This window comes from Aeromonas sp. 600774, from assembly GCF_049175075.1.
Classification (GTDB): domain Bacteria; phylum Pseudomonadota; class Gammaproteobacteria; order Enterobacterales; family Aeromonadaceae; genus Aeromonas; species Aeromonas veronii_A.
Genome location: NZ_JAAKUJ010000003.1, coordinates 57672 through 115342, shown reverse-complemented (window position 1 = coordinate 115342; position 57671 = coordinate 57672). Strand labels below are relative to the sequence as shown.

Annotated in this window: 48 protein-coding genes (2 of these 48 cut by a window edge); 34 read left to right on the top strand and 14 right to left on the bottom strand. The window is 58.8% G+C overall.

Annotated elements, in window-relative coordinates; all coding sequences use genetic code 11:
* From G5171_RS04770 to mscM, 3 genes are all read right to left on the bottom strand, one after another.
* Positions 1-646: the 5' end (the start) of a methyl-accepting chemotaxis protein gene (locus G5171_RS04770; protein ID WP_421259903.1), read on the bottom strand. The gene continues 1232 nt to the left of window position 1, outside the view; only the first 646 of its 1878 coding nucleotides appear in the window; its start codon is at positions 644-646; its stop codon lies beyond the left edge, outside the window.
* A gap of 155 nt (positions 647-801) precedes the next feature.
* Entirely contained in the window at positions 802-1485 is a 684-nt protein-coding gene (locus tag G5171_RS04765; RefSeq protein ID WP_421250662.1) for a glycerophosphodiester phosphodiesterase, read from the bottom strand.
* Between the two features lie 24 nt (positions 1486-1509).
* A complete protein-coding gene (gene mscM / locus G5171_RS04760) occupies positions 1510-4788 on the bottom strand; it encodes a miniconductance mechanosensitive channel MscM (RefSeq protein WP_421259902.1) in 3279 nt (1092 codons plus the stop codon).
* Between the two features lie 155 nt (positions 4789-4943).
* On the opposite strand from mscM, the gene G5171_RS04755 reads away from it, so the two are divergent.
* Positions 4944-6281, top strand: a complete 1338-nt coding sequence (locus G5171_RS04755) for an MATE family efflux transporter (RefSeq protein ID WP_421259901.1) — start codon at positions 4944-4946, stop codon at positions 6279-6281.
* 88 nt (positions 6282-6369) lie between these two features.
* Here G5171_RS04755 and G5171_RS04750 read toward each other — a convergent pair whose 3' ends face one another.
* Positions 6370-7191: a peptidoglycan DD-metalloendopeptidase family protein gene (locus tag G5171_RS04750; protein ID WP_421259900.1), complete on the bottom strand. Its 822-nt coding sequence runs from the start codon at positions 7189-7191 to the stop codon at positions 6370-6372.
* A 302-nt stretch (positions 7192-7493) separates the two neighbouring features.
* On the opposite strand from G5171_RS04750, the gene G5171_RS04745 reads away from it, so the two are divergent.
* Positions 7494-8273, top strand: coding sequence for a BPSS1780 family membrane protein (locus tag G5171_RS04745; protein ID WP_005362278.1), 780 nt, complete (start codon positions 7494-7496; stop codon positions 8271-8273).
* Between the two features lie 66 nt (positions 8274-8339).
* Here G5171_RS04745 and G5171_RS04740 read toward each other — a convergent pair whose 3' ends face one another.
* Positions 8340-9239 (bottom strand): LysR family transcriptional regulator, encoded by a 900-nt coding sequence (locus tag G5171_RS04740; protein WP_167573451.1) that lies wholly within the window; start codon positions 9237-9239, stop codon positions 8340-8342.
* Positions 9240-9365: 126 nt separating this feature from the next.
* Between G5171_RS04740 and G5171_RS04735 the strand changes: the two genes are divergently transcribed.
* The 4 genes from G5171_RS04735 to oxyR all read left to right on the top strand — a co-directional run bounded on the left by G5171_RS04735 (position 9366) and on the right by oxyR (position 13800).
* A complete protein-coding gene (locus G5171_RS04735; RefSeq protein ID WP_005335035.1) occupies positions 9366-10226 on the top strand; it encodes a Vmh family MBL fold metallo-hydrolase in 861 nt (286 codons plus the stop codon).
* A gap of 75 nt (positions 10227-10301) precedes the next feature.
* Positions 10302-10946 carry a DsbA family protein gene (locus G5171_RS04730; protein WP_421259899.1) on the top strand — a complete coding sequence of 215 codons (645 nt, stop codon included), beginning with the start codon at positions 10302-10304 and terminating at the stop codon, positions 10944-10946.
* 171 nt (positions 10947-11117) lie between these two features.
* Entirely contained in the window at positions 11118-12758 is a 1641-nt protein-coding gene (locus tag G5171_RS04725; RefSeq protein WP_337072439.1) for a methyl-accepting chemotaxis protein, read from the top strand.
* A 142-nt stretch (positions 12759-12900) separates the two neighbouring features.
* Positions 12901-13800 (top strand): DNA-binding transcriptional regulator OxyR, encoded by a 900-nt coding sequence (oxyR, locus tag G5171_RS04720; protein WP_421250658.1) that lies wholly within the window; start codon positions 12901-12903, stop codon positions 13798-13800.
* Positions 13801-13848: 48 nt separating this feature from the next.
* Here the strand turns inward: oxyR and G5171_RS04715 are convergent, their stop codons facing one another.
* Positions 13849-16320, bottom strand: a complete 2472-nt coding sequence (locus tag G5171_RS04715; RefSeq protein WP_005347929.1) for a penicillin-binding protein 1A — start codon at positions 16318-16320, stop codon at positions 13849-13851.
* Between the two features lie 297 nt (positions 16321-16617).
* Between G5171_RS04715 and tapM the strand changes: the two genes are divergently transcribed.
* From tapM to G5171_RS04625, 18 genes are all read left to right on the top strand, one after another.
* Positions 16618-17679 (top strand): PilM family type IVa pilus assembly protein TapM, encoded by a 1062-nt coding sequence (tapM, locus tag G5171_RS04710; RefSeq protein WP_421212294.1) that lies wholly within the window; start codon positions 16618-16620, stop codon positions 17677-17679.
* On the top strand, positions 17667-18245 hold the full coding sequence (tapN, locus tag G5171_RS04705) for a PilN family type IV pilus biogenesis protein TapN (protein ID WP_421250657.1): 579 nt from the start codon (positions 17667-17669) through the stop codon (positions 18243-18245). The genes tapM and tapN overlap by 13 nt, the downstream gene beginning before the upstream one ends.
* Positions 18242-18841 (top strand): PilO family type IV pilus biogenesis protein TapO, encoded by a 600-nt coding sequence (tapO, locus tag G5171_RS04700; protein ID WP_005347920.1) that lies wholly within the window; start codon positions 18242-18244, stop codon positions 18839-18841. The genes tapN and tapO overlap by 4 nt, the downstream gene beginning before the upstream one ends.
* Positions 18838-19371, top strand: a complete 534-nt coding sequence (locus tag G5171_RS04695; RefSeq protein WP_288728481.1) for a pilus assembly protein PilP — start codon at positions 18838-18840, stop codon at positions 19369-19371. Before tapO ends, G5171_RS04695 begins: the two co-directional genes overlap by 4 nt.
* A 16-nt stretch (positions 19372-19387) precedes the next feature.
* The gene (locus G5171_RS04690; protein WP_005347911.1) at positions 19388-21604 is read left to right on the top strand and encodes a type IV pilus secretin PilQ; all 2217 of its coding nucleotides are present in this window, start codon (positions 19388-19390) and stop codon (positions 21602-21604) included.
* Between the two features lie 191 nt (positions 21605-21795).
* Positions 21796-22314 carry a shikimate kinase AroK gene (gene aroK, locus G5171_RS04685; protein ID WP_005347909.1) on the top strand — a complete coding sequence of 173 codons (519 nt, stop codon included), beginning with the start codon at positions 21796-21798 and terminating at the stop codon, positions 22312-22314.
* Between the two features lie 14 nt (positions 22315-22328).
* Complete coding sequence (aroB, locus tag G5171_RS04680; protein ID WP_216978214.1) at positions 22329-23411, top strand: 3-dehydroquinate synthase; 1083 nt, start codon at positions 22329-22331, stop codon at positions 23409-23411.
* Positions 23401-24981, top strand: coding sequence for an SPOR domain-containing protein (locus G5171_RS04675; RefSeq protein WP_421259898.1), 1581 nt, complete (start codon positions 23401-23403; stop codon positions 24979-24981). Before aroB ends, G5171_RS04675 begins: the two co-directional genes overlap by 11 nt.
* 70 nt (positions 24982-25051) lie before the next feature.
* The gene (locus G5171_RS04670) at positions 25052-25924 is read left to right on the top strand and encodes a Dam family site-specific DNA-(adenine-N6)-methyltransferase (protein ID WP_005335008.1); all 873 of its coding nucleotides are present in this window, start codon (positions 25052-25054) and stop codon (positions 25922-25924) included.
* A 190-nt stretch (positions 25925-26114) separates the two neighbouring features.
* A complete protein-coding gene (gene rpe, locus G5171_RS04665) occupies positions 26115-26789 on the top strand; it encodes a ribulose-phosphate 3-epimerase (protein WP_040066900.1) in 675 nt (224 codons plus the stop codon).
* Complete coding sequence (locus G5171_RS04660; protein WP_421259897.1) at positions 26776-27444, top strand: phosphoglycolate phosphatase; 669 nt, start codon at positions 26776-26778, stop codon at positions 27442-27444. The genes rpe and G5171_RS04660 overlap by 14 nt, the downstream gene beginning before the upstream one ends.
* Before the next feature lie 42 nt (positions 27445-27486).
* The gene (trpS, locus tag G5171_RS04655) at positions 27487-28491 is read left to right on the top strand and encodes a tryptophan--tRNA ligase (protein WP_421259896.1); all 1005 of its coding nucleotides are present in this window, start codon (positions 27487-27489) and stop codon (positions 28489-28491) included.
* 117 nt (positions 28492-28608) lie between these two features.
* Complete coding sequence (locus G5171_RS04650) at positions 28609-28824, top strand: hypothetical protein (RefSeq protein WP_019446358.1); 216 nt, start codon at positions 28609-28611, stop codon at positions 28822-28824.
* Positions 28825-28844: 20 nt separating this feature from the next.
* Positions 28845-29426, top strand: a complete 582-nt coding sequence (locus tag G5171_RS04645; RefSeq protein ID WP_421212289.1) for an aminodeoxychorismate synthase component II — start codon at positions 28845-28847, stop codon at positions 29424-29426.
* A gap of 276 nt (positions 29427-29702) precedes the next feature.
* The gene (locus G5171_RS04640; protein ID WP_421259895.1) at positions 29703-30920 is read left to right on the top strand and encodes an aspartate aminotransferase family protein; all 1218 of its coding nucleotides are present in this window, start codon (positions 29703-29705) and stop codon (positions 30918-30920) included.
* A 75-nt stretch (positions 30921-30995) separates the two neighbouring features.
* Positions 30996-32015, top strand: coding sequence for an arginine N-succinyltransferase (gene astA / locus G5171_RS04635; protein WP_005334994.1), 1020 nt, complete (start codon positions 30996-30998; stop codon positions 32013-32015).
* Positions 32016-32087: 72 nt separating this feature from the next.
* A complete protein-coding gene (gene astD / locus G5171_RS04630) occupies positions 32088-33557 on the top strand; it encodes a succinylglutamate-semialdehyde dehydrogenase (RefSeq protein ID WP_421250652.1) in 1470 nt (489 codons plus the stop codon).
* Positions 33558-33621: 64 nt separating this feature from the next.
* Positions 33622-34419 carry a DUF1338 domain-containing protein gene (locus G5171_RS04625; RefSeq protein WP_421250651.1) on the top strand — a complete coding sequence of 266 codons (798 nt, stop codon included), beginning with the start codon at positions 33622-33624 and terminating at the stop codon, positions 34417-34419.
* A gap of 97 nt (positions 34420-34516) precedes the next feature.
* Here G5171_RS04625 and G5171_RS04620 read toward each other — a convergent pair whose 3' ends face one another.
* Positions 34517-35641 carry an anhydro-N-acetylmuramic acid kinase gene (locus tag G5171_RS04620; RefSeq protein WP_421250650.1) on the bottom strand — a complete coding sequence of 375 codons (1125 nt, stop codon included), beginning with the start codon at positions 35639-35641 and terminating at the stop codon, positions 34517-34519.
* A 137-nt stretch (positions 35642-35778) separates the two neighbouring features.
* Positions 35779-37104: a peptidoglycan DD-metalloendopeptidase family protein gene (locus tag G5171_RS04615; protein ID WP_421250649.1), complete on the bottom strand. Its 1326-nt coding sequence runs from the start codon at positions 37102-37104 to the stop codon at positions 35779-35781.
* A 109-nt stretch (positions 37105-37213) separates the two neighbouring features.
* On the opposite strand from G5171_RS04615, the gene tyrS reads away from it, so the two are divergent.
* The gene (gene tyrS / locus G5171_RS04610; protein WP_005347884.1) at positions 37214-38413 is read left to right on the top strand and encodes a tyrosine--tRNA ligase; all 1200 of its coding nucleotides are present in this window, start codon (positions 37214-37216) and stop codon (positions 38411-38413) included.
* A gap of 42 nt (positions 38414-38455) precedes the next feature.
* Here tyrS and G5171_RS04605 read toward each other — a convergent pair whose 3' ends face one another.
* On the bottom strand, positions 38456-39391 hold the full coding sequence (locus tag G5171_RS04605; protein WP_421250647.1) for a LysR family transcriptional regulator: 936 nt from the start codon (positions 39389-39391) through the stop codon (positions 38456-38458).
* 108 nt (positions 39392-39499) lie between these two features.
* Here G5171_RS04605 and budA point away from each other — a divergent pair, with 108 nt between their 5' ends.
* Both budA and alsS read left to right on the top strand, forming a co-directional pair.
* Positions 39500-40294, top strand: coding sequence for an acetolactate decarboxylase (gene budA, locus G5171_RS04600; RefSeq protein ID WP_005338506.1), 795 nt, complete (start codon positions 39500-39502; stop codon positions 40292-40294).
* An 18-nt stretch (positions 40295-40312) separates the two neighbouring features.
* On the top strand, positions 40313-41983 hold the full coding sequence (gene alsS / locus G5171_RS04595) for an acetolactate synthase AlsS (protein WP_421250646.1): 1671 nt from the start codon (positions 40313-40315) through the stop codon (positions 41981-41983).
* A 114-nt stretch (positions 41984-42097) separates the two neighbouring features.
* Here the strand turns inward: alsS and G5171_RS04590 are convergent, their stop codons facing one another.
* Both G5171_RS04590 and G5171_RS04585 read right to left on the bottom strand, forming a co-directional pair.
* Complete coding sequence (locus G5171_RS04590; RefSeq protein WP_421259894.1) at positions 42098-43510, bottom strand: MATE family efflux transporter; 1413 nt, start codon at positions 43508-43510, stop codon at positions 42098-42100.
* A gap of 73 nt (positions 43511-43583) precedes the next feature.
* Entirely contained in the window at positions 43584-44522 is a 939-nt protein-coding gene (locus G5171_RS04585; protein ID WP_042055187.1) for a LysR family transcriptional regulator, read from the bottom strand.
* A gap of 499 nt (positions 44523-45021) precedes the next feature.
* Here G5171_RS04585 and G5171_RS04580 point away from each other — a divergent pair, with 499 nt between their 5' ends.
* Entirely contained in the window at positions 45022-46314 is a 1293-nt protein-coding gene (locus tag G5171_RS04580) for an HAAAP family serine/threonine permease (RefSeq protein ID WP_421222936.1), read from the top strand.
* A gap of 66 nt (positions 46315-46380) precedes the next feature.
* On the opposite strand, the gene G5171_RS04575 is transcribed toward G5171_RS04580, so the two are convergent.
* Complete coding sequence (locus G5171_RS04575) at positions 46381-47421, bottom strand: MBL fold metallo-hydrolase (protein WP_421259893.1); 1041 nt, start codon at positions 47419-47421, stop codon at positions 46381-46383.
* Positions 47422-47577: 156 nt separating this feature from the next.
* Between G5171_RS04575 and G5171_RS04570 the strand changes: the two genes are divergently transcribed.
* The 6 genes from G5171_RS04570 to pdxY all read left to right on the top strand — a co-directional run bounded on the left by G5171_RS04570 (position 47578) and on the right by pdxY (position 57031).
* Entirely contained in the window at positions 47578-48477 is a 900-nt protein-coding gene (locus G5171_RS04570) for a LysR family transcriptional regulator (protein ID WP_421250643.1), read from the top strand.
* A gap of 101 nt (positions 48478-48578) precedes the next feature.
* On the top strand, positions 48579-49859 hold the full coding sequence (gene yjeH / locus G5171_RS04565) for an L-methionine/branched-chain amino acid transporter (RefSeq protein ID WP_421244217.1): 1281 nt from the start codon (positions 48579-48581) through the stop codon (positions 49857-49859).
* Positions 49860-50247: 388 nt separating this feature from the next.
* On the top strand, positions 50248-51795 hold the full coding sequence (cadC, locus tag G5171_RS04560; RefSeq protein ID WP_337072426.1) for a lysine decarboxylation/transport transcriptional activator CadC: 1548 nt from the start codon (positions 50248-50250) through the stop codon (positions 51793-51795).
* A gap of 734 nt (positions 51796-52529) precedes the next feature.
* Positions 52530-53864 carry a cadaverine/lysine antiporter gene (cadB, locus tag G5171_RS04555; RefSeq protein ID WP_337072425.1) on the top strand — a complete coding sequence of 445 codons (1335 nt, stop codon included), beginning with the start codon at positions 52530-52532 and terminating at the stop codon, positions 53862-53864.
* A 77-nt stretch (positions 53865-53941) separates the two neighbouring features.
* The gene (locus tag G5171_RS04550) at positions 53942-56074 is read left to right on the top strand and encodes a lysine decarboxylase CadA (protein ID WP_058059046.1); all 2133 of its coding nucleotides are present in this window, start codon (positions 53942-53944) and stop codon (positions 56072-56074) included.
* Between the two features lie 93 nt (positions 56075-56167).
* On the top strand, positions 56168-57031 hold the full coding sequence (gene pdxY, locus G5171_RS04545; RefSeq protein ID WP_421259892.1) for a pyridoxal kinase PdxY: 864 nt from the start codon (positions 56168-56170) through the stop codon (positions 57029-57031).
* 81 nt (positions 57032-57112) lie between these two features.
* Here the strand turns inward: pdxY and G5171_RS04540 are convergent, their stop codons facing one another.
* The gene (locus G5171_RS04540; RefSeq protein ID WP_421250641.1) at positions 57113-57550 is read right to left on the bottom strand and encodes a PliI family lysozyme inhibitor of I-type lysozyme; all 438 of its coding nucleotides are present in this window, start codon (positions 57548-57550) and stop codon (positions 57113-57115) included.
* Between the two features lie 120 nt (positions 57551-57670).
* Position 57671: a 1-nt sliver of a M13 family metallopeptidase gene (locus G5171_RS04535; RefSeq protein ID WP_337072423.1), read on the bottom strand. 2033 nt of this gene lie beyond the right edge of the window; just 1 of its 2034 coding nucleotides falls inside the window; the start codon falls outside the window, past its right edge; only part of the stop codon is in view: it crosses the right edge, with 1 base visible at position 57671.

Here is a 57671-nt window from a genome sequence, read left to right as displayed (position 1 = left end):
ACTCAGGGGCTAACGCAGTGGCGGGTTTCAGGCTCAGGGAGGCATCTGGGTGCGCGATGATGGTGCCATTGCTGTCCACCAGCATGGCGTAGGTGCCCTCGGTGGTGACCGCTAGAATATCCGAGATCAGTGAGCTGATGGAGACGTCACCGGCGATGACCCCCTGGGTATTGCCGCGCTGGAACGGCTCGGCAATGGTGACAATCAGCTGGCCGGTGGAGATGTCGGCATAGGGGGCTGTAATGACCAGCTTGCCTGCGGCGACCGCGTCCTTGTACCAGGGGCGTTGACGTGGGTCATAACCGGCGGGCAAGTCGGTTGGTTTGCTCTGGATCATCTTGCCGTCTGCGGTACCGGCATAGACCAGGTCGAAGCCACCGGCATTCATGGACTGGGCCAGATGACTTATGGGCTCGTCTTCTTTGGCGAATGCTTCCTTGGTGGTGCTGACCATGCTGATCCGGGAGTCGACCCAGCGGGAGATCCCCTTGACGTTGGCCATGGAGCTTTCGTCGATGATGTTCCAGACCAGTCGCTGGGTCTCGCTGCGCAGTTGCGAGGTGTTGTACCAGACCTGCAGGCAGGTGATCACCAGAATGATGACCCCGATAGCCAGGACAAGCTTGTTTTTAATGGATAAGTTCATAGTTACATCCTTGTGAGCGTCAGTCTGAAGTGTGTGTGGAATCTAGTTATTGTTATGAGCCTCTGTTTATCGGCTGAAGTTGAACTCTTTGTATCCCGGTCAGCTATTTAAAGTTAGTGCTTAAATCAGTGGTTATCCATGTGCGTATCGCCCCCTCACTGCGTCAGAAAACGATCTGGTCGATTGGTGAAGATTCCATCGATCCCCATGCTAGAGAGCGTTTCATAATCTTCTGGATAATCAACGGTATAAACCAGAACTTTGAGCCCCCGGCGATGTGCATCATCGACCAGCGCGGCGTCGATGAAATCAACATCGCAATTGATGGACCAGGCCCCCAGCTCGTCGGCAAACTGCGCCAGGTTGAGCGGCAGGCTGGCGGTCAGAGCACCGAGCCGGATATCGGGCCGCAAGGCGGCAAATCGGGCCAGCTCCGGGTGATGGAAGGAGGAGACCACCCACTGGCCGGGAGTAAAGCCCAGCTCGGCCTCTGCCCGTCGGGTCAGGTCAGCCACCGCATCGGCGCTATGGGCCCCCTTGAGCTCGATATGCAGCTCGCAGCGTCCGGCGATGATCTCCATCACCTGCCACAGGGTCGGGAGCACCTCTCCCTCACCGGCATCGAGCTGCTCCAGATAGGAGCGGGATTGCTCGGTCAGCACCCCCTTGCCATTGGTGCAGCGCTCCAGCCGCCGGTCGTGGAAGACCCACAACTCGCCATCGGCCGCCTGCACGTCGATCTCGATGGCTGATGCTCCCAGCTCCAGCGCTTTGGCCATCGCCTTGAGAGTGTTTTCGGGGGCCAGGCCGCTGGCGCCACGGTGGGCAATAATCTGCATGTTCTGCTCCTTTCAACTCGCGGATCAGCCGCGACTCAGGTGAATGTCGATCTGTTGATGGGGCAGGGTAAGTCCCTGCTGTTGCATCTTCTCCAGCACCAGCGAGTGAACCTCGTGAGTGATGGGCATCCGGTGATCCATGTTGTTGACGTAGAGGCGGATCTCGTAGATCAGCGCCGAGTCGGTGAATTCGATCAGGAATACTTCCGGACTGGGGGTCTCCAGTACCAAAGTAGAGGCATGGATCGCCTCCTCAAGAATACGTTGCACCAGTTTCGGATCACGGGTCAGACCGATCCGGATACGCAGTTTGACCCGGGTTATCGCATCGGAGAGCGACCAGTTGATGAACTGCTCGGTGATAAAGGCCTTGTTGGGCACGATGATCTCCTTGCGATCCCAATCCACTATGGTGGTCGCCCGGGTTTTGATCTTGGTGACGGTGCCGGTGAGATCGCGAATAGTAACAGTGTCACCGAGCCGGATTGGTTTCTCGAACAGGATGATGAGGCCGGAAACAAAGTTGGCGAAGATCTCCTGCAGGCCGAAACCCAGCCCTACCGAGAGGGCGGCTACCAGCCACTGGGTCTTCGACCAGTCGATACCGAGCATGGAGAAACCGGTGAGGGCGCCAACGAGGATCACCAGATACTTGCTGATCGTGGTGAGTGCAAAGCCGGTTCCGGGAGAGAGGCTGAGGTGCTGAAGCAGGGTCAGCTCCATCAGCCCCGGCAGGTTGCGGGCGGTCACTACGGTCAGGATGAAGACGAAGGCGGTCAGCATCAGATCCTGCAGGGTGATGGCGGAGAGCTGCTCGATGCCACCAATCTTGCTGCTCACCTGCCATACCTCGATATTGCTGAGGAAGCTGAACGCCGAGTTGAGATCCGACCATTGCACTACCACCAGCATGGTGAAGCCGAGCATCAGCAGGGTGCGCACCAGCCCCAGCGACTGGGCGCTGATGGTGTCGAGGTCCAGCTCAGTCTCTTCCACCACATCGGGGATCTCCGAACTTAGCTCCTCCTGATTGTCGTCACGGCCGCGCTGGGCCAGCATCTCGGCCCGCTTGCTCTTGGCACGCTCGAAGGCAAGGCGGCGGCGCTGGATCAGCATCCAGCGTCTGGCCAGATAGTAGATGAGCAGGCAGCCCAGCCCCATCAGCAGGCTCAGCTCCAGCTGGCGCAGCAGGGTACGCGAGGTATAGAAGTAGCCAAACAGGGAGCCAATCACCGCCAGCAATGGTGCCAGCATCAGGCTGTTCCAGATGAAATGATGCAGCAGGTGGGGCTTGGTCATGTCACTCTGGCCCCAGGTGAGCGGTAGTCGCTCCCGGTTGAGGCGGGCAAAGAAAAGCAGCAGCCAGAGCGCGCCGATCATGAAGGCCATCCGGCCGAGGGAGTCGTAGAAGGCGTGCTCCTGATAGCTGTTGGCCATCCCCTGCACGAAGAAGCTAGGGATCAGCACCAGCAGCAGGGTTCGAAACTGGTTCCATACCTGCTGGACCCGCTCTTTTGGCCAGCGGAAGTGAAGGATCAGGATCCCCCGCTCGAGCGTCAGGTGACGGGCCATCACCAGTGCCAGCAGCAGAAACCATATTTCCCCAAGTCCACGCCCGATCGCAACGGCGAACGGGTATTGCCAGGCCCCTTCGAGCAGGCCGCGAACCATCAATACCATTGCGGGCAGCGGCAAAGATGCAATCAGGGAGCGCAGCAGCAGGCGGCTGGTGAGACTGAATTTATCCTGGGTCACCTTGCCGATACGCGGTGCTATGTAGTCGCAGAACTGGCTCAAATGGCGGGCCAGTTTGATCCAGCTCCAGGTCAGCACCAGTAGACCAAGGCTGGCCAGGGTGAGAGTGATAGGACTGTTCTCGGCGATGGCATAGGGCAGTTGCAGCCAGTTGTTCGGGTTAAAGGCCAGGGCCAGCGCGGCAGGAATACCGAGCATCACCTGCGGCGTAAAGGGGCGCACATCCGGCAGCCAGAACAGGTGGCTGGCGCTGAGTTCGCGGATTTCGTCGATCTTGCTGTTTTGGCGACTATAGAGCAGTTTGAGCCTGGTCTGTTCCTGGATCAGGGTGTCTGATGCATCGTTTAGTCGGGTCAGCAGTTGACGACGGGCCTTGAGCAGGTTGTCGAGCACCGCTTGCTGTGGCCGATCGAGCGTCACCTCCTCTTCGGCCATCAGCTTGTCGCGCAGCTGGCGGGTATCCTTGAGCCCATCCTGCTCGCTCTCGTACTGGTACTTGGCCATGCGGGCATTGACGATCTCCGACTCCAGTTTGTCGAGGGGGAAATAGGCTGGCAGGTCGGAAAGTTTGCTGCGAAGGTTTTCACCATAAGCCGTACTGATCTGCAGCCACTCCAGCTGTTCCCGTACCGAGTTGACCAGATCGTTTAGCTCAAACAGATTCTTGTCGATGGTGAGCTGTTCGTCCTGCACCCGCTCAATCTGATCCTCCAGCGTGCCGAGCTGGATCGAGAGCGCCTGGTTTTTTTGCTGCTGCTCCAGCAGCAGCGGCATGTCTGTGGTGAGCTGCTTGCGCAGCCGCTCGCTCTCTTTGAGTGCCAGCTCGGTTTTCTCCCGTCGCAGCTGGTTCTGCTGGGCCAGCAAGCTGGCTTGCCACTCATCCTCATCGGCGATGGCCAGATTGAGCTGTTGCAGTTTCAGCTTGCCAAGATCGTTGCGCTGCTGGGCGGAAAGCTGCTCCAGCTCCAGCATCTGGATCCGGTCGGAGAGGCTCTGCTCCTTCATTCTGGTCAGCAGCAGCTGTGCCTCCTGTTGGCGATCCGATTCGCTGCTGAAGCTCAGTCGCTCCAGCTGGCTGCGGGTCAGTTGCAGCTGTTTGCGCAGATCGTCCACCCGCAGGTGATACTCCTGCCCGGTACTCTCCAGCTGGTTGAGGCTGTCCATCACCCCCTGCCGCTCCTTGCGCAGGTTGAGCTGGCGGTTGCTGCTCAGGCCTATGGCCTGGCGCAGCGCCTCCTCCTTGAGGCTCGCCAGCGGCGGGCGAGCAGCGGGCTGATAGTTGTGCAGGCTCTCCTTGAGCCGTGCCGACTCCTTGGGGTAGTCGATAAGGATCTGCTGATAGGCTTTGCTCTGTTCCCGGTAACGTAGCGCTTCTCTGGCATATTGCAGCGCCTGCTGGTAGCTCTCCCGCAGCTTCTGGTTTTCCGGGGTATCGCTTTTGGGCACGCTCTGCAGCAAGGCTTCGGTCTGGGCAATGGCATCATCAGCTTGTGCCGCGGGAAGCAAGAGCAGAGAGAGCAGCAGAAAGGTGAGCATGCGTTGCAACATGAGGCTCGTTTCCGTTCAGAAAGGGTGGTCCTAGCCTAAAGCAGGGCCAGGCGCTGGGTAAAGCAGTCTATATTAATGATTCGTAACACAAATAACAGGAAGTCATGCTGTCCTTTCGCTATTATCCCTAGCGCTTTTTCTGCACTGGGCCACATATGTCAGCCGTTGATCTGGGCACTGCCCCGCTATCTCGCCTTTTCTGGCGTTACGTTACGCCGACTGTGGCCGCCATGCTGGTCACCGGCATCTATGTCACCATAGACGGCATCTTCGTCGGTCATATTCTGGGTCAGGACGGGCTGGCCGGTCTGATGCTCGCTTACCCGATTTGTGCCGTGCTCTATGCAGTCGGCGCCCTGATAGGCATGGGCGCATCGGCCCTGGTCTCCTTTCATCTGGGACGCGGCGAGCAGCAGAAGGCCCGCCATATTGTCGGCAATGCACTGGTGATGGTGCTGCTGGCCGCGGTGCTGCTTGCCTACGTCGGGATCCGTCATGGCGACACCATGCTGGCCTGGATGGGGGCCGAAGGAGAGATTTTCAGCGCCGGTCTGGCCTATCTGCACTGGTATGCCTGGCTCGGCGGTTTTGCCATTCTCTCCATGGCCTTTACCGCCCTGCTGCGCAATGACGGGCGCCCGGGGCTCACTACCTGGATCCTGGTCGGCGGCGGCCTGCTCAATGTGCTGCTTGACTATCTGCTGATGGCTGTTATTCCGTGGGGACTGGCAGGTGCCGCCATCGCAACCATGCTCTCCCAGGCGGTGACCGGCGGGCTCTGTCTGTGGCACTTCTTTACCCCGCGCAGCAAGCTGCGGATTGGTTGGGATACCCTGATGCCAAACTGGCGGCTGATGGGGGAGACGCTGCGTCTCGGAGTGTCGAGCTTTCTGATGTACCTGTACCTCTCGGTGGTGCTGGCACTACACAACAAGGCACTGCTGGCCGTAGGCACCTCCCTGCATGTGGCTGCCTACGGGGTGATCAGTTATACCGAGGCGTTCTTCTATCTTATCTTTGAGGGGATCGCCATGGGCATTCAGCCTATCGCCAGCTTCAATGCGGGAGCAGGCAACTGGCTGCGGGTGTTGCGGGTACGCAATCTGGCACTGACCGTGACGGTGGCCATCGCGCTGTGCGGTATGGTACCGCTCTACCTCTGGCCGGAGGCGGCTGTTTATCTGTTTGCCGGCGACAACGCGGCTCTCTTGCCGGTGGCGAGCCTCGGGATCTGGCTCTACTTCTGGGGGCTGCCGATGGAGGGCTTGCTGCTGGTGGGGGCCACCTATTTCCAGGCCATCAATCGGGCCCGCATCGCCTCCCTGCTCACCGGTGGCAAGCTGGTGCTGATCGGCGGTTTCTTGTGGGGATTCTCGACCCTGTGGGGCGTGCCCGGGGTATGGCTGGCATTGCCTAGCTGCAGCTTGTTGCTGGTGCTGGTGATGTGGCGGGCGATGCATCGGGAGTCCGGCGCCCACGCACTGGCCGAATAGGTAATCAGGTTCGACGTGCAGATAGCAGACAGGCAGCCATGGGCTGCCTGTTTTGTTAGAGGATGTTTTGTTAACGGGCTCTGCCGATTCAGGGCTTGAAGGCACCGATAAAGATGGCGGGATCGACCCGGGTGTCGTTGAGGCTGACGTTCCAGTGCATATGGGGGCCGGTAGCGCGGCCGGTCGAACCGACTCGCCCGACGATGCCGCCACGCGGCAGGCTCTGACCGAGCTTCACATCGATCTTCGACATGTGGCAGAACATGCTGATGAGCCCCTGACCGTGGTCGACAAAGACGGTATTGCCATTGAAGAAGTAGTTGCCGATCAGGATCACCTTGCCGGCGGCGGGGGACTTGATCGGGGTGTCGGCGCCCACTGCGAAGTCGAGGCCGGAGTGGGGGTTGCGCTCCTCGCCATTGAAGAAACGACGCAGGCCAAACGGGCTGGATAGGGGGCCGTTGACCGGCTTGTCGAACAGCAGGTTGCTCGGCTGGTTGGGGCTGAAGGTCTGGTAAGCTCGGGTTTGCTCCGCCAGCTCGCGGTTGATACGGGTCATATCTTCGGCGAGCGGATTGACCTGACGGCTGTTCTTGAGCTTGATGTGCTGCTCGCGGTAGTGCTTGGGGGTGACGCTGAAGTCGAGAGTACGGCCATCACCTGTGCTCAGTTGCTGGGCGCCGGGCGTGCTTTTCAGAGAAATGCCGACGATGGCGATCCACTGGTTGTCTTCGCGCACTACCAGCACGGGTTTGTCGTGATAGCGAGCCGTGGGGGCAGTGGGTGACGCGCCAAGAGGGATCACCGCAACGCCACCCGGCACCGGATGGTTGAGCAGGCGACCGATAAAACCCTCGGCCAGGGCTGACTGGCTGGCCAGTAACAACAACAGACAACACACAACTCTCATGACGATACCACTCGATGTTAAAACGCCCGGGATGGCGGGATGACAACCCCCTGTCCGGCATTCGCCGATCACTAAAGGGTGATCACGACATGCTGGCCACGACAGGCGCGGCTGGAGGAGGGGACAGATTGTGCCTCGTTATGGTCGGGGCAGCCAGTGGCGGGGCGTGGCTGACGCCCCTTTTGTGCATAGCTGCGTCAGGTTTTATGTCGTGGTCGGGCCGCTTCGCCATTGAGTCGCCCCCGCCCTGGCTCTAGAATCGGCTTCCGGCACTGATGCCACCGACACTCCGAGGAGACGATATGAACGGATTACCCCCTTTGCGCACCACACCGGCTCGGTACACGACAGGTCGTGGCTGGCTCTGGGTTCGCAGCGGGTTCGATATCTTCAACAAGGGGATGGGGATCAGCGTAGCCATGGTGCTGGTCTGGTTTATGGTGGGCATGCTGCTGGAGCAACTGCCGGCGGGTGGCCTTATCTCCCAGCTGCTCTACATGGTGTGGGGCGCGGGTTGGGTGGCGGTCGCCGCTCGGGGTTATCGGGGGGAGCCGCTGCAGTTTGCCGATCTCTTCGCCGGTTTTCGCCACAAGTTGACCCCGTTGATGCTAGGCGGTCTGCTGGTGTTGCTGCTGTTCAGCCTGGTGGGCCTCGTCTGTCTCGGTCTGCTCTCCATGTGGGGGCTGCTCCCGCTGCTGACGCAGGATCCCGAGAGCATGGTGGTCTCAGCCAGCCAGTTGCAACAACTGCTGCTGGTATTGCTGGTGGGGATGCTGCTCATCATTCCCGTGCTGATGGGGGTCACCTTTGCTCCGGCGCTGATCTACCACCACGATATCGGCATCATCCAGGCGGTACGGCTGAGCTTCTTCGGCTGCTGGCGCAATATGTGGCCCTTCTTCTGGTGGGGACTGCTCTCAGCCATGTTGTTGCTGTTTGGCGCTGTGCTGTTACTGGTAGGTCTGCTGGTGGTGATCCCGGCGCTCAACTACTCCATCTATGTGGCTTATCGGGATATTTTCCTGGACGAGAGTGCGCAGCCGGAAGCGCCGCACTCAGAACCATTCGGATTTGAAGCCTGATCAACTGATGAAGATGAAGAAGGGGCCCACAGCGGCCCCTTCGTTATGTTTGGGTGTGCGGAGTGCTTACTCCTGCCAGATGGGATCCGCCGCCATGCGGGCCAGCAGAAAATCGAGGAAGCTGCGCAGCAGTGGCGACATCTGCTTGCGGGTGGCATACACCCCGTAGACGCCGAGGCGCTTGGGCTGCCAGTCGGTCAGCAGGGGCACCAGTTCCCCGCGCTCCAGATAGGGTTGTGCCGAGTAGCGGGGTTGCAGGCTGATCCCGGCGCCTTCCAGCGTTGCTTCCAGCAGCAGGTTGGAGATGTTGGCGCTCAGGTTACCGCTGACCGGCACTGACTCGGGGCCATCCGGTCCATTGAACTCCCACAGGCTCTTGCCGAAGTAGGTGTAGGTGAGGCAGTTGTGCAGCGCCAAATCCTGCACCTTGTGTGGCATCGGATGACGGGCCAGATAGGCCGGGCTGGCACAGACCACCGAGTGGCAGGTGCCGAGACGGCGTGCCACCAGATTGGGGTCGAGGTCGTTGGTGATGCGCACCGCCAGATCGATCCGCTCCTCCACCAGATTGACGGTTCTGTCGAGCAGCAGAATGTCGATGGCCGTCCCCGGGTATTGCGCCAGATAGTCGTTAGCAGCCCCGACCAGCAAGGCTTCCGACAGGGAGTAGCTGCTGGTGATCCGCAGTTGTCCCTTGGGGGCGTCATCCCCCTTCACGGCGATCTGCTCCATCTCTTCGCCGAGCGCCAGCATGGCGCGGGCCCGGTTCAGCGCTTCCTCTCCCGGTCCGGTCAGACTCAGACGACGGGTGGTGCGGTGCAGCAGGCGGGCGCCCATCCAGCTCTCCAGCTCGGCCAGATAGCGCGACACCATGGCGCGCGACATATCCAGTTTCTCTCCGGCGCCGCTCAGGCTCCCCTGTTCGACTACGCTGACAAAGACCTGCAATGCGGTCAGTCGATCCATGTATGGCTCTCTATATGTTCGATATGTGCAACAGTGATGCGCTTTTTATGCTGTATTTGCACCTTAAGTGATCCAATACACTGTGTCCATCAAATGACCCCCCGAATACTTAATGAGGAATAGATGATGAACAACACCCTGATCCGCAACTTGACTCTGGCGACCACCCTGTTGAGTGGCGCCGCACTGGCCGCCCCCCTGAGCGTGACCGTCTACAACCCTGGCGAGAAGGCGATCTTCCCGGTCTCCTCCTCACTGGTGACCGGTGACAAAGAGGCCATCCTGATCGATGCCCAGTTCGACGTGCAAAATGGTCAGGCGCTGGTCGACATGATCAAGAAGAGCGGCAAGAAGCTGACCACTGTCTATATCAGTGCCGGTGACCCCGACTTCTACTTCGGTCTGGAGCCCGTCATGGCTGCGTTCCCGGATGTCAAAGTGCTGGCTGACCAGCATGTGGTTGACCATATCAACCAGACCAAGGATGCCAAGCTGAGTTACTGGAGCCCGATCCTCGGCAAGGGCGCACCGAAGAGCCTGACCGTGCCGCAAGTGATGACTGCCAGCCACCTGACATTGGATGGCGAGAAGATTGAGATCAAAGAGATGAATACCCCGAATGCCTACCTCTGGGCCCCTTCCATCAAGACTGCTTTTGGTGGTGTGCCGGTTTATCACGGGGTGCATGTCTGGATGGCAGACAGCCAGACCAAAGCAGCCCGCAGCAACTGGGTCAAGGCGCTGGACAACCTGCTGGCCCTGAAACCCGAGCGCGTGGTTCCGGGCCACTTCCTGGGGACTGCTCCCAAAGGCACTGCGGCTGTGACCTTTACCCGTGACTATGTAGAGCGTTTCGAGCAGGAGCTGGCCAAGGCAAAAAATTCCGGCGAGCTGATCGAGGCTCTGAAGAAGGCCTACCCGGCGCTGCCGGTTGACGATGGTCTGGCCATCGGTGCCAAGGTCAATACCGGCGAGATGAAGTGGTAAGCCACTGAGCCTGCTTTCCCTGTGTTTTTTTACCGGGCTTCAGGGCCCGGTTTTTTATCCAAGATTGAAGTGAGAATGAAGATGAGCGAACAACAAACTACCCTCCATTATGTCTATGACCCGCTCTGTGGCTGGTGCTACGGTGCCGCGCCCCTGTTGCAGGCGGCAGCCACCCTTGACGGGCTCAAGATCGAGCTGCATGCGGGTGGCCTCTGGCTGGGCAGCCGCCGTCAGCCTATGGGCGAGGCATTGCGTGATTATGTGCGCCCCCATGATCAGCGGATCGAGGCGCTGACCGGCCAGCATTTTGGCGAGCGCTACTTTAACGAACTGCTGCTGCGCGAAGGGTGTCTGCTGGACTCCGAGCCGCCGATCCGTGCGGTTTTGGCCGTCACGGCCTTGGGGGGGGATGGGTTGGCTATGTTGCACCGGATCCAGCAATCCCACTATCGGGCCGGGATCTGGATTGGTGAGCCGGCATTTCTCGCCACTCTGGCGGTAGAGCAGGGGATTGCAGCCGAGGCATTTCAGCAAGCTTATCTGCAGGCCCCCTTGCTGCAACATCTGGCAGATAGCCAGGGCTGGATGAAGCGGCTGGGGGGTCAGGGTTATCCCACCCTTGGGCTGATGCACAAGGGGCGGGTCACGCCTGTACGGGTTGCCGATTTTCTGGGGGAGCCGGATGCTCTGCGCACGCATCTGCTGGCGCTAATCACATGATGGCTGTTATTTGAACACTGGTTCGCTTCAGGAAAGGTGTCCAGGGCCGATAGGCAAACAAGCACAGAAACGGTATGAAATCCTTCTGCTTTCTGGGTGCAGGCTATGCTCTATATGACCATTCCCGGTGGATGTTGCGGGAGTGAAGACTCATTTCAAGGAAGCCCTTATATGTTCAAAAACATGTCCATCGGCCAGAAACTGAGTGCCGGATTTGCCATCCTGGCCTTGTTGGTACTGGGCTTGGCCTGGTTTTCAATCAGCCAGCTGGCAAAGCTCTATGGTGATACCGAAACCATAACAGGTAATTTGCTGCCTTCTACTCGTCTGGCGAGCCAGATGCATGTCGCCGTGCTGGATGCGCGTCGTTCAGAGTTGGCCCAGGTCATCGGTGGCCTGAACAAGGATGAGCAAGAGGTAAGCGATCGCACCCTGACCTTCAATAAGGCTAAGCAGGAATTTGAGCAAGCAGCCCAAAAATATGGTGCTTTACCTTTCACTACTGGTGAAGAGAAGCAGGTTTATGAGCAGGTGGTTGCGGCGGGGGCCAAGTATTTTTCGGTGCATGACCAGCTGCTAAATGCCTTTGCTGCTGGCGATCTGGATAAAGTCAGAAGTCTGCGCAAAAACGAGACTCGTGCCGCATTGGAAGAGGTTGGTGCCAAGTCTTATCGTTTGCGGGAGATCAATAACGAGATTGCCGATGAGATGGTGAAAGACATTGCGGCCATGTATAGCAATGCCAGAACCATGAGCATTATTGTCAGCCTAGTGACGCTGGGTTTTGTGGTGGTGATTGCCTGGCTGTTGACCGCCCAGATCCGCAATCCGGTGATGGCCCTTCTGGAGCAGACTCGCCGTGTCTCCTCCGGCGATCTTACATCCCGCATCGATATGCAGCAGTTCAACAATGATGAACTGGGCACCCTTGCCAAAGGGTTTGGCGAGATGCAGACCAATTTGCGCACCCTGGTCAGTGAAGTCTCGGGCTCAGTGGTGCAACTGAGTTCGGCCACCGAAGAGATGAGCTCGGTAGCAAGGCAGTCAGCGGCCAACATGAGTGCCCAGCAGCATGAACTTAATCAGCTGGCAACCGCGATGAACGAGATGCAGGCCACGGTGCAGGAGGTTTCTCGCAACACCAGCGATGCCGCCAGTGCCGCCACCTCGGCCAGCGAAACCGCAGAGATTGGGGCCAAGACTGTTAATGACTCTATTTTGCGCATCGAGCGGGTGGCAGGGGCCATCGAGAGCACTGCAGTGGTGATCCGGCAACTGGGCGATGATAGCCGCAATATCGGCATGGTGCTGGAGGTGATCCGCGGCATTGCCGAACAGACCAACCTGCTGGCATTGAACGCGGCCATTGAAGCGGCCCGTGCCGGTGAGCAGGGACGGGGGTTTGCGGTGGTGGCTGATGAGGTGCGTACGCTGGCCAAGCGCACTCAGGACTCCACCTCCCAGATCAATACCATCATTGCCGAGTTGCAGCAGCGTGCCGAACAGGCGGGCAGTACCATGCAACAGAGTCAGGAGCTGATGAACACCACTGTAGCTACCGCTCGGGAGGCGGGAGAGTCCATTTCCCAGATCAGTGGCTCGGTCAGCAGCATCTCCCACATGAATATCCAGATTGCGACAGCCACCGAAGAGCAGGGGGCGGTGAGTGAGGAGCTCAACCGCAACGTGGTCAATATCAGCCACGCCTCCGAAGAGGTGGCGGCCGGTGCCACCCAGATGGCTCAAGCTTGCAACGAGTTGAACCATTTGGCCAGCCAGTTGCAGGATATGGTGCGCCGTTTCAGGGTGTAATCCCTTGTCGAGTCAAACAGCCCGATTGCCGCGAGGTGATCGGGCTTTGTTATTTCCGAGGGCCAGAGCGAGCCGATGACTTGTTCCGCCGGGTGATATTGTGCATGCTGATGGCCCATTTTCCAGGCAGGACTCTTGCTGTATGAATCTTCGCGATCTCGAATATCTGGTGGCGCTGGATGAGGAAAAACATTTTCGCAAAGCCGCCGAACGCTGCTTTGTCAGTCAACCTACCCTGAGTGGTCAGCTGCGCAAGCTGGAGGATGAACTCGGTGTCATTCTGATCGAACGTACCTCGCGCAAGGTGCTGTTTACCCCGGCTGGCGATGCCATGGCTCATCAGGCGCGTCGGGTGCTCAAGGAGGTGCGTGAGCTCAAGAGCATCGGCCAGCATTTTTCCGAGCCGATGTCCGGGGAGATCCATATCGGCTTTATTCCGACTGTGGGCCCTTATCTGTTGCCCCGCATTATCCAGGCCCTGCGTGAGCGTTTCCCCCAGCTGGAGTTCTACCTCTATGAGGAGCAAACCCAGACCCTGCTCAAGCGGCTGGAAGAGGGGGAGCTGGATTGCATCATTCTGGCCGAGATGCCGGGGATGGAGGGGTTTGGTTCAATCCAGCTCTACCACGAGCCGATGTGGTTGGCGGTGCCTTGCCATCACCCCGAAGCACAGGCCAGACAGGTGCCGCTCGGCAATCTCAAGGGCAAGAAATTGCTGATGCTGGCCGATGGCCACTGTTTGCGGGATCAGGCGATGGGATTCTGTTTTGCTGGTGGGATAGGTGAAGATCAGCGCTTCAAGGGTACCAGTCTCGAGACCCTGCGCAACATGGTAGCTGCCGGTAGCGGCATGACTCTGGTACCAAAGCTGGCCGTACCTGCCGATCATGATGAGGGAGGAGTCAGTTATCGACCCGTGGTCGACCCGGTGCCAGGGCGGACTATCTCGCTGCTCTATCGCCACTACTCGGTGCGTCGCCCTTGTTTCAACGAGTTGGCGGCCACGATCACTACATTGATGCGCAAGCAGTTGGCCCAATAAAAAACCGGCAGCCAAGGCTGCCGGTTCTGCTTCTGCCGCAAAAGCGACCTAGAAGATATCGTCGGTAGAGACAGGCCCTTCCATATCTGGGTTGTCGCCGCCGTAGACCTGATTGCCGTCCGAGCTGGGCGCAGCGTAACGGGTCGGCTCAGTACCTTCCTTGAAGTATTCGTCGGTGCCACCACTGGTCGCCAGCAGGCCTGTTTCGCTGTCAATCTTCACCGTCATGATCCCCTCGGGAACCGGCATCTTGTGCTCCGGTAGCTTTTTGAGAGCGACTTTCATGAAGTCGATCCAGATAGGCTGTGCGGCGCCACCACCAAATTCGGCACGACCAAGGCCACGTTGGTGGTTGTCAAAACCGATCCAGGAAGTAGCGACTATGTCCGGGGTGTAGCCGGAGAACCAGGCATCCCGCGATTCGTTGGTGGTACCGGTTTTACCGGAGATGTCGTGACGCTTCAGGTCGCGGGCTGCACGCCAGCCGGTACCACGCCAGCCGTTGCCACCCCAGATGGCTGTGCTCAGGGTGTCGGTGATCAGGAATGCGCTCTGGGCACTTATGGTATGCGGGGCTATGAGCGGTGCGAGAGGAGTCTGAGAGCCATCTTGTGCTGTGCCATCAACAGTTGGCTGTGACTGTGTGCTCTGTTCGGACGCCGTCTGCTGTTCGCAATTGCTGCAGGCGATGGCGGGATTGGCCTGATAGAGGGTGTTCTCCAGGCTGTCGGTCACTTTGTCGATGAAATATGGTGTCACCAGGAAGCCACCGTTGGCCAGTACCGAGTAACCACGTACCACCTCGAGGGGGGTGAATTCGGCAGCGCCCAGTGCCAGCGACTCATGGGGAGAGATGAAGTCGCGAGGGAAGCCAAAGCGGGTCAGACCATCTATATAGGTATCCAGACCGATGGCGCGCATCAGTCGAACCGACATCACGTTCTTGGACTTGGCCAGACCCAGACGCAGCGGGGTGGGACCATCATAAACGGCCGGGGAGTTCTTGGGCTGCCACATGGGCCCTTTTGACGGATCCCACTGGTTGATCGGCGCATCGTTGATGAGCGACGCCAAGGTATAGCCGTGCTCCAGCGCGGTCGCATAAAGGAAAGGCTTGATATTGGAACCAATCTGGCGACGAGCTTGATCGACCCGGTTGAATTTGGAGAGCTCAAAGCTGAACCCCCCGACCAGTGCTTCCAGTGCCCCATTTTTCGGATTCATGGCAACCAGCGCGGCGTTGACGTCCGGGATTTGGGACAGCAGCAACTCTTCGCCCTCTTCCCGCACCCAGATCTGGGCGCCGACTTTTAGTACATCGCGCGCCGATTTCGGGGCATAGCTCTGACGGTCGTCGGTAATAAAGGAGCGGGCCCATTTAATGCCGTTCCAGCCGAGCTCTGCTTCCTTGCCATTTTTCAGTACCAGCGTTGCGCTCCGGTCACCGAGCTTGGTCACGACCGCCGCCATCAGCGGATCATAAGTGGGCTGCTTGCCAAGGTGGGCCACGATCTGTTCGTAATCCCAGGCTGACTCACCAGCCTTCCACAACTGAGCCGTCGGGCCACGATAGCCGTGACGCATATCGTAGGCAAAGACGCCATCCAGCAGCGCCTGTCTGGCCGCCCGCTGGCGTTCGGCAGAGACGGTAGTATAGACGTGCAGGCCCATGGTGTAGGCATCTTCACCGAACTGCTCGACCATCTTCTGGCGAACCATTTCCCCCAGATAGGGGGCGTGCAGGGTCACTTCGGCGCCGTGAAAACGGGCCTTGATCGGCATTTTGGAGGCTTCGTCAAATTGGGCCTGGGTGATCTTGCCGGTCTCCAGCATCCGGCCCAGCACAACGTTGCGGCGAGCAAAGGCGCGTTCGGGGGAGCGGATGGGGTTGAGCATGGAGGGGGCTTTGGGCAGACCGGCAATGATGGCGATCTCGTCCAGCCCCAGATCCTTGACCTCTTTACCAAAATAAACCTGAGCCGCAGCACCGATCCCGAAGGAGCGATAACCGAGAGGGATCTTGTTGAGGTAGAGTTCGAGGATCTCGTCTTTCGAGAGATTCTGCTCGATCCGCCAGGCCAGAAAGACCTCCTTGATCTTGCGGATGATGGTTTTCTCATTACTCAGGAAGAAGTTGCGGGCAACCTGCTGGGTGATGGTACTCGCGCCCTGACGGGCATGGCCAGATACGGCCCAGACGGAGGCTGCGCGAATGATGCCGATGGGGTCAATGCCAGGGTGTTCATAGAAGCGGGCATCTTCGGTTGCCAGTACTGCATCGATCATTGGCTGGGGGATTTCATCCAGGCGCAACGGAATGCGACGGATTTCGCCATATTGGGCGATCAACTCCCCATCTCTGCTGTAGACCCGCATCGGGGTTGCCAGTTTGACATCACGCAGTGCGGTGACATCGGGCAGTTGGGGTTTTATATAGAAGTAGATACCGATGAGGCTGGCAACACCCAGCACAGCACCCAGCATCATGACAATAAACAGGCGAACGAGCCATTTCAGCATGGAAGAACTACCAATCGTCTTAAATTTAGCCAACGGGCGCAGAGTATAGCCCTTTTGCCATCTGGAATTCGAGGTTTTCCTGTGGCAAGTCACCCATCGACAGGATGCGAGAGGTTAGCACTACGCTGAGCAATAACCAAGGTGCCGCCTTCATCTCAAGAAAGCGAGGTGGGTCACTTTTCGGTATAAACTTTATGACATTGATAGTTAGAGCATTTAGGATGGGTCAAGCTCTCATATGATAGAGTGTCCTACACTCAATTCAGGTATAAAACCCAATAACGCATGGATGTGTATATGTTTGGGCTATTTAATAAGGGATCCCTCCTCCCCCTGGCGGGCATTGATTTCGGTAGCCAGACCATCAAGGCCGTTACGCTCAGTGGCCGTCCCGGCAAGCTGCATATTGAATCTGTAGCCGAGGTTGTCACCCCGAAAGGAACACTGGTTGACTACCAGCTGCAGGATATCGAGCGGGTCAGCCCATCTTTGAAAAACCTCAAGCGTCTTATCTCTGGCCATAGCGATTATGCAGCGACTGCAGTGACTGGTTCCAACGTGATCACCAAGGTAATTCAGATTGATGCCCGTCTCGGTGACAAGGAGTTGGAGAGCCAGGTGCAGCTGGAGGCCGAGCAGATCATTCCCTTCCCCCTTGATGAAGTCAGTCTCGATTTTGAGGTGCTGGGCACCAATGCCAGTGAAGATCGTCAGGATGTTCTGCTGAGTGCCGCTCGAACAGAGAGTGTCAATGGTCGTGTCAGTGCCCTCGCTGAGGCAGGCATTGCCGTCAAGGTAGTCGATGTGGGGGCACATGCACTTGGACGAGCCGTAGTGGCCTGTTTGCCCGAGTTGCAGGAGAGTGAGCGACCGATCGGAGTGATCGACATTGGTGCCAGTGCCATGACTTTCGCCGCCTTGGTTAAGGGGGAGGTGATCTACTCTCGATTGCAGAATTTCGGCGGTGATCAATATAGCCAGGCCATCTCATCCTTTTATGGCATGACCCTTGATGAGGCTGAACAAGCCAAGACCAAAGGTACTTTACCTGTTGACCATGAGCTGGACGTGCTGATGCCACATATCAACTCGCTCCTACAACAGGTGCGGCGTAATATCCAGCTGTTTTGCAGCTCGTCAGGCTACCGCGATATTGCCAAGTTGGTGCTGACCGGGGGTGGTAGTTTACTACCTGGCTTGTTGGTGCAAATAAAAGAAGAAGCCAATTGCGAGGTACTTCATCCGGATTTGTTCACCCTGTTTGGAAAACCGAAAGGGAACGCAGACCTGGTACATGGAGCTAAATATATGACGGCATTCGGGTTGGCTCTGAGGAGTTTTACACCATGTCAAATATAAACCTTCTCCCTTGGCGCGAGGCCCGGGCTCAGCGTCAAAAGAAACAGTTCGGAGCCCTGCTTGGGCTTTTCGTGTTGGTCACTGTCGCACTGAGTCTCTTTGCCAACTGGCTGGTCGAGCGCCAGATTACCGCCCAGCAGCAGCGCAATCAGCGGTTGGTTCAGGAGATGACCATCCTCGATGCGCAATTAGGTGAGATTCGTTTGCTCAAGGAGCGTCGCAAAGAGCTGATCGATAGGATGCAGCTTATCGAACATCTACAGATGCGGAGGAATGTGCCTGTTCGCCTCTTTAACCAGCTCCCCTCTCTGGTACCCAATGGGGTTTATCTTAATACCCTCTCATTGCAAAACAACATTATCGATGTCAATGGCAAGACAGAAGCTTATGGCCGAGTGGCCAGCATGATGCGTCGAATCGATGGCTCCGGTTGGTTGGGGCAGTCAAAAATCAGCACAATTTTTGCATCAGAGGTCTCACCGGTATCGTTGAGCCAATTCTCGATGATGTTCCTGATTGCCAGTAACGCCGCGGCTGCCGGGGATATGGCCAAGGAGAGCAAATGAATCTTCAGCAACTCAACGAGCTTGATCTGAATGACATCGCGAGCTGGCCAAAATGGGCTAAAGCGGTCTTTATCCTGCTGTGCTGTGTATTGACTGGTGGTGCTATTTATTACTATGTGATAGCCAATTCATTGGGCAATCTGACTAACGAGAGTGCCAGAGAGACAGAGCTGAAAAGTCAGTTTGAAAGCAAGGCGATGCTGGCAGCTAACCTGGGAGCCTACAAGGCACAAATGATCCAGCTCGAGCAGTTGGTCGATACTCAGCTTAAACAACTCCCAAATACCCATGAGGTTGCCGGCTTGCTTGACGATATCAGCTTTATTGCCACCGATAATGGCTTGAAACTGAATCGCATCAACTGGGAACCAGAAGTCAAGCACGAATTTTCTACCGAACTGCCTATGAGGATCGAGGTAGTGGGTGATTATCATCAGATAGGCAAATTTACAGCAGATATGGCGGCCTTGCCTCGTATCGTTATTCTCGACTCCTTTACCTTGAGTCAGAGCAAGGATCCAGGAGACCTGATTTCTATGTCGATGCTTGCCAAAACATATAAGTACAATGGTAAAACAGTGGAGCAGAAACAATGAGACGCATCTGCTGCTTGTTACCTGCTCTCTTGCTGGCGGCGTGTGGTGGTCAGGAGGAGATGGATTCCTATATTGCCCAAATCAAGGCAAGACCTCCTGTGCCGATTGAACCGTTACCCCAGTTGAAACCGTTTTCCCCCATGCACTATCAACAACGTGACCTGCGTAGCCCTTTCATGATGCCTCAACCAGAAGCAAGTGTCGGACGAGCGAATGCCTCCCAAGTGAAACCTGATTGCGCGCAGGTTATGATGGACAGAGAAAAAGAGGTGCTGGAAAACTACTCCCTCGCCAGCTTGTCAATGCATGGCTCTTTGGGCAAGGCCGGGCAGTTGTGGGCCCTGATCAGCACACCCGATGGAAAATCCATACGGGTCGGGCTCAACCAGTATATGGGGCTCGATCAGGGGCGAGTCATCAAGATTACTCCTACGGCTGTGGATTTGCTGGAAACCATTCCGGATGGAAAGGGGTGCTGGGTAACAAGAGAAACCCAGTTGGCGATGGCCAATATGCAAGAAAAACAATAATCAGGGACGAACAGCAATGAGAACAACCATAGACAGTCTAACAAAAGTGGCTTTGCTGTTTTGCGCCAGTGCCTTCAGCCAGGCTTGGGCAGTGGCAACCTTGCAAGAGATAAAAGTTAATCCATTGTTGGCAGATCAGTTGCAATTGGAGCTCAGCTTCAGCGAGCCTGTGAGTGGCTTTACCGATCGCCTCTCTTATCAACCTAATCAGCTTCTGCTGCATGTGCCTGGAGCCGTGGGGGCGCTCAAGGTAAATCCGCTGCCTATTCAGCGTCAGGGGGTAGACAATATTAAGGTGGAAGGGAAGGGGGCTGGCCTTGACATCAAAATTGCGCTCGATCAGCTGGCTCCCTATCAGGTTCAGCAGCAGGGTAACAAGTTGCTGGTTTCCCTGGGGGATGGGACCTCATCTGCCCTGAATAATGGTGATAGTGCTCTGATTGCTCCTGCTGTAACAGCGTCCTCTGCAATGCTGGCCACACCAGCACCCTCGGCACTACTCAATTCTCAGGTAGTTGCCAAGTCACTACCTGTGACACCTGTCAGCTCCCCTGTTGCTACTCCTACCGCCAGTAAACCATTGCTCAGCAACTATCAGAACGGTGGGAGTGGAGCCTATTTCAACTCGGTGACTGGGGTGGATTTTCGTCGTGGCAAGGATGGCCAGGGGGAGTTTCTGGTCACGCTGGACAACAGCTCGGCTGCCGTCGATGTGAGCAGCCGCGGCCAGACCGTACTAGCCAAGTTTCATGGCACTAGGGTGCCCGATGGTTTGCTTAATCTGATCAACGTGCAGGATTTTGCAACGCCGGTCTCTCAGGTTGAGGTGTCTCGACAAGGCAGTGACACTCTATTTGAACTGTCGGTTAATGGTCAATTTGATTACCGTTACGATCAGGCCGATAAACTTTTCATTATCGAGGTGAAAAAACGTCAGGCGGCATCGGCGTCCTCAAGGCAGTACCAAGGAAAGCCTATCTCATTGAACTTCCAGGATATTCCAGTCCGTACTGTGCTGCAGCTTATCGCAGATTTCAACAACCTCAATCTGGTGACCACCGACTCTGTAGCCGGCAATCTGACATTACGACTGGATGGTGTGCCCTGGGAGCAGGCGCTTGACATCATTTTGAAAGTACGTGGTCTGGATAAGCGGCTTGATAACAACATCCTGCTGGTTGCTCCGGCTGAAGAGATTGCGGCACGGGAGAAACAGCAGTTAGAGAGCCGTAATCAGGTGGCCGATTTGGCCCAGTTATATACCGAATACTTGCAGATTAACTATGCAAAAGCATCCGAAGTAGCTGCTCTGCTCTCATCCGAGAGTACCAAGTTGCTGTCGCCACGTGGCGCGGTGAGTGTGGATGAGCGCACCAACGTGTTGGTGGTCAAAGATACGGCTGAAGTGATCAGCAGCATCAAGCGGATGCTCGATATTCTGGATATTCCGGTCAAGCAGGTCGTCATTGAAGCACGCATGGTGACCATCGACGACGGTTTTGATGAGGCGCTTGGCGTGCGTTGGGGGGTGACCAAGAATGATGGACATGGTAATAGCACGTCCGGCTCTATTGAGGGGAATGATGGCTCAGGTAATAACAACGGCGGTTCGGCTATCAATCCCCGGCCATCAGCTGACGATCGGTTGAACGTCAACCTGCCGGTGACCAATGCTGCCGGTACTTTGGCATTCCAGGTTGCCCGTCTGGCTGATGGCACCTTGCTGGATCTCGAGTTGTCGGCGCTGGAAAAAGAGAGCAAGGCCGAGATTATCGCCAGTCCGAGGGTGACCACGGCTAATCAGAAACCGGCATTGATTGAACAGGGTACCGAGATCCCCTATGTGGAGTCCTCTTCCAGTGGTGCAACCTCGGTCACCTTCAAGAAGGCAGTGCTGAGCCTGAAGGTTACACCGCAGATCACCCCTGACAATCGTGTGATTCTCGACCTGACCGTCACCCAGGATACCAAGGGCGAAACCGTACCGACCGGTACCGGTGATGCGGTTTCCATCAATGCTCAGTCCATCACGACACAGGTGCTGGTGAACAATGGTGAGACTCTGGTACTCGGCGGCATCTATCAGCAGACTATCAAAAGTGATGTGACCAAGGTGCCTTTGCTGGGCGATATACCCGGATTGGGGGCCCTGTTTCGCAAGACCACCAGCGAGAACAAAAAGCGGGAATTGCTGATTTTCGTGACCCCCAAGATAGTCACCGACGCCTTCTGAAGGCTTTACATGTGAAGGTAAAACACATATAACCTTACGCCCCAATGAGGTTGGGGCGTAAGGGCTGCGGTTGCCAGTCCCGATATCTATTGAGATAATCCCCCTCCTGATCCATCGCAAGATAAGGTTCATAGGTACCCCGATCCAGTATTCATCGGGGTCGTACAGTTTGTAATTACTAACGAAAAAACATGGCTGAGAAACGCAATATTTTCCTGATAGGTCCCATGGGTGCGGGCAAGAGCACCATAGGTAGACATCTGGCAGAACAACTGCATATGGAGTTTTTCGACTCAGATCATGAGATTGAGCGCCGCAGTGGTGCCGATATCGGCTGGGTGTTTGATGTTGAAGGCGAAGAGGGTTTCCGTATTCGCGAAGAGAAGGTGATCAGCGAATTGTCTGAGCAGCAGGGTATCGTGCTGGCAACCGGTGGTGGTGCCATCAAGAGCCGGGAAACCCGCAACAAGTTGTCTGCTCGTGGCATCGTGGTCTACCTCGAAACCACCATTGAAAAGCAGTTGGCGCGCACACAGCGAGACAAACGCCGTCCTCTGCTACAGACCGAAGAGCCGCCGCGTGAGGTGCTTGAGCGTTTGGCACAAGAGCGCAACGCCCTTTATGAAGAAGTGGCTGACTTTGTTATCCAGACAGATGATCAAAGCGCAAAGATCGTTGCCAATCAGATTGTGAAGCTGATCGGTATGTAATCAAGAGGACGTCCATGGAACGGTTGAAGGTTGAACTGGGTGAGCGCAGCTATGCTATCGAGATAGCTGCCGGGTTGTTGCAGCGCCCCGAGGCGCTGGGATCGACCATCAAAGGCAGGCGGGTGATGATAGTGACCAACACGGTCGTTGCCCCGCTCTATCTTGAACGGGTAATGGCACTGCTGTCCGGTTTTCAGGTTGAATCCCTGATCCTGCCTGACGGTGAGGCATACAAGAACCTGGCGACCATTGAGCGGATCATGTCTGCTCTGCTTGAAACCAACCATGGGCGTGATACCACCCTCATCGCTCTGGGGGGCGGTGTGATCGGGGATGTGGTGGGCTTTGCGGCAGCAAGCTATCAACGTGGCATTCCTTTTATCCAGATCCCGACCACCCTGCTCTCCCAGGTTGACTCCTCTGTCGGCGGTAAAACCGCTGTCAACCACCCCCTCGGCAAGAACATGATTGGGGCTTTTTATCAGCCCAAACAAGTTGTTATCGATACCGAATGTCTGAGTACCTTGCCAGCCCGCGAATTTGCCGCGGGGATGGCCGAGGTGATCAAGTACGGCATCATTTGGGATGCTGATTTCTTCAGCTGGCTGGAGCAGAACATGGTGCGTCTGCAACAGCTGGAATCTGCCGCGCTGGTCTACGCCATCAAACGTTGCTGCGAGATCAAAGCCGATGTGGTCGGTCAGGATGAGACCGAGCACGGCATCCGTGCGCTGCTCAATCTGGGTCACACCTTTGGTCATGCTATCGAGGCCGAGCAGGGGTATGGCAACTGGCTGCACGGTGAAGCAGTATCCGCCGGCACCATGCTGGCAGCCTGGACTGCGCAGGCCCGTGGCGATATGAGCGAAGAGGACGTCGCGCGAGTGCGCGCCCTGCTGCTGGCCGCCAATCTGCCCATTCATGCGCCTGCCGAGATGGATTTCGCCGCCTTTATTCGCCATATGCGCCGTGACAAGAAGGTGCTGGAAGGCAAGCTGCGTCTGGTGTTGCCGGTTGGCATCGGCCATGCGCAGGTGGTGGGGGATGTGTCCGATGCCGAGTTGCTGGCGGTGATCGAGTCTGGTCGTGACGAATAAACTGCTAAAACTTCCTTCCCAGCGGCAGCTGGTTGACCGGCTGCTGCATCTGATTGAATTCAATCACCCTTTCATTTTTCTATCCGGTAAACCCGGTTGTGGTCGCGGTACGCTGTGCGAATCCCTGCTCGGCGTGTTACCGGAAAAAGTGCGGGTGGTAAGCCTGATCGGTACGCCTGCCATGAAGATGGTGGATGTGCGCCAGCTGTTGCTACCACAGGTGGTGGCGCGCCCGCTCTTCAATCCACAGGATGCGCTGGCGGAGAGCTTCTTTCGCATGCTGGAGGGGAGCAAGCCTGCCACCCTGTTGCTACTGATAGAGCGTGCCGACCAGTTGCCGGCCGACCTGCTGGGAGAGTTGTGGGCGATCATCCGTCATAACGATACTCTGGCGGCGCCCCATCAGCTGGCCATTATCGTCTCGGGCAGTGACGTCTGGTGTCGTACCCAACGGCCGCAGCTCAAAGGGCGTGCCATGCCAGCCCTTGAGCTGGAAGTGCCGCCCCTGAGCCCGCCCGAGCAGCGCATCTTCTTGTATGAGAAAGCCAAAGAGCTCAAGATCCCGGCGACCCTCTTGCCCAAGCCGCAAGTGGAGGAGATCCTGAAAACGGCGAATGGACATCCGTCCACCATCATGCAGTTACTGGAGGATATCATGACCGACAGAAGGCCCAAGAAGCGTCAGGCGGAGTTGCCTGTCAAGAAGATTGCCACCGCTATCGCGCTGGTCGCTGGCGGCCTGCTGGCTTTGAGCTACCTGCTACCTGCGCTGTTTGACAATGAAAGCAAACCGGCGCTGCAGGATCCGGCGCAGAACACGGCATTGCCGATCCCGGTAGCGGGAGGCGATCCCCTCACCGCAGGCGGTTCGAATACCGATACCGCTGCACAAGGCGCGCAAAACCGCGATGCAGCCAGTAATCCCAATGGGGTTGTGAAGGATTGGCAGCCTGAGGCGAAAGTGCTGCCCAAATCGGTGGAGAGCGAAACCGTTACCACCGAATCAACCAATTACGAAGGGCGTCGGGTGGTGATCTCCGACGAGGTCGTGCAAAAGCTGATGACCGAACCCAAGGTGAGCGGCGCTCTGCCTACTGACGTGGTGGACGAGCTGACCGGCAAGAACCCGAGTGGCACAGCCCCCAGTGGTGCAATCGCAACCACGGCGCCAGCCAGTACCGCCAAAGCACAGAATCCGGCGACAACCGCAACGCCTGCTGCTACCTCCAAAACCGCCAGCAATGAGCCGGTTGCCGCGCCAGCACCCAAAGTGGCCCTGACACCGGTCGCCACCTTGAACAAGAAGCCGCGCAACCACTACAGCGTTCAGCTGATGGGGGCGAGCAACACCAAGGCGGTGGATCAATTTGTCGCCGAGCATGGTCTGGCGGGTAAGGTATGGGTCTATCAAACCAAATTCCGTGGCAGCCCCTGGTACGTGGTGCTGCAAGGGGATTATGCCGGTCTGACCCAGGCCAAGAGTGCCATTCGCAAGCTTCCGCCAGCCTTGCTGAAAGGCCAGCCCTGGCCCAAGTCGTTTGCACAGGTACAAAAAGAGCTGAAGCAATAGCCTTGATACCGGATAAGGGGGTAGAATCGTCCCCCTTTTTGGGTCTTGCCTTCTTACACACCGGATTTCCATGAAAAAAACACGCGCTTTTTTAAAATGGGCCGGGGGAAAATACTCCCTGGTTGAAGAGATTGCCGAGCGCCTGCCGGCCGGGCGTGTGTTGCTGGAGCCCTTCGTCGGGGCCGGGTCAGTGTTTCTCAACACCGACTACGACGCGTATGTGCTCAACGACATCAATCCGGATCTGATCTGCCTGTACAACCACCTCAAGCTGACGCCGGACAGTTTCATTGCCGAGGCGCGCAAGCTGTTTGTGGCAGAGCACAACCACAAGGCGGCCTATTACCGGCTGCGTACCCAGTTCAATCAGACCGAGACCACCTTCGAGCGGGCACTCTTGTTCCTGTTTCTCAACCGTCACGGTTTCAATGGATTGTGCCGCTACAACAAGAAGGGCGGCTTCAACGTGCCGTTCGGTTCCTACAAGAAACCCTATTTCCCGGAAAAAGAGCTGTGGGCCTTTGCCGAAAAGGCGCAGAAGGCGACCTTTATCTGCGAGAGCTACGCCGATGCCATCAAGCGAGCCGAAGAGGATTGGGTTATCTATTGTGATCCACCCTATGCGCCGCTCTCCACTACGGCGAGCTTCACCACCTATGCCTCCGGCGGGTTTACCCTGGATGATCAGGCGATCCTGGCGCGACTGGCCCGCCACACAGCCGCTCACAAAGGGGTGCCGGTGCTGATCAGCAACCACGATATCGAGCTGACTCGTGAGCTTTATCGCGGTGCCCGCCTCGACGAAATCCTGGTCAAGCGCACCATCAGTCGCAACGGCGGCACCCGCAACAAGGTGGCCGAATTGTTGGCGCTCTATCCGCCCGGAATCGAACCGGAGCAGGGCTACTATCCCAGCGACAGTGAACTGCTGCCACTGACGTAACAGACCATGCGGCGCCCCAGGGGCGCCGTTTTTTATGGGCGAGTCCGCGCCCGTGCCGATGTCCTATAACCCGGGTTGCTGGGGGAGGGTAGGTGATTGCCCCATTTACCCCGCATTCGAGTCGTTTTCGCCCGCCTTTTACGTTAAAATTGCGCCGCTTTTTCTCCCTGGCTGCCAATGGATGATGCTGATGAAAGACTTTCTGATTGCCCCCTCGATCCTCTCTGCCGATTTTGCCCGTCTGGGTGACGATGTAGCCAAGGTACTGGCTGCCGGTGCCGACGTGGTTCACTTCGACGTGATGGACAACCACTATGTCCCCAACCTGACCATTGGCCCCATGGTCTGTCAGGCGCTGCGTGACTACGGTATCGAGGCCCCCATCGACGTGCACCTGATGGTCAAGCCGGTAGATCGCATCATTCCCGATTTTGCCAAGGCGGGTGCTTCCCTCATCACCTTCCATCCGGAAGCCTCCGACCATGTTGACCGCTCTCTGGGCCTGATCAAGGAGATGGGCTGCCAGGCGGGTCTGGTGCTCAATCCGGCTACCTCGCTCTCCTGCCTCGAGTATGTGATGGACAAGCTGGACGTGATCCTGCTGATGTCGGTCAACCCGGGCTTCGGTGGCCAGAGCTTCATCCCCGGCACCCTCGACAAGCTGCGTCAGGTACGTCGCCTGATCGACGAGAGCGGCCGTGATATTCGCCTCGAGATCGATGGCGGGGTCAAGGTCGACAATATCCGTGAAATCGCTGAAGCGGGTGCCGACATGTTCGTCGCCGGCTCTGCCATCTTCGGCAAGCCCGATTACAAAGCGGTGATCGACCAGATGCGTGCGGAGCTGGCTCATGTCAAACGCTGAGCGCGCATTTGACTTGGTGCTGTTCGATCTGGACGGCACCCTGATCGACAGCGCCGCCCAACTGGCGCTGGCAGTCAATCTGACTCTGGCTGATCTGGGTCTGGAACAAGCTGATGAAGCGGTTATCCGTACCTGGGTCGGCAATGGTGCCGACAAGCTGATCCAGCGGGCCCTTGCCTATCGCGAGGCCGACCCCGAGCTGTTTGCCAAGGCCCGTCCGATCTTTTTCCAGCACTACAACGCCTGTTTGCTGCAGGGATTGGCCATGTATGATGGGGTTGCCCGGAGTCTGCGCCGTCTGCAAACCCTGGGTTACAAGCAGGCGATCGTCACCAACAAGCCGAGCGATTTTGTCGCGCCTATTCTTGATGCCCTCGGTATCAGCGATTGCTTCGCGCTCTGGCTCGGCGGCAACTGCGTACCGGTCAAGAAGCCGAGCCCGGAGCCCTTGCTGCACGCCTGCCAGGAGCTGGAAGTGAGTCCGGCTCGTACCCTGATGGTGGGTGACTCCGAAAATGATGTGCTGGCTGCCAAGGCGGCCGGCATGAAGGTGGTGGGCCTGACCTACGGTTACAACTATGGTCGCCCCATTGCCGACTCCCGGCCCGACTGGGTGTTCGAACACTTTTCCCAGCTCGATGCGCTGCTGAGCTAAGCGCGTCGCCGGACTGGCTGAATTACAAGGATTACTACTCTCATGACCAAACCAATCGTATTGAGCGGGGCACAGCCCTCCGGTCAGCTGACCATCGGCAACTACATGGGCGCACTGCGTCAGTGGGTCAACATGCAGGATGAGTACGACTGCCTCTACTGCATCGTCGACCTGCATGCCATCACCACCCGCCAGGATCCGGTTGCCCTGCGCAAGGCCTGTCTCGATGCGGCCGCCCTCTATCTGGCGGTCGGAATCGATCCCAAGAAGAGCACCGTTTTCATCCAGTCTCACGTGCCGCAGCACGCCGAGCTGGGCTGGATCCTCAACTGCTACACCCAGATGGGTGAGCTGTCGCGCATGACCCAGTTCAAGGACAAGTCCGCCCGTTTCGAGAACAACGTCAACGTCGGCCTGTTCGGTTATCCGGTGCTGATGGCAGCTGATATTCTGCTCTATCAGGCCAATCAGGTGCCGGTCGGCAACGACCAGAAGCAGCATCTCGAGCTGACCCGCGATATCTGCACCCGCTTCAACAACCTCTATGGTGACGTGTTCACCATGCCGGAGCCCTTCATTCCGACCGAAGGGGCGCGGGTGATGAGCCTGCAGGATCCGACCAAGAAGATGTCCAAGTCTGATGACAACGAGGCCAACTTCATCGGCCTGCTGGAAGACCCCAAGCAGATCGTCAAGAAGATCAAGCGTGCGGTAACCGACTCCGACGATCCGGCCGTGGTGCGTTTCGATCCGGAAAACAAACCGGGCGTCTCCAACCTGCTGACCCTGATGTCCGGGGTGACGGGTCGCTCCATCCCGGAGCTGGAGCAGCACTTCGAAGGCAAGATGTATGGTCACCTCAAGACCGAGACCGCCGAAGCCGTGGTTGCGCTGCTGGAACCGATCCAGGCTCGTTTCCACGAGTTGCGTCAGGATGAGGCCCATCTGATCGCGATTCTTGCCGAAGGGGCACAAAAGGCGCGTGAAAGAGCTGAAAAAACCCTGACCAGCGTATATGATGTAGTCGGCTTCGTTCCTCGAGCCTGACATACTGGGAAGGTGTAGTAGAAGAGAGCTGGGTATTTGCCTGGCTTTCTTTATTTTCCCACGTTGTATTTTGTTTAATTCTTTATTTCAACCCGGGTTATATCCCCAAGAGTACGCATGTCTGTTCAACCAAATATCTCGATTGAAGAGCTGAGTGACAAAGGTCACTGGCTGCGCAAGTTTCGCAAGGCGAAAAACCTCAATACCCTGCAATTGATGGTCTCCAATGCCATCGACAAACATCACAAGACTGCTGCCATCGCTGCCGCCATCTATCTGGCCGAATGTCAGCGTGAGCGGGAAATGGAACAGGGTCGTTTTCTCGATCGTTAATTACTGCCGCCGGTTATCTCATGTTGCTGTTAATTGATAACTACGACTCCTTTACCTGGAATCTGGTGCAATATTTTGGTGCGCTGGGCCAACAGGTGGTAGTCAAGCGTAATGACGAATTGATGCTGACCGATATCGAGCAGTTATCCCCCCGTTTTCTGGTTATCTCTCCCGGTCCCTGTACACCAAACGAGGCGGGTATCTCCCTCGATGCCATCACCCATTTTGCCGGCAAGCTACCCATTCTTGGCGTCTGCCTTGGCCACCAGTCACTGGCGCAGGCCTTCGGCGCCCGTGTAATACGTGCCCGTCAGGTAATGCACGGCAAAACCTCGCTCATCCGTCATCGAGGTGAGGGGGTGTTCAAGGGGCTCAACAACCCGCTGCGGGTGACCCGTTATCACTCACTGGTGGTGGAGCGCGACACGCTGCCCGACTGCTTTGAGGTCACCGCCTGGAGCGAGCATGCCGATGGCTCGTTTGACGAAATCATGGGGTTACGCCACAAGACACTTCCTGTCGAGGGTGTTCAGTTCCATCCGGAGAGTATTTTGAGCGAACAGGGTCATTTGCTGCTGGCCAATTTTCTGTCCTGTTCATAAAAATTTGTGATCACCTTCTCAAGTTTGAAAGAAGGTAAAAAAAATTTCTCTGACACTTTATTCAGCCCCCTTCCAGCCCAAATTATCTCTTGCCAAGCCCCCCTGAGTCGTTATGCAATGCGGTTGCCTAAAATCTCAAGGTCAATCGAACATTGTTCCTTATAGGCCGTCTTGTTACAGACTTTTTACTTTATTTCTGTGATAATCCCGTCACGTTTACACGGATTTAACTTTTGGGCGGTGGATTATTCTGTCGCCGAATCGAAGGAGAGCTATATGTCAGAGTTGTTGGCAGTGACACGTGAAGTGTTTGATGAAGTGATGGTTCCCAACTATGCGCCCGCCAAGATCATCCCGGTGCGTGGTGAAGGGTCACGTGTCTGGGATCAGGAAGGGCGCGAGTATGTCGACTTCGCCGGTGGCATCGCCGTCAACGGTCTGGGTCACTGTCATCCCAAGCTGGTCGAGGCCCTGAAAACCCAGGGCGAGAAGCTGTGGCACCTCTCCAACGTCATGACCAACGAGCCAGCCCTGCGTCTGGCCAAGAAGCTGGTCGCCGCCACCTTTGCCGACAAGGTCTACTTCTGCAACTCCGGCGCCGAAGCGAACGAGGCGGCTCTCAAGCTGGCTCGCCGCTATGCCATCGAGAAGTTTGGCGAGCAGAAGACCCAGATCATCGCCTTCAATCAGGGCTTCCACGGTCGTACCTTCTTTACCGTCAGCGTCGGTGGCCAGGCTGCCTACTCCGATGGTTTCGGGCCCAAGCCCGGTGACATCACCCACGTCCCCTACAACGATCTGGCCGCGCTGGCTGACGTGATCTCCGACAACACCTGTGCCGTGGTGATGGAGCCGCTGCAGGGGGAGGGTGGCATCATTCGTCCAACCGACGAGTTTGCCAAAGGGGTGCGCGAGCTGTGCGACAAGCACAATGCCCTGCTCATCTATGACGAAGTGCAGTCCGGTGTCGGTCGTACCGGCGAGCTCTACGCCTACATGGGGCTTGGCGTCACGCCGGACATCCTCACCAGCGCCAAGGCACTGGGTGGCGGTTTCCCCATCGGCGCCATGCTGACTACCAGCGAAATCGCCTCTTACCTGAAAGTGGGCACTCACGGCTCTACTTACGGTGGCAACCCGCTGGCCTGTGCGGTGGCGGAAGCAGTGATCGATGTGATCAACACCCCGGAGGTGTTGGCGGGTATCAAGCAACGCGAGCAGCTGTTCCGTGATGGGCTTGAAGCCATCAATGCCAAGTACCACTGCTTTAGCGAAATCCGCGGCAAGGGGCTGCTGCTGGGCGCCGCTCTGAGCGAAGAGTACAAGGGGCGCTCGCGCGACTTCCTGTTGGCCTCCATCGATCAGGGGCTGATGGCGCTGGTTGCCGGCACCAACGTGGTTCGTTTTGCTCCTTCGCTGGTGATCCCGGAAGCGGACATCAAGGAGGGGTTGGCCCGCTTCGAGAAAGCGGTCGCCCAGGTGGTTAACGCCTGATCCAAATTGAGGTGGGGAGCCCTCCCGGCAGGAGCCGGGACCCCACCTGACGTCAATGAAAGGGAGTTGTCATTTATGTTGGTTATCCGTCCCATCGAGCAAAAAGATTTTGCCGGGCTCAAGACCTGCGCCATCGAGTCCGGCACCGGCATGACCTCGTTGCCCGTCAACGATGAGCTGCTGCAGCGCAAGATCGACGCTTCTACCCAAACTTTTTCCGACAAGCCGGCCGGCAAAGGGGACTGCCTCTACTTCTTCGTGGCCGAGGATCTCGAGACCGGCGAGATGGTAGGGACCTGCGCCATCGATGCGGCTGTTGGTCTCTCCCAGCCGTTTTACAACTACCACATCGGCAAGGTGGTGCACTCTTCGCCCAAACTCGGTATCTACAATGTGGTCGAGACGCTGACTCTCTCCAACGACTACACCGGCAACTCCGAGCTTTGCACCCTGTTTTTGCGCGAATGTGCCCGCGAGGGGCTCAACGGCCGCCTGCTCTCCAAGCACCGCTTTCTGTTTATGGCCGAGCACCCCGAGCTGTTTGACGAGACCGTCTTCGCCGAGATGCGCGGCGTCTCTGATGCCAACGGTCACAGCCCCTTCTACGAGTGGCTGCAAACCCATTTCTTCTCGATGGATTTTCCCACCGTCGACTATCTGACCGGCATCGGCAAGAAACGCTTTATCGCCGAGTTGATGCCCAAGTACCCCATCTACGTCAATTTGCTGAGCAAGGAGGCGCGGGCCGTTATCGGTCAGACCCACGAGAAGACCCGTCCGGCCATCAAGATGCTGCAGGACGAGGGCTTCGTGAACCGTGGCTACGTCGATATTTTCGATGCGGGCCCCACCGTCGAGTGCGACGTGAAGAATATCCGCAGCGTGCGCCGCAGCAAGAAGCTGCGGGTGCTGGTGGGCGAGCCCATCGGTGGCAAGACCCACCTTATCTGCAACAGCCGTTTCGAACATTACCGCGCCTGCTACGGCAATATCCGGGTCGATCTCGACAAGCACGAAGCCATCATTCCGCCCAAGATGGCGGCGGCACTCAAGGTGCAGGATGGCGACATGGTGCGGGTGGTTGACCTCGACTGAGGCAAACAGGACAAGCAAACCGATTATCAGACAGGCAGCCTCGGCTGCCTGCCAGCGACAGGGAGTGAATGGATGAGCCAGTTAGTGCAATTTATCGACGGTCAGTGGCTTGCCGGTGAAGGCAAGCCGTTTGAGTCAACCGATCCGGCCAAGAACGAGGTGATCTGGCAGGGGGCTGCCGCCAGCACGGCGCAAGTGGATGCCGCCGTCAAGGCCGCCCGTGCCGCCTTCTACCACTGGGCGGACATGAGCCTTGAGGATCGTCTGGCCATAGTGCGTCGTTATGCCGACCTGCTCGGCGAGCAGAAAGAGGCGCTGGCCCTGACTATCGCCCGCGAAACCGGCAAACCGTTGTGGGAGACCCGCACCGAAGTGGCCGCCATGCAGGGCAAGATTGCCATCTCCATCCGTGCCCACGACGAGCGTACCGGCACCGTTGAAAATGCCATGCCGGGCGCCAAGGCGTTTGTCCGCCATAAGCCCCACGGTGTGGTGGCGGTGTTCGGCCCCTACAACTTCCCGGGCCATCTGCCCAACGGCCATATAGTCCCGGCGCTGATTGCGGGTAACGCCGTGGTATTCAAACCCTCCGAGCTGACCCCCATGGTGGCTGAGGCCATGGTCAAGGTGTGGCAGCAGGCCGGATTGCCCAAAGGGGTCATCAATTTGGTGCAGGGGGAGGTCGAGACCGGCAAGGCGCTGGCGGCCAACCCCGATATCGACGGCCTCTTCTTTACCGGTTCATCCCGTACCGGTCATTTCCTCCATCAGCAATTTGCCGGTCAGCCGGGCAAAATTCTGGCCCTCGAGATGGGTGGCAACAACCCGCTGATTGTGAAAGAGGTGAGCGACATCGACGGCGCCGTCCATGCCATCGTCCAGTCTGCATTTATCACCTCGGGTCAACGTTGCACCTGTTCCCGCCGTCTGTTTGTCGAGCGCGGCGAGCGCGGCGATGCGCTGGTCAATCGACTGGTCGAGGTGGTCAGCCAGATCAAGGTCGGCCTCTATGACGCCGCCGAGCAGCCGTTCATGGGCTCGATGATAAGCGAACGTGCTGCACTGGGCATGGTCGAGGCGCAAGCCAACCTGCAACAGCTGGGCGGTGAAAGCCTGCTTACCCTCAAGCACCTGGAAGCGGGTACCGGCTTTGTCTCCCCGGGCATTATCGACGTGACTGCAGTCAAGGCGCTGCCGGATGAAGAGTACTTCGGCCCGCTGCTGCAGCTCATTCGCTATGACGACTTCGATGCTGCCATCGATCAGGGCAACGCCACCCGCTACGGTCTCTCGGCCGGTCTGCTGGGGGACAAGGAGGCGGACTGGCACCATTTCTTCAAGCGGATCCGCGCCGGTATCGTCAACTGGAACAAACCCATCACCGGCGCCTCCAGTGCCGCGCCGTTTGGTGGCATCGGCGCTTCCGGCAACCACAGGGCAAGTGCCTACTACGCTGCTGACTACTGTGCGTATCCGGTTGCCTCTGTCGAAGACAGCAAAGCCGCTATGCCGGAGCAGCTCTCGCCGGGCCTCTTCTTCTAAACGGACAACTACAAGGGGCACCCATCGGGGCCCCGTTTCGTACCCGCAATCAAAGGAAAGATAGATGCAAAAGGATATCGACACTCTGTTCAGCCATCTGTGGGACAACTACATCAAGGTGACTCCGAGTGCCCTCAAGGTGCACACCCTGCTGGGTGGCGGCGAGCCCATCGTCAACGATCACGTGGCGTTTCGTACCTATAACCTGCCAAAGCTGGGGCTGGAGAAGCTGGCCGCCCACTTCCTGGCGCTCGGTTACGAGCAGAAGGGCGAGTACGTCTTCAAGGCCAAGAAGCTCTACGCCAAGCACTTTGAGCACAAAGATCCGGACGCTCCCAAGGTGTTTATCAGTGAGCTGAAGGTCGAAGAACTCTCCGCAGGCGCACAGGCCATTATCCATAAGCTGGCGGATCAGGTGCCCGATCATCTGACCGATACCCCGGCATTTCTCTACACTGGTGCCCCCTGGCAGGTCTCCTATGCCGATTATCAGACTCTGCTGGCGGAGAGTGAGTACGCGGCCTGGATGGCGGCATGGGGCTATCGTGCCAACCACTTCACGGTCAATATCAACAAGTTGAAGGATTTTGACACCATCCATCAGGTCAATGAGGCGCTGAAGGCGGCGGGTTTCGTGCTCAACAGCGTGGGTGGCGAAGTGAAAGGGGACCCGCAGGTGATGCTGGAGCAATCCTCCACTATGGCCGACAAAGCCGAGGTGCCGTTCAGCGATGGGGTACGTACCATCCCGAGCTGCTTCTACGAGTTTGCCCTGCGCTACCCGCAGCCGGATGGCGTGCTCTATCCGGGCTTTGTCGAAGCGTCCGCCGACAAAATTTTTGAGTCCACCAATGCCATGTAACAACGGGTGTTGGCCAGAGTGCCACTGTTCATGATATGACAACAGCCCTATATCGGGGCTGTTGTCATTTGCATATCTGGTGTGTACTGGGGGATATCTAGGGGGCGGGGTAGAGAGCACCCAGCACAGCCGGACGGCTGGCACCGGTGACGGCGGGCAGATTGCCCGGCTTGCGGTGAACAAAGCGCATGGCCAGCCAGGCAAAGGCAGCGCCTTCCACCCAGTCGGGGGCAAGGCCCAGCTCGGCGGTGCTGGCGATGCGCCATGCAGGCAGCAGGCTGGCCAGCTCCTTCAGCAAGGGGGCGTTATGGGCACCGCCGCCGCAGACAAACAGCTCGGCTTTCGGCTGGCTGGCACCGACTGACTCGGGCCGTGCGGGCAGTTGGCGGGCGATGCTGTGGCAGGTGAGCGCCTGCAGGGTGCGCTGCACATCCACGGGGGCGTATGAAGTGCCTGCCAGCTCCCCATCGAGCCAATCGAGGGTAAACATCTCCCGTCCGGTGCTCTTGGGGGCGGGGGCGGCGAAGTAGGGGTGAGCCAGCAGCTTCTCCAGCAGGGCCGGGATTGGCTTGCCACTGGCGGCCCATTTGCCACCGGCGTCATAGCTGCCACCGTGGGGCTGATGGCGGCGATACCAGCCATCGAGCAGGGTGTTGGCCGGGCCGGTATCAAAACCATATACCCCGCCCGGATTGCCCGGCAGCACCGAGATATTGGCGATGCCGCCGAGGTTCAGTACCACTCGCAGGGCGCCGGGTTTGGCAAACAGCGCCTGATGGAAGGCGGGCACCAGCGGCGCCCCCTGACCGCCGAGGGCCATATCCATGGTGCGAAAATCGGCGATAACGTCGATGCCTGTCTGGGCGGCCAGCAGGGCGGCATTGCCGATCTGCATGGTAAAGCCGAGCTGGGGACGGTGGCGGATGGTTTGGCCGTGGCTGCCGATGGCGCGAATATCTTTGGGCTCAAGCTTCGCCTTGGCCAGCAGCGCGTGGGTGGCGGCGGCAAACTCTCGCGCCACCAGATTATCGGCCACCCCCATGCGGTCGATTTCGTTGTCGCCCGGGGTGCAGAGGGCATGCAGCGTGCGGGCGGTCTCTTGCGGCCAGGGGTGACAAAGCGCCGCTTCGACCCGCAGTTCATCCCCGGCGATTATCACCAGCACGGCGTCGATACCATCCATGCTGGTGCCTGACATCAATCCGATATAGCGTTCAGCCATTGGCTCTCCTCACTTGCTGGCGGTTCCCGACACCCATCAGATATGGCGCTAAGGCATGCGTTCACTTCAATCGGGTTGCCAGGAGCGGGCTCAATAAAAGGGGCTGGCAGGGCCTTCACCCTGCCAGCTCTGATGGCTTAGTTGCCGCGACTATCCCGCTTGTTCTGGGCCAGCTGCAGCTCGGGGTTATCGAGCTTGGCCAGTTGTGGCATCGCCAGCTTTTTGAAGTTGGCCAGCTCGCGTCCACTCAGGGTCTCTGCCTGTGGCAGGGTGAGGGTGCGCGGGTTCTTGTGAATGCCGCCCACCACGAATTCGTAGTGCAGGTGCGGGCCGGTGACGCGGCCGGTGCCACCCAGAGTGCCGATGGTCTGACCCTGCTTCACCCGCTGCCCCTTGTTGACGGTGCGCTTGGAGAGGTGCAGGTACTTGGTCACATAGTTGCCAGCATGCTTGATAAAGATGTAGTTGCCGTTGAACTGGTTGTAACCGGCGGCCACCACGCTGCCTGAGCCCGCCGCCATGATGGGGGTGCCCACCGGCGCCACATAGTCGATGCCGTTGTGGGGGCGGATCTTGCCGGTCACCGGATGGAGGCGGCGCGGGTTGAAGTTGGAGCTGATGTATTTGAAGTTGACCGGCGCGCGCAGGAAGCTCTTGCGCATCGCTTTGCCTTCCGGGGTGTAGTAGTTGCCATCTTCATTGAGCACGGCGCGGTAGGCGGTGCCCTGGTTGACGAACTCCGCCGCCAGAATATCGCCGGAGGCGACCCGCTCGTCGTCGCGGAACTTGTCTTCATAGACCACCCGGAAGCTGTCTCCCGGTTGCAAGTCCTGGGCAAAGTCGATGTCCCAGCCGAAGATGGCGGCCAAGTCCATGATCTGATCTTCGGTCATCCCCGCATCCACCGCTGCGCCCCAGAAGCTGGAGCGGATCTCCCCCTTGCTCACCTGTTCGCGGGTGTCGAGGGCGATCTTGACGTTGCGGGCGACAAAGGTCTCCTCCTTGCGGCTCACCTTGAGCGCCTGCTCCAGACTGTGGGGGTAATAGAGGCTGTGCAGCTCGCCGTTCTCGGTGAGCTTGAAGGTGAGCTCCTGTCCCGGTTGCAGCATCCGCAGGGGATCGCTGCCCTCGAGCTGATCGATCAGGTGCAGATCCGTGGTGCTCAGGCCAATACGCTGGAAGATGACTCCCATGTTGTCGCCACGGCGTACCTTCACCTGCTTGGTGATATAGCGCGGCTTGGGCGGGGTAACGGGCTGGGCGGCCTCGGCCGGCAGCTCGTCGTTCAGCGCGTTATCGTTAGCCGGTTCCCGCAGGGCAATCTCGTTGCCGTTTTCATCGACCCGTGTTGCCACTGCCTGTTCGCTTGGCCAGGCAGCCAGCATCATGATCATGATGCTCAAGATCAGCACCATCTTGCGGTGCCAGTGGGGGAGTGCGTTGAAGGCGTGCCAAATAACCATGAGAAGCAGATGAAGTCGGGCAGAATGGACGGATTTTACAGCCTTTCCAATTGGCCCGCCATTCCAGTAATATGTTTGGCCCTGTGGAATCGTGATGGAGAGTCAAAAAATGTCCCAGCTCGAGGTGGCGCTAGCCGAGATCAAGCGCGGAGCGGAAGAAATTCTGGTTGAAGAAGAACTTGTCGCCAAGTTGAAGGAAGGGCGCCCGCTGCGCATCAAGTTGGGCATGGACCCGACCGCCCCCGACATTCACCTGGGTCATACCGTGATCCTCAACAAGCTGAAGACCTTCCAGGATCTGGGCCATGAAGTGATCCTGCTGATCGGTGACTTCACTGCCATGGTGGGTGACCCCTCCGGCAAGAACGCCACCCGTCCGCCGCTCTCCGAAGAGGCCATCAAGCACAACGCCCTCACCTATGCCGAGCAGGCGTTCAAGATCCTCGACCCCGCCAAGACCCGCATCGAGTACAACTCGACCTGGCTGAGCGAGCTGGGTGCGACCGGCATGATCAAGCTGGCGGCCAAGCAGACCGTTGCCCGCATGATGGAGCGCGACGACTTCAAAAAACGCTACACCGGCGGCCAATCCATCGCGATTCACGAATTCCTCTATCCGCTGCTGCAAGGCTATGACTCGGTCGCGCTGAAGGCGGACGTTGAGCTCGGCGGTACCGACCAGAAGTTCAACCTGCTGATGGGCCGCGAGCTGCAAAAAGATGCCGGCATGGCGACCCAGTGCGTGCTGATGATGCCGCTGCTGGTGGGTCTGGACGGCGTCAAGAAGATGTCCAAGTCCGCAGGCAACTACATCGGCGTCCACGACGCTCCGGGCGAGATGTTCGGCAAGATCATGTCCATCACCGACGATCTGATGTGGAACTACTACGAGCTGCTCTCCTTCCGTCCGCTGGCTGAAATCGAAGAGTTCAAGGCAGGTATCGCTGCCGGTACTCTCAATCCGCGCGACGTGAAGATCTGGCTGGCCAAAGAGATCATCGCCCGTTATCACGACGAAGCGGCGGCCGAAGCGGCTCACGAAGATTTCACCCAGCGTTTCTCCAAGAACGCCATTCCGGACGAAATGCCGGAAATCGAGCTGGCACTGGAAGGCGAAGGTCTGGCCATCGCCAACCTGCTCAAAGAGGCGGATCTGGTGGCCACCACCTCCGAAGCGCTGCGGATGATCAAGCAGGGCGCGGTCAAGGTGGATGGCGAGAAGCTGGAAGATGGCAAGGCACTCATCGGTGCCGGTACCGCCGTCTATCAGGTCGGCAAGCGCAAGTTTGCCCGGGTGACTGTCAAATAAGCAGTACCGTCAAATAAGCCGTCGCATCAGGCAAGCTGGCCATCAAACCGGTTCAAGCTTGTTCAACAGGGCCTCCTTCGGGAGGCCTTGTCGTATCTGGGCGGCACGGATCTGGGCGATAAAGTGCCGCAGCACGGCACTGCTTGGATGCGGCCGTGTCGCCAGACTGATGCTGGTCATCATGCCGTTGCCCTCAATGGGGTGATAACTGACCCCGAGCGGGCGCAGCGCCGCCACCGAGCTGGGCACCAGAGTCACGCCAAAGCCCGCCTGCACCATGCCGACGGTGGAGATCACCTGCGGACATTCGGGCCCCAGTATCGGCTCGAAGCCCGCCTCCCGACAGAGGCCCACGATGCCGTCATAGAGCCCGGGCCCGATGGCGTGGGGAAACAGAATAAAACTCTCGTCTTTCAGGCTGACCAGTGGCAAGGGGCCCGGCTTGGCCTTGGGATGGCTGGTCGGCAGGGCGATCAGCAGCGGCTCCTGCTCGATAAGGTGATGGGCAAAGCCCTCGCTACCGCGGCAGGGCAGCCGCAAGATGGCGGCATCCAGCCGATCGTTGCGCAGCGCCTCCACCAGTGCCGGCATGGTGCCCTCCTGCGGGCTGAGGGCTACCTCGGGGTAGCGCTCCCGATAGTCGTGCAGCAGGGTCAGCACTGCAGGGTGGAGCACGGTGGAACCGGCAAAGCCGATCCGCAGCGCCCCCTGCTCGCCCCGGGCAATCCGCTTTACCTTCAGTTTTGCCGCATCGGCCAGCGCCAGGATCTGCGCCGCATCCCGATAGAGGCTCTCGCCCGCCTCGGTCAGCTCGACACTGCGGGTCAAACGGCGCAGTAGCGGGGTGCCCAGGGTCTCCTCCAGCTTGCGGATCTGCTGGCTCAGGGGCGGCTGGGCCATGTTGAGTGATTCGGCTGCACGGGTGAAATTCTGCTTTTCAACAACGGCCATGAAGTAGCGGAGCGTACGAAGTTCCATATCGATTGAGTCTCAAAGTCATGGGATCAGCGTATTGGTGTTGAAATGTGAACCAAGTCACCATTGGATCCGAACGCTAACAGGATTCACGGTGGAGGTGAAACCCGAATGGAACATATTGCAACATCTGACAGTGCCGGGTGCAGCTGTGCCCTCGAAGTGAGCCAGCAGTTTTCCCGCTGGCGCAGGCAGCATGACGGTGGCGAGATCTACCAGAGCTCCCTGATGAGCGCCCTGCTGGCGGGGGTCTACGAAGGGGAGACCACCATGAGCGAGCTGCTGCGCCACGGCGACTTTGGCCTCGGCACCTTCAATCACCTCGATGGTGAGCTGATCGCCTTCGAGCGGCAGATCCACCAGTTGCGCTCCGATGGCTCGGCCCGTCCCGCCCGCGCCGATCAGAAGACCCCCTTTGCGGTGATGACCCATTTTCGCCCCTGTCTGGAGCGTCGCTTCGATCACCCCCTGAGCCGTGACGAGATCCACCAGTGGGTGGATCGGCTGGTGGGCTCCGACAACGTCTTCGTCGCCCTGCGCCTCGACGGCCAGTTTGAAACGGCCAAGGTCCGTACCGTGCCGCGTCAAGAGCCCCCTTATCGCCCCATGCTGGAAGCCATCGAACAGCAACCGCTGTTCCGCTTTGCCGCGGTGGCGGGAACCCTGGTGGGCTTTCGCTGCCCGCCGTTCGTGCAGGGGGTCAATGTGGCGGGCTTTCACGAGCACATGATCACCGCCGATCGCAAGGGGGGCGGCCATCTGCTCGACTACACCATGGCCCACGGCACCCTGCGACTTTCAGTGGTGCGTCACCTCAATCTGGCCCTGCCATCGGATCCCGCTTTCCGGCAGGCCGACCTCAACCCCGCCGATCTCGATCGCGCCATTCAGGCCGCCGAAGGCTGATAGACAAGGATCAATATCATGGAAAACAGACAGTGGAAGTGCGGTGCCGAGCTGGTGGTTCGTCATCTGGAGGCGCAAGGGGTCAAGCAGGTGTTCGGTATTCCGGGGGCCAAGATTGACCGGGTGTTCGATGCGCTGGAGGACTCCCCCATCGAGACCATAGTGGTGCGCCACGAGGCGAACGCTGCCTTTATGGCGGCCGCCGTGGGGCGTCTCACCGGCAAGGCGGGGGTGGCGCTGGTCACCTCGGGCCCCGGCTGCTCCAACCTCATTACCGGGCTGGCGACGGCCACCTCGGAGGGGGACCCCATGGTGGCGCTGGGCGGTGCGGTGCGCCGTGCCGATGGTCTCAAGCTCACTCATCAGAGCATGGATACGGTCAACCTCTGCCGTCCGGTCACCAAGTTCAGTGCCCAGGTCAACAGCGGGGCGGCGATTTCGGAAGTGATGGCCAACGCCTTTCGCGCCGCCGAGCTGGGACGGCCGGGGGCGGCGTTTGTCAGCCTGCCGATGGACATCATCAACAAGCCGGTACAGGGCAATGTGCTGGTGCCCCGCGAAGTGCCGGAGCCGGGCTGCGCCGATGAGCAGAATATGGAGCAGGCATTGACCCTGCTGCGCAACGCCCAGAATCCGGTGGTGCTGCTCGGCCTGATGGCGAGCCGGCCGGAAAATGCCGAGGCAGTGCGCGCCTTCCTCGACAAGGCGCGGCTGCCGGTGACCGGTACCTATCAGGCTGCCGGGGTGGTGGACAGCTGCCACTTCGATGACTTTGCCGGGCGGGTGGGGCTGTTTAACAACCAGCCGGGGGATCAGCTGCTGGCAGGGGCCGATCTGGTGATCTGCATCGGCTACAGCCCCATCGAGTACGACCCCGTGCTGTGGAATGGCGACCGGGAGCGGCGCATCCTCCATATCGACGTGCTGCCTGCCGATATCGACAGCAGCTACTGCCCGACCGCCGAGCTGGTGGGGTCGATCCGCGCCAACCTGTTGCAGCTGACCCGCATCATGGGCAATCCGAAAATCCGTCCCCCCGAGGTGGATCGGTTGCTGCAAGGGGTTCGCCAGCAGCGGCTGCGACTGGCAATGCGGGCCGACGATCTGCACGGCAATCCGGTTCACCCCTTGCATATCGTGCGCGAGCTGCAGGATCTGGTGCGCGATGACATGACCCTTTGCGTCGACATGGGCAGCTTCCATATCTGGATTGCCCGCTACCTCTACAGCTTCCGCGCTCGTCAGGTGTTGATCTCCAACGGTCAGCAGACCATGGGGGTGGCACTGCCGTGGGCCATCGGTGCGGCGCTGGTGCGGCCGGGTGAGAAGGTGATCTCGGTATCGGGGGATGGCAGCTTTATGCAGTCGAGCATGGAGCTGGAGACGGCGGTGCGGCTCAAGAGCAATATCGTTCACATCATCTGGGTCGATAACGGCTACAACATGGTCGCGATGCAGGAGCAGCAGAAGTATTGCCGCACCTCCGGCGTCTCTTTTGGCCCCATTGACTTCAAACGCTATGCCGAATCGTTCGGGGCGGCCGGGTTTGCGGTGCGCTCGGCCGACGAGCTGCGCGCCACCCTGCGGGCCGCACTGGCGGTGGAGGGGCCTGCTGTGGTGGCGATCCCTGTGGATTACTCCGACAACCCGGGGCTGATGGCCCAGCTCAGGCCAGAAGTATTGGCATAGTGTGGGCAGCAGTGCTGGCCTGGCTTGTTGTGTCAGCGCAAGCAGACCCGCCCATATAGCAAAAACCGGCATCAATGGATGCCGGTTTTTTATTGTTTTGCGGGATTGGTGGCCTTAACGGGCCAGCTGTACGGCGGCGCGTGCGCGGGCCGGTTGTGGGCGCTGTTTGGCTTTTGGTGCGCAGGCTATCTTCAGGCGCAGCCACTCGCGCCACAGCAGCCAGCAGAGCGGCAGGGTGAGCAGCAGCACGGTCGCGGGCTGGGCCATCAGCACCCCATCACGCCCCCACAGTTGCGGCAGCAGTAAGATGAGCGGCAGCAGCAACACGGTTTTGGCGATGGAGATGACCAGCGCCTGACGGGTGCGCGCCATGGATTGCAGCAGCACGATGCCGAACATGATGATCCCCTCCAGCGGAATGGCACCGAGGTTGAGGGTCAGGCTGCTGATGGCAGCGGCCAGCAGTTCGGGATCCTTGTCGCCGGTATAGAGCATGGCGACCTGTCCCGGCAGCAGCTGGATGGTGAGCCACACCAGCATGCCGTAGATAAAGGTGAACTTGAGCCCCATCTCCATCAGGTACTTAAGGTTGCGATGGCGCTTGGCCCCCGCCGCCTTGCTGATAAGCGGCTGAATGCCGAAGGCGAGCCCCTGCAGAATGACGATAAAGACCGCTTCGGTGTAACCGGCCACGGTAAAGCCCGCCAGATCCTTCACATTGCCGTACACCATCAGCTGGCTGTTGTGCAGCATCAACAGCAGCCCGAGGTTGAACTGGGCAATCAGGCTTGGCAGACCAGTAAAGAGCAGGTGCGGCATGGCGGGGAGGTTGGGCACCAGATCCCGCCAGCTGAGGCGCAGCCGCGCCCAGGGGGTAAAGAAGTAGCCAAGGCCGATCAGGCTCACCGCACCCTCTGCCATCAGGGTGGCTTGCGCGGTACCGATCAGTCCCAGTCCCAGCAGACCCACCATGATGTAGTTGAGGATGATATTGAGCACGGCGCCGCTGCTCACCAGCACCATGGCCAGTTTCGGGCGACCATCGTTGCGCAGCAGATAGGGGACCGCCAGATTGCTGGCCAGCAGCAGGGTACCGCTGCCAATCCAGGTGAGGTAGTCGCTCGCCTGTTTCCAGGTCTCGGTGCCCTGTTCAATCCCCAGTCCCAGCAGGATATCGGTGTGGGTGTAATAGAGCAGCATCGGCGCAACTACCCCGAGACCGGCCAGCAGCCAGAGGGCGTTGACCAGCGCCTGACGGGCCAGCTTGTCGTTTTTCGCCCCTTGCTGGAAGGAGATTGCGGTGGCCGCCCCCATGCTGATCATGGCGGCCAGGCCGATCAGCACCATGATGACCGGATAGACCAGGTTGATCCCGGCGAGGCCAGCGGCGCCGACATAGTGGCCGACGAAGATGCCGTCGATGAGGTAGTAGGCCCCCGAGACCAGCATGGCAAGAATGGAGGGGAGGGCGTAAGCCCAGAAGCGACGGGTCATGGCCCGTTGCCGCAGTGTTAAATAGGCAGACATATCTGTTCTCTCGGGGAGTTCGATTATCGAACAGCTAGTCTAGATTAATACTTATTTGGTGATAATCAGGGTTTCACTTGATGAATTGCTGAGTATTACTCACTAATCCGGGGTTTTGGTAGTGCGCCTTGAGCATGTCGATCAGGATACGCAGCCCGCTGCCCAGTTGATGCCGACTGGGATAGAAGAGGTAGAAGCCGGCAAAGGTGGGGCACCAGGGCTCCAGCACGGTGAGCAGTTTCCCCTCCGCGACCTTCTGGCTCACCTCCTCTTCCAGACAGTAGGCGAGCCCCAGCCCAGCTTCGGCCGCACCGAGATAGAGGGCCGGGGTGCTGGTGGTGAGCGGCCCGGTCACTTCGATCTCCAGCATGGTGCCATCGGCGGCAAAGGCCCAGCGATAGTGATGGTGCGGGGTGAGGCGATAGCCGATGCAGGCGTGGCGGCTCAGCTCGCTCGGGTGCTCCGGTGTACCGTGCTCCGCCAGATAGGCCGGGGAGCCCACCACCAGATAACGCTGGGGCGGGCCGAGGGGGATGCCGATCATCTCCTTGGGCAGCAGATCGCCATAAAAGAGCGCGGCATCGTAACCATCTTCAATCAGCCGGGGCATCAGCTCCTGCTCCACCACCTCCACCTGCATCCGCGGATAGCGGGCCAGATAGTCGATCAGCACAGGTGCCAGCAGGCTGTCGATGGCGCCGCGCGGAGCGCAGAGCTTGAGTCGCCCTACCGGCTCGTCGCTGTTGCGGGCCAGCTCGCAAAGCGCCTCTTCCAGGGTATTGAGGGTGGGGAGCAGCTGCTTGAGCAGCCGCTGGCCCGCTTCGGTCGGCACCACGGCCCGGGTACTGCGGTTGAGCAGCCGCACCCCCAGACGGGCTTCCAGCCCCTTCAGACTGTGGCTGAGGGCGGAGGCGGAGACCCCGAGTTCGAGGGCGGCCTTGCTGAAACTGCGGTGACGAGCAACGGCGGCAAATACCGCCAGTTCGGCGAGATCGGTACGAGTAATGGTCATCATCAATCAACAAAAAGGCGTGAGTCACAAGGGTACGCCAAGGCTGTGCTGCACACAATCCGCACTAAATAGGTGAGTTGTTGCAAAGTTGTATCATCCTGTAGCCCATTGATTCCAGTGAAACTAAATTGAATTGTTAAAAAAAACTCACAATAAGGCGTTGTTAGTGTGATCTTGGTCGTCCGAAAGGCGACTGGAATCAAACTTTGGTTGATTAATTCAAAAAAACGCTGTGATTAATAGGGGTATTTAATTAAAGTCAGCCCATCAAAAGTGGTGCACGTTAATCGGTTGTTAAGTGAGACGGGCGCCGACCCTCAGGGTCAAAATCTCGCACTGTTGTTTGTTGCAATCTTGTTGTCACAAGGAGTGATGGCCTGGTTGCCGGAGGGCGAGAGGTTAATATCAAGGACGGACAGAAGGCGTTCCAGGGAGATGGAACCGGGCCAAGGCCCGAATGAACAAGAATCCCATTTTTCCTTGATGACAGGAACAACGTATGTCTGACATGAATATTGCAGCTGATGGTCGTTTAGCCAGCAACTCTTCCCGCGGCATCAACAAAGCCGATGTGGTCTGGATGCTGGGTCTGTACGGTACCGCGATCGGTGCCGGTGTGCTCTTCCTGCCAATCAACGCCGGTGTAGGTGGCCTGTGGCCGCTGGTTGCCATGTTGATCCTGGCGCTACCGCTGACTTTCTTTGCTCACCGTGGTCTGACCCGCTTCGTGCTGTCCGGCTCTACCCGTGATGGCGACATCACTGAAGTAGTAGAAGAGCACTTCGGCAAGACCGCAGGCAAATTCATCACCCTGCTCTACTTCTTTGCCATCTACCCGATCGTACTGATGTATTCAGTCGCCATCACCAACACCGTCGAGAGCGTGATTGTTCACCAGCTGGGCATGTCTGCACCTCCCCGTGCCGTTCTGTCACTGGCTCTGATCCTCGGTCTGATGGCGGTTGTTCGTCTGGGCGGCCAGGTTATCGTCAAAGCGATGAGCGTGCTGGTATTCCCGTTCGTGCTTACCCTGATGGGTCTGGCGTTCTACCTGATCCCGCACTGGAACGGTGCCATCATCACTGAAGCTCCGGCCCTGTCCGACGCCTTCAACGGTGACTTCATCAAGACCCTGTGGCTGGCTATCCCGGTAATGGTGTTCTCCTTCAACCACTCCCCGATCATCTCCTCCTTCGCGGTGGACAACAAAGGTCGTTACGGTGAAGGTGCCGAGAAGAAGTGCAGCAACATCCTGCTGGGCGCCCACGTCATGATGGTGATGACCGTTATGTTCTTCGTATTCAGCTGCGTACTGAGCCTCTCCCCGGCTGACCTGGCTGCAGCCAAAGAACAGAACATCTCCATCCTGTCCTACCTGGCCAACCACTTCGATAACCCGGTTATCGGTACTGTGGCTCCGCTGATCGCCATGGTTGCCATCAGCAAATCCTTCCTGGGTCACTACCTGGGTGCGCAAGAGGGCATGAACGGTCTGATGGCCAAGGCGCTGCGCGAGAAGGGCAAGAACGTTGACACCAAGCAACTGAACAAAGTCACTGCCGTGTTCATGATCCTGACCACCTGGGCCATCGCTACCATCAACCCGAGCATTCTCGGCATGATTGAAGACCTGGGCGGCCCGATCATCGCAATGCTGCTGTTCCTGATGCCGATGTACGCCATCACCAAGGTTCCGGCCATGCGCAAATACGCTGGCAACATCAGCAACGGCTTCGTGACCATCATCGGCCTGATCGCCATGTCCGGTATCATCTACAAGCTGATTGCCTGATAACGCCGGTTACCAAGTTGAATGAAGAAGCCGCCTCGCAAGAGGCGGCTTTTTTATGGCCGGGATTCAGGATTGGGCATTGTCGATATTCTCCGCCTGCCAGAGGGCGTAGCCCTTGCCGGACGGTTTGGTGGGCAGGTCAATCTGCATCAGGTCATTGCCGATGACGAAGGGGCCTGTGTAACGGGCACGCAGATCCTGCGCCAGATCTTTCACCGTGATCTTGCCGTTGAGCCCGATGTGGCTGAACACGGTCAGGGCAGGTCTGGCTTCGTTGAGAACGCGGGCGGCCTGCTCGGGGGAGGCGAGGTGACCGGCGATCGCCTTGTAGCCCGGGTTGGCCTTCATCTGCTCGGCCGAGGTCATGGAGACGCAGTGCACCAGCAGATCCGCCCCTTTGGCCTCTTTCACCACCTGCGTGCTGTAGCGGGTATCGCCGGAGAGCACCACGCTGTGGCCGTGGTAGTCGATGCGATAGCCGAATGACGGCTTGATGTTGACCCCGTGGTCGTTGTCAAAGGCAGTCACCTTGACCCCGTCATGGCTGTAGACCACCCCGGCGGTGACCTCGTGGCTGTTGATCTCCACCCCGTCCAGCGGCGTCCCCTCATCCTTGACCCGAGTGGCGATATCGGTGGCGTAGGCCTGCAGCAGGCCGTGAGCCAGGGCATTGGTGCCCTTGGGCCCGTAAAGCTCCATCGGCGCGTGGCGCTGGCCATAGGCCGGTTGCAGCCAGCCGGTTAGCCAGAGATCCGCCAGCCCGTTGGTGTGATCCGAGTGAAAGTGGGTGAGGAAGAAGGCGTTGACCCGGCCGATGGGGATATGAAGTTGCCACAGGCGGGTGGCGGAGTTGCGGCCAAAATCGAACACCAGCTTCTGGTTGCCCGCCTCGACCAAGGTGCTGTAGCCACCCCGGCTGATCCGGGGCACCGGGGTGCCGGTGCCGAGCAGGCTGACCCGGAAGATATCGGGCTGGGCTTGAGTCGCGGTCTGGGTTGCGGTGACGGGGGCATTCTGCTGGGTGTTGATAAAGCTGCTCTCGGCAGCCTGGCTGACGCCGGTGGCCAGCAGACCGACCAGCAGGGCGGCCAGATAGGTGCTTTTCATGGGGATATGTCCTGTTTGATGACGTCGCTGGCCACTATATTGGTAACCAAAAGTGCGATAAATTGGCTAAAAATAATTTCTTACTAAACTTTTGGTTGTGAATCTGGGCCCTTGTGGTGGGCAAAACGGCCTTGAAACGGGCAAAAAGGAGGGGTTGTGGACCGATTGACCAGCATGCGTATCTTCACCCGGGTAGTGGATCTCGGCTCCTACAGCGCGGTGGCGAGCGAAGAGGGGATCAGCGCCCAGATGGTGGGCAAGCATGTGCTGGGGCTGGAGCAGTGGCTGGGGGGCAAGCTGTTTCACAAGACCACCCGCCAGCAGACCCTGACCGAGCTGGGCCAGCTCTTTCTGGCTCGTTGTCAGCGGGTGCTGGAGGAGCTGGCACTGACCGAGTTGCTCACCCAGAACCTGCTGGCCGAGCCGGCCGGGCGGCTGCGTATCGCCGCCCCCTTAAGTTTTGGCCACCACCGACTGGTGCCGCTGCTGCCGGCTTTTCTCGACCGCTACCCCAAGCTGGAGGTGGATCTGCAGCTTACCCCCCGCTGGGTCGATCTGGTGGAGGAGGGGTTCGACGCCGCCATCCGCACCCTGCGCCCGCAGGATGAGGCGCTGATCGCCCGTCCGCTGCTGACCCAGCACTACCGCCTCTGCGCGGCCCCCGACTACCTCAATCGTCACGGTGTGCCCCGTCATCCGGCCGATCTCGCCCACCACCAGTGCCTGCACGGCAACTGGGGGGAGCACGAGCGCTGGCAATTTGTTAGCGAGGATGGCCAGAGTGAGGAGGTGCGAGTCGCCTCGCGCCTGCGCATCAACCACTGGCCAGCGCTACTGACGGCGGCACTGGCGGGGGCCGGCATCACCTTGCAACCAGCCGAACAGGTGCGTAACCATATCGCTGCGGGGCGTCTGCTGCCGCTGCTTGGCCACTATCAGAGCCCGGCCAAGACCCTCTACTTCATCTATCCGGCAGCGCGGCGGCAGGTGCTCAAGATCACCCTGCTGGGGGATTTTCTGGCCGAATCCCTGCAAGCTGAGAGCGAGCCTGAATAAAAGGCTGCATATTCTCGCCACAGTGCTTAACCATCGTACTTAACAAAAGGGCGGGGCAGGCCTAACATGGCGGGATGTTTTTTTAGTCAGGACAAAAGGATATGTCTGGGTTGAAAAAGGATCTCGGGCTCTGGCAGGGGATGGGGTTGCTCGCTACCTCGCTGCTCGGCACCGGGATCTTCGTGGTACCGGCGACCGCTGCCTCGCTGGCGGGTGGGGCCTCGCTCTGGGCCTGGTTGCTGCTGATTGCGCTGGTGCTGCCCATCGCCTTTACCTTCGCTCGCCTCGGCCGTCGCTATCCCCATGCGGGCGGTGCGCCGCACCTGATTGGCCTCGCCTTTGGCAACGGCGCCGAGCGCTTCTCTGCCTTCCTCTTTCTGGCTGTGTTACCCGTGGGCCTGCCCGCCGCTCTGATGATTGCCGCCGGTTTCTGGCACGCCCTGTTCGAGATGGGGGAGTGGACCCTCTGGGCCATCCAGCTGCTGACCCTGCTCGGGGTCTTTCTGCTGGGGCTGCGCGGGGCGCGATCCTCCGGCAATCTGCAGTTGCTGATTGCGCTCGCCATTTTGGGGCTCACCCTGCTTATCTGGTTCAAGGGGGAGGTGAGCTGGCGCGATGCAGCGCGGCCCTTGCCGAGCGCGGACGAGTGGCCCGCCATGGCCACCGCGCTGGCGGTGATGTTCTGGTGTTTCGTCGGGCTGGAAGCCTTCGCCCATATGGGGGAGGAGTTCAAGCGGCCGGAGCGGGACTACCCCATCGCCCTGCTCGGCGGTGTGCTGCTGGCGGGGCTTATCTACTGGGTACACTCGCTGGTGGTGCTCAAGTACGGCCTCTACGGTGATGAGGCGAAAAATGCCACCGCCATCCCCTCTCTGCTGGCGCTGCTGTTCGGCCCCACTGCCAAGTGGTTGGTGGCGGTGCTCGGCTACCTCTCCTGCTTTGCCAGCATCAATATCTACCTGCAGGGGTTTGCGAGGCTTATCTGGAGCATGGCGCGGGAAGGCAAGCTGCCGGTCTCGCTGGCCCGCCTCACCGCCCGCGGCGCGCCGCTGCGGGCGCTCACTCTGGTGCTCGCCATCTGTCTGGTCTGCATCACCCTGATCATCTGGCTGCGACTGCCCCTCGATGAGCTGATCCGCTACGCCAACGGCAACTTTGTGCTGGTCTACCTGCTCTGCATGGCGGCGGGCTGGCGCCTGCTTGGCGGGGTGGGCAAGGGGCTGGCGGGAGTGAGCGTGCTGCTCTGCGCTCTGGTGCTGGTGGCGCTCGCCTCTCAGGTGCTCTATGCGGTGGTACTGAGTCTTGGCTACGGCTGTTTCTCGTTGTGGCGGCGTCATCTGCGCCGTAGCCGTCAGCAGGATGCGATCCCGGTGGCGAAATGAGGTCTCCCCGATAGCCGGAAAATGAGAAAGCCCTGATGTTCAGGGCTTTTTTGATTCAGATATATGGGGTGTTCATATGAGCATCAATTGGCACGCTATTTGCTGAAAAATGAGGGGTCGGATCAACTCAACGGCGATTTATAGCCAAAAAAAGTGGGATCCAGCTCCCGTTTTGCTTAAAGTGCTTTTTCCGATCCCGTTAGTCGGAATGCCCGCAAGGATGCCCTTCAGACGCTAGCAGGATGGCCTGGCCAGACTGGCTCACAGAGATTTTATTGCTTCGGTTCTCTTTCATCTGTCACCTCGTGACAGCATCCTGTTCCGTTCAGTCAGTCCGGGTTTTGCGTCTCTCTCATCGTGCATTGTCTCCATCTGCAGCGAGTGAATCATGAGCGAATCGGTTTTTGAGATCCACGACTGGACCCTGAGCGTTGACGACAACATGTTGTGTCGCCCCGACCGCGAGGTCTACCTCGAACCCAGACTGGTCAATCTGTTGCGGTTTCTGGCCCACAATGCCGGCACCGTGTTTGGCCGCGATGCCCTGATCAATGAGGTGTGGGATGGCGCCGAGGTGACCGATCAGGTGGTGACCCAGTCCATCTTCGAACTGCGCAAGATCCTCAAAGATGGTCGCACCGATGCGACCGACTATATCGTCACCGTACCCAAGCGCGGCTACAAGCTGGTGGCACCGGTGCGGCCGCTGCAGGTGGTTTCCGTGGTGATGGCGGACGAGCAGCCCGCGGTCAATACCGCTCTCTCCGACAACCCGACTTTATCCGATCTGAGCCCGCCTGCGGCTGAGCAGGATGATGATGAACAGCCCAATGTCGCCCCTTTTCCCGCCGGGCCCCTGACCCGCGCCATCTCCACCCATGCCAAGGATGCCCGCAGCCGCTGGAAGATGGTGAGTTTCGATATCTTCGTTGCCATCGTGCTGATCGCCATTGTCAGCATGCTCAGCTACCAGCACACCAGCCCCCAGGTACACGCCATGCTGGATCCCAACCTGCTGGTGTTCCGCTTTCACTCCGGCATGGATGACAACAACGAGAACGTGCGCCTCGCCGATGGCATTACCCGCGCCCTGATGGGGGAAGTGGCCGTGGCTACGCCGCTGCGGGTGCAGTACGGCGCCACCACTCTGATGGGAGGCATCATGCCCGGCAAGGAGCTGAGTGTGCGGGTCACCCGCCAGCCCCGTGGCACCTATCTCGATCTGGAGTATCGCAATATCAACACCAACCGGGTGCTGTTCAGCCATCAGTACCAGCTCAGTCGCCACAGTGTGCACGGCGTGTTGCAGGCCAGCAGCCAGGATCTGCTACGTGCCCTCGACCAACCCGATGCCGAGCCGGGAATGGGCTGGCCCACCGATGATGCCTCCCTGATGGCGATGATGGAGGCGCAGTACTACATCAACAGCCGGGATCCGGTCGCCCTCAAGCGGGGTATCGATCTGCTGGAGCAGGCGCTGATTGCCCATCCGGATCAGCCGTTGCTGCTGGCGGAGCGCTATCTGGCGGGCGAGGCGCTGGCCACCCTGGCGGGCAAATCCGAGAGCGAGCGACTGCAGGGGATTGGCACCCATCTCGCCAGCGTGGTGCAAAACAGCGGCGCCCTGCCAGCCCGGGTGTGGGAGGCGTTGACCCTGCAGGCGATCCTCAACGGCCAGCAACAGCAGGCCAACTATCTGCTGGAGAAGGCGGCGAGTCGCGGCCGCTCGGTGCTCTACTACATACTGCAGGGCAAGCTGGCGGAGCTGGACGGTCGTCCCGAGGCGGCGGGTGATGCCTACAGTCAGGCCTTCCTGATGGAGGCGACCGAGCAGACCTATCTGCTCTGCCAGCAGCTCGGTTTCTACAGCAATATGGAGAGCCTCACCCCGGCTCTGTTCAATGCGCTGGGCCAGAGCAAGGTGAAGCTCTTCTAACTCCGCAGTGTTGGTTTTCCCCCGGTCGGTGCGGTTGCCGACCCTATCCACAGGCTGCCTTCGGGCGGCCTGTGCGGTTTCTGCTTGTTTGCCACCGGGGATAGTCGTTCTGGTGCGGCCCGATTTATCCCCCGCAGCTCTCCACTATCCCCATATGCCTTATCGCGGTATTTGCGGCACTCGCGTTTGTTCGGCTTTACGCCGCACGCGCAGCTTGTGACATCTGCTCATGGTTGGCGACGGGATAAGCTGTCTGTCATGACTCATTTCTCATTGCTTACCGGTTATCGCCGTTGCGCTTTAACTCTGAGTTTGGATTGTGATGAGCCGAGCGAAGGGGAAAGCAGGAGGTGAGCGGCCACTCAGGGTGATGATCCGCAGGGCTTCCAAATGGCCGCAAGGGCAGGGGGCGCAATGGGCGCTGCTTTATCCCGGGTTTATCTGACCAAAAATATCAAGACGGCGAGATAAGGGGGTTATCAAGGGGCAAAAACGGGTTGGCCGGATATCAAGGTTTTATCAATAAGGCTGTGTGATGTGATGTCAATTGACTGTTTTTAAATGGTTTTTATCAAAAGTGACGAGGCGGCGAAAAAAGTTGCCTCATATTTTTATCCGTTAGCTGGTCTTTATGTTTTCCGGGGATGAGAGGTCTAGTCTGTGCCCATTCTTTGGCGGGGCGTTCCGCCAAATGTGTATGTGACGACCCGACCTTTTATAGAACCGGAGATCTTATGTCCCTAGATACGAGCAAGAAGATTGGCCTTATCGCCTGTACAGGTGTGGTGGCCGGCAACATGATGGGGAGCGGTATCGCACTGCTGCCTTCGGCACTGGCCAACATAGGTTCCATTTCTGTATTCAGCTGGGCTATCTGTCTGGTAGGCGCCATGGGCCTCGCCTTCGTTTTCGCCCGCCTGGCTACCAAGAACCCGCAAGAGGGTGGCCCCATTGCCTACGCCGGTGAAATCTCTCCGGTATTCGGTTTCCAGACCGGTGTGCTCTACTACCACGCCAACTGGATAGGTAACCTGGCCATCGCCATTACCGGCGTCTCCTACCTCTCCGTCTTCTTCCCCATTCTCAACAGCCCGATCCCGGCCGCTGCGGCCACCATCGCCGCCGTCTGGATCTTCACCTTCGTCAACCTGCTGGGCGGTAGCTGGGTGAGCCGACTCTGTACTCTGGGTCTGGTACTGATCCTGCTGCCGGTGGTGGGTACCGCTCTGGTGGGCTGGACTCACTTTGACAGCGCCGTCTACAGCCAGAACTGGAACACCACCAGCGGCAGCGACCTGCATGCGGTCATCAGTGCCGTGCTGATCTGCCTCTGGTCCTTCGTCGGTGTTGAATCTGCCGCCGTCTCTTCCGGCATGGTGAAGAACCCCAAGCGCACCGTACCGCTCGCCACCATGCTGGGTACCGGTATCGCGGGTGTTATCTACATCCTCTCTACCCAGGTGATCAGCGGCATGTTCCCGGCCGGTGAAGTGGCTGCCTCCGGCGCCCCGTTTGCCATGGCCTCTTCCGCCATCTTCGGTAGCTGGTCTGCACCGTTTGTCTCTGCCTTCACCGCTCTGGCCTGCTTCACCTCGCTCGGTTCCTGGATGATGCTGGTAGGCGAGGCGGGCAAGCGTGCCGCCAACGACGGCAACTTCCCGAAAATCTACGGCGAAGTGGACAAGAACGGCGTGGCCAAGAAGGGTCTGATCCTGGGCTCCCTCAAGATGACTGCCCTGATGGTTGGCCTGACCGCCTTCACATCCCAGTCTGCCCACGCTGCCGATCTCTTCAACGTGCTGACCACAGATGCGGTGCTGCTGACCATGCTGCCCTACTTCTACTCCAGCATTAACCTGATCCGCTTCGAAGGCATGACCTCCCGCAGCATCGGCGCGATGATCTTCTCCGGTGTGGCCTGCGTCTTCTGTCTGGTGGCCCTGATGGGTGCCAAGGGTTCCAACCTCACCGCTACCTTCGTGGTGTCGCTCATCATCCTGATGTTCTACGCCAAAAAACAGGGTCTGCGTCAGCACGATGCCCTGCTGAGCGAACAACCCAGCAACTAATTCCCCCTTTTATCTTCCGAGCGCTCTTCACTCACCATCCCTGATGGAGAGCGCCCCTTTACGTGTGGAGCATTACGATGAATATCATTGCCATCCTCAACCACCTGGGCGTTTTCTTTAAAGAAGAACCCATTCGCCAGCTGCAAGCCTCCCTCGAGCGCAAGGGTTTCGAGGTTGTTTATCCGGTCGACGTCGCCGACCTGCTGAAACTGATCGAGAAGAACCCCCGCGTTTGCGGCGCCATCTTCGACTGGGACAAATACTCTCTGGGTCTGTGCAAGGAGATCCACGATCGCAACGAGAAGCTGCCGATCTTCGCCTTCGCCAACGACCAGTCCACCCTGGATATTCACCTGACCGACCTGCGTCTGAACGTGCACTTCTTCGAGTACCGTCTCGGCATGGCCGACGACATCGCCCTCAAGATGGGTCAGGCCACTCAGGAGTATCAGGACGCCATCCTGCCGCCGTTCACCAAGGCACTGTTCAAGTACGTGGAAGAGGGTAAATACACCTTCTGTACGCCGGGTCACATGGGCGGTACCGCCTTCCAGATGAGCCCGGCCGGCAGCATCTTCTATGACTTCTACGGCCCGAACGCGTTCAAGGCCGACGTCTCCATCTCCATGCCGGAGCTGGGCTCCCTGCTGGATCACTCAGGTCCGCACAAGGAAGCCGAAGAGTACATCGCCCGTACCTTCAACGCCGATCGCTCCTATATCGTTACCAACGGCACCTCCACTGCCAACAAGATCGTCGGTATGTACTCAGCGCCGGCCGGCAGCACAGTGCTGGTTGACCGTAACTGCCACAAGTCGCTCACTCATCTGATGATGATGAACGACGTGACCCCGATCTACTTCCGTCCGACCCGCAACGCCTACGGCATTCTGGGTGGTATCCCGCAGAGCGAATTCAGCCGCGACACCATCGCTGCCAAGGTTGCCGCGACACCGGGTGCCCAGGCTCCCCGTTACGCCGTGGTCACCAACTCCACCTATGATGGCCTGCTCTACAACACCGGTTTCATCAAGGAGGCGCTGGACACTCCTTACATCCACTTCGACAGTGCCTGGGTGCCTTACACCAACTTCAGCCCGATCTATGAAGGCAAGTGCGGCATGAGCGGCGAAGCGATGCCGGGCAAGGTGTTCTACGAAACCCAGTCCACCCACAAGCTGCTGGCGGCCTTCTCCCAGGCCTCGATGATCCACATCAAGGGTGACGTGGAGGAAGAGACCTTCAACGAAGCCTTCATGATGCACACCTCCACCTCGCCGCAGTACGGCATCGTGGCATCGACCGAGATCTCTGCTGCCATGATGCGTGGCAACACCGGCAAGCGTCTGATCAAGGACTCCATCGATCGCGCCATCTCCTTCCGCAAAGAGATCAAGCGTCTGCGTGATCAGAGCGAAGGCTGGTTCTTCGACGTATGGCAGCCGGACAACATCGACACCGTCGAGTGCTGGAAGCTGGATCCGAAAGATGACTGGCACGGCTTCAAGGACATCGATGACAACCACATGTACCTGGACCCTATCAAGGTCACCCTGCTGACTCCGGGTATGGGTCGTGACGGCCAGCTGCTGGAGAAGGGCATCCCTGCCTCTCTGGTCTCCAAGTTCCTGGACGAGCGCGGCATCGTGGTCGAGAAGACCGGCCCGTACAACATGCTGTTCCTCTTCTCCATCGGTATCGATCAGTCCAAGGCGATGCAGCTGCTGCGCGCCCTGACCGAGTTCAAGCGCGGCTACGACCTGAACCTGACCATCAAGAGCATCCTGCCGAGCCTCTATCGTGAAGACCCGAGCTTCTACGAAGGGATGCGTATCCAGGAGCTGGCCCAGCGCATTCACGAGCTGACCAGCAAGTACCGTCTGCCGGAGCTGATGTTCAAGGCGTTCGACGTACTGCCGGAGATGAAGATGACTCCGCACGCCGCATGGCAGCAGGAGCTGGCCGGCAACGTGGTGGAAGTGCCGCTGCGTGACATGGTTGACCGCATCAGCGCCAACATGATCCTGCCGTACCCGCCGGGAGTTCCGCTGGTACTGCCGGGCGAGATGGTGACCCAGGATTCTCTGCCGGTGCTCGAGTTCCTCGAGATGCTGTGCGAGATCGGTGCCCACTACCCGGGTTTCGAGACCGACATCCACGGCCTCTATCGTCAGGCCGATGGCAGCTACACCGTCAAGGTGCTGCGTTAATCGACAGTGACAACAGTCGAAAGTGACAACAACGGGCCGCAAGGCCCGTTTTTCCCTCCGGAATTCCTGTTCTTATTGCGTGAGTCGCCAATCATGAAGCGAGTGCTCTCCATTCAATCCCACGTAGTCTTTGGCTGTGCCGGCAACAGCGCCGCCGTTTTTCCCATGCGTCGCCTCGGGATCGAGGTGTGGCCGATGAATACGGTGCAGTTCTCCAACCACACCCAATACCGCGAAGGCTGGCAGGGGATGGTGATGCCCGGCGGTCATATCCGTCAGCTGGTAAACGGCCTGGCGGAGATCGGTGTGCTGGCCGAGTGCGATGCGATCTTGAGCGGCTACCTCGGCTCGGCCAAACAGGGGGAGGAGATCCTGGCGGCGGTGGCCCGGCTCAAGGCGCTCAATCCGGCCGCCCTCTACTTTTGTGACCCTGTGATGGGTCACCCCGACAAGGGGTGCATAGTGGCACCCGGCGTCGCCGATTTTCTGAAAACCAGGGCACTGGCCTGCGCCGATATGCTGGCCCCCAATTTGCTGGAGCTGGAACAGCTCACCGGCCGCGATATCCGCAATGTGCCGGAGGCCATCGAGGCGTGCCAGCAACTGCGCGCGCAAGGGGTCAAGCTGGTGATGGTCAAGCATCTGGGCAAGGCCGGCTTTGCCATGGACCGCTTCGAGATGTTGCTGGTGTGCGAGGAGGGAACCTTTCACCTCTCCCGCCCGCTCTACCCTTTTGCTCGCCACCCCATCGGGGTGGGGGATCTGCTGAGCGCCACCATGCTGGCCAATCTGCTGGCCGGTTGTACCCCGGTAGCGGCGTTCGAACTTACCAACGCCAGCGTGGATGCAGTGCTTTCCCGGACCTGGCTGGCGGGAGCCTACGAGCTGCAACTGGTGGCGGCTCAGCACGAGATGGCGCTGCCGCTGGTGCGCACAAAGGCCACTCGCCTTGAGTAGAGGCGTCGCCGATTCTGGATACAAAAAAGCCCTGAAGGTCAGGGCTTTTTCTATTTCTGAAGCACGGGGGGCTGCCGCGCCTTAATCCTTGGGATCCTTGAGCGCCTCGATCACATCCTCCTTTGGCCCGAGTCCCTCGACATGGTTGAAGGTGTCGAGCCCCTCCTGCGTACTGATGGTAAAGGCGTCGGCGCTCAGGTAGCTGCCGCTGCCGGCGCTCTCCATGATGACCACCAGCTCGGGCTGTTTGTCACCGTTGAGATCCAGCAATTTCAGCTCCTTGATGGATCCATCGCGCGGCAGCACCTTGCCGTCGATGAACTGATCCAGCGGAAACTGGGGATTGGCACCGGAGTAGAGGCGCACATCGTAGCTGCCGATGGAAGCGGGTTCACCGCGTCCTTCGGCCACCGTGATCACCTGACCGGAGGGGAGTGTCAGCTGTTTGAAGAAGCTCTCCGCTGCCTGGCCGGTCAAGGGCAGAGCGAGCAGACCGAGTGTCATCAGCAAGGTTTTCATAGGCGTTACTCTTGTTACTGCGGTGAGCGGCATGGCCGTTCACTGACGTCAACGTATGGAGATGGGGCGGTGCCGACACATGGCATCTGCCCCTCTGTTATGCCTCACAAGAGGCGTGCAT

Bases quoted from the DNA above. Each gene is read 5' to 3' on its own strand.
- G5171_RS04765 (WP_421250662.1), bottom strand. From the start codon at position 1,485: ATGCAGATTATTGCCCACCGTGGCGCCAGCGGCCTGGCCCCCGAAAAC.
- mscM (WP_421259902.1), bottom strand. From the start codon at position 4,788: ATGTTGCAACGCATGCTCACCTTTCTGCTGCTCTCTCTGCTCTTGCTT.
- G5171_RS04755 (WP_421259901.1), top strand. From the start codon at position 4,944: ATGTCAGCCGTTGATCTGGGCACTGCCCCGCTATCTCGCCTTTTCTGG.
- G5171_RS04750 (WP_421259900.1), bottom strand. From the start codon at position 7,191: ATGAGAGTTGTGTGTTGTCTGTTGTTGTTACTGGCCAGCCAGTCAGCC.
- G5171_RS04745 (WP_005362278.1), top strand. From the start codon at position 7,494: ATGAACGGATTACCCCCTTTGCGCACCACACCGGCTCGGTACACGACA.
- G5171_RS04740 (WP_167573451.1), bottom strand. From the start codon at position 9,239: ATGGATCGACTGACCGCATTGCAGGTCTTTGTCAGCGTAGTCGAACAG.
- G5171_RS04735 (WP_005335035.1), top strand. From the start codon at position 9,366: ATGAACAACACCCTGATCCGCAACTTGACTCTGGCGACCACCCTGTTG.
- G5171_RS04730 (WP_421259899.1), top strand. From the start codon at position 10,302: ATGAAGATGAGCGAACAACAAACTACCCTCCATTATGTCTATGACCCG.
- G5171_RS04725 (WP_337072439.1), top strand. From the start codon at position 11,118: ATGTTCAAAAACATGTCCATCGGCCAGAAACTGAGTGCCGGATTTGCC.
- oxyR (WP_421250658.1), top strand. From the start codon at position 12,901: ATGAATCTTCGCGATCTCGAATATCTGGTGGCGCTGGATGAGGAAAAA.
- G5171_RS04715 (WP_005347929.1), bottom strand. From the start codon at position 16,320: ATGCTGAAATGGCTCGTTCGCCTGTTTATTGTCATGATGCTGGGTGCT.
- tapM (WP_421212294.1), top strand. From the start codon at position 16,618: ATGTTTGGGCTATTTAATAAGGGATCCCTCCTCCCCCTGGCGGGCATT.
- tapN (WP_421250657.1), top strand. From the start codon at position 17,667: ATGTCAAATATAAACCTTCTCCCTTGGCGCGAGGCCCGGGCTCAGCGT.
- tapO (WP_005347920.1), top strand. From the start codon at position 18,242: ATGAATCTTCAGCAACTCAACGAGCTTGATCTGAATGACATCGCGAGC.
- G5171_RS04695 (WP_288728481.1), top strand. From the start codon at position 18,838: ATGAGACGCATCTGCTGCTTGTTACCTGCTCTCTTGCTGGCGGCGTGT.
- G5171_RS04690 (WP_005347911.1), top strand. From the start codon at position 19,388: ATGAGAACAACCATAGACAGTCTAACAAAAGTGGCTTTGCTGTTTTGC.
- aroK (WP_005347909.1), top strand. From the start codon at position 21,796: ATGGCTGAGAAACGCAATATTTTCCTGATAGGTCCCATGGGTGCGGGC.
- aroB (WP_216978214.1), top strand. From the start codon at position 22,329: ATGGAACGGTTGAAGGTTGAACTGGGTGAGCGCAGCTATGCTATCGAG.
- G5171_RS04670 (WP_005335008.1), top strand. From the start codon at position 25,052: ATGAAAAAAACACGCGCTTTTTTAAAATGGGCCGGGGGAAAATACTCC.
- rpe (WP_040066900.1), top strand. From the start codon at position 26,115: ATGAAAGACTTTCTGATTGCCCCCTCGATCCTCTCTGCCGATTTTGCC.
- G5171_RS04660 (WP_421259897.1), top strand. From the start codon at position 26,776: ATGTCAAACGCTGAGCGCGCATTTGACTTGGTGCTGTTCGATCTGGAC.
- trpS (WP_421259896.1), top strand. From the start codon at position 27,487: ATGACCAAACCAATCGTATTGAGCGGGGCACAGCCCTCCGGTCAGCTG.
- G5171_RS04650 (WP_019446358.1), top strand. From the start codon at position 28,609: ATGTCTGTTCAACCAAATATCTCGATTGAAGAGCTGAGTGACAAAGGT.
- G5171_RS04645 (WP_421212289.1), top strand. From the start codon at position 28,845: ATGTTGCTGTTAATTGATAACTACGACTCCTTTACCTGGAATCTGGTG.
- G5171_RS04640 (WP_421259895.1), top strand. From the start codon at position 29,703: ATGTCAGAGTTGTTGGCAGTGACACGTGAAGTGTTTGATGAAGTGATG.
- astA (WP_005334994.1), top strand. From the start codon at position 30,996: ATGTTGGTTATCCGTCCCATCGAGCAAAAAGATTTTGCCGGGCTCAAG.
- astD (WP_421250652.1), top strand. From the start codon at position 32,088: ATGAGCCAGTTAGTGCAATTTATCGACGGTCAGTGGCTTGCCGGTGAA.
- G5171_RS04625 (WP_421250651.1), top strand. From the start codon at position 33,622: ATGCAAAAGGATATCGACACTCTGTTCAGCCATCTGTGGGACAACTAC.
- G5171_RS04620 (WP_421250650.1), bottom strand. From the start codon at position 35,641: ATGGCTGAACGCTATATCGGATTGATGTCAGGCACCAGCATGGATGGT.
- G5171_RS04615 (WP_421250649.1), bottom strand. From the start codon at position 37,104: ATGGTTATTTGGCACGCCTTCAACGCACTCCCCCACTGGCACCGCAAG.
- tyrS (WP_005347884.1), top strand. From the start codon at position 37,214: ATGTCCCAGCTCGAGGTGGCGCTAGCCGAGATCAAGCGCGGAGCGGAA.
- G5171_RS04605 (WP_421250647.1), bottom strand. From the start codon at position 39,391: ATGGAACTTCGTACGCTCCGCTACTTCATGGCCGTTGTTGAAAAGCAG.
- budA (WP_005338506.1), top strand. From the start codon at position 39,500: ATGGAACATATTGCAACATCTGACAGTGCCGGGTGCAGCTGTGCCCTC.
- alsS (WP_421250646.1), top strand. From the start codon at position 40,313: ATGGAAAACAGACAGTGGAAGTGCGGTGCCGAGCTGGTGGTTCGTCAT.
- G5171_RS04590 (WP_421259894.1), bottom strand. From the start codon at position 43,510: ATGTCTGCCTATTTAACACTGCGGCAACGGGCCATGACCCGTCGCTTC.
- G5171_RS04585 (WP_042055187.1), bottom strand. From the start codon at position 44,522: ATGACCATTACTCGTACCGATCTCGCCGAACTGGCGGTATTTGCCGCC.
- G5171_RS04580 (WP_421222936.1), top strand. From the start codon at position 45,022: ATGTCTGACATGAATATTGCAGCTGATGGTCGTTTAGCCAGCAACTCT.
- G5171_RS04575 (WP_421259893.1), bottom strand. From the start codon at position 47,421: ATGAAAAGCACCTATCTGGCCGCCCTGCTGGTCGGTCTGCTGGCCACC.
- yjeH (WP_421244217.1), top strand. From the start codon at position 48,579: ATGTCTGGGTTGAAAAAGGATCTCGGGCTCTGGCAGGGGATGGGGTTG.
- cadC (WP_337072426.1), top strand. From the start codon at position 50,248: ATGAGCGAATCGGTTTTTGAGATCCACGACTGGACCCTGAGCGTTGAC.
- cadB (WP_337072425.1), top strand. From the start codon at position 52,530: ATGTCCCTAGATACGAGCAAGAAGATTGGCCTTATCGCCTGTACAGGT.
- G5171_RS04550 (WP_058059046.1), top strand. From the start codon at position 53,942: ATGAATATCATTGCCATCCTCAACCACCTGGGCGTTTTCTTTAAAGAA.
- pdxY (WP_421259892.1), top strand. From the start codon at position 56,168: ATGAAGCGAGTGCTCTCCATTCAATCCCACGTAGTCTTTGGCTGTGCC.
- G5171_RS04540 (WP_421250641.1), bottom strand. From the start codon at position 57,550: ATGAAAACCTTGCTGATGACACTCGGTCTGCTCGCTCTGCCCTTGACC.